Origin of the sequence: Actinomadura rugatobispora (genome assembly GCF_042656285.1) — a bacterium.
Taxonomy (GTDB): domain Bacteria; phylum Actinomycetota; class Actinomycetes; order Streptosporangiales; family Streptosporangiaceae; genus Spirillospora; species Spirillospora rugatobispora.
In genome coordinates, this window is record NZ_JBHSON010000038.1 from 1 (window position 1) to 55,136 (window position 55,136).

Below are 55,136 nucleotides of genomic sequence, written 5' to 3' on the forward strand. Positions count from 1 at the left end.
GAGATCCGGCCCGGTTGCTACGACGTGAACGAGCGCGTCAAGGACATGGACGCCGGGGGCATCCTGGCCTCGATGAACTTCCCCTCCTTCCCCGGCTTCGCCGCCCGCCTGTTCGCCACCGAGGACCACGACTTCTCCCTGTCCCTGGTCCGCGCCTACAACGACTGGCACATCGACGAATGGTGCGCCGCCCACCCGGGCCGCTTCATCCCGATGGCACTGCCGGTCATCTGGGACCCCCAGGCCTGCGCCGAGGAGATCCACCGCGTCGCGGCCAAGGGCTGCCACTCCCTCACCTTCAGCGAGAACCCCGCCGCGATGGGCTACCCCAGCTTCCACAGCGAGCACTGGGACCCGGTCTGGCGCGCACTCGTCGACACCGGAACCGTCCTCAACGTCCACATCGGCTCCTCGGGCCGACTGGCGGTGCCCGCCGTGGACTCCCCGCCCGACGTGTTGATCACGTTGCAGCCGATGAACATCGTGTCGGCGGCGGCGGATCTGCTGTGGTCGCGGGTGATCAAGGAGTTCCCGGGCATCCGCATCGCGCTGTCGGAGGGCGGCACCGGCTGGATCCCCTACTTCCTGGAGCGCGTCGACCGCACCTTCGAGATGCACGCCACCTGGACCCTGCAGGACTTCGGCGGCAAACTCCCCAGCGAGGTGTTCCGCGAGCACTTCCTCACCTGCTTCATCTCCGACCCCCTGGGCGTCCGCCTGCGCCACGACATCGGCATCGACAACATCTGCTGGGAAGCCGACTACCCCCACAGCGACTCCATGTGGCCCGGCGCCCCCGAAGAACTCCATCAGGTCCTGGCCGACTGCCAGGTCCCCGACACCGACATCGACAAGATGACCCACCAGAACGCCATGCGCTGGTACTCCTTCGACCCCTTCACCCACATCCCCCGCGACAAGGCCACCGTCGGCGCCCTGCGGCAGGCCGCCGAGGGACACGACGTGTCCGTCCAGTCCCGGGTGGCGGCCGGCCGATGAGCGACGTCGTTCTGACCGAGCGGGTCGGCAACGTGCTGGTGGCGACGATGAACCGGCCCGAGGCCCGCAACGCCCTCGATCCCGCGCTGATGGACGAGCTGAGCGAGGTGCTCCGGGGCGCCGACGCCGACCCGGAGGTCAGGGCGGTCGTCCTGACCGGGGCGGGCACCGTCTTCTGCGCCGGGCTCGACCTGAAGGCGTTCGCCCGCGGCGCCGACTTCAAGAAGCTGCTGTGGTTCTACCACCGGGGCATCGAGACCCCGGTGGTGGCCGCGCTCAACGGCTCCGCGCTCGCGGGCGGCTTCGAGCTGATGCTCGCCTGCGATCTGGTGGTCGCGGCCGAGGGCGCCAAGCTCGGGGTGACCGAGGTGAAGCGGGGGCTGTTCGCGGCCGGCGGCGGGACGCTGCTGTCCCAGCGGGTCCCCGCGGCCGTCGCGCTGGAGATGGGGCTGACCGGCGACCCCGTCACCGCCGCGCGCGCCTACGAGTTCGGCCTGGTCAACCGGGTCGTGCCGGCCGACCGGGTGGTGCCGGAGGCGCTGGCGCTGGCCGGGCGGATCGCCGAGAACGGCCCGCTGGGCGTCGCCATGACCAAGAAGCTGATGCGTGAGCGCCGCTGGTGCACTCCCGCCGAGGTCGAGTCGGTCTTCGGCAGCGCCGACGCGAAGGAGGGGGCGCGGGCGTTCGCCGAACGGCGGCCGCCGGCCTGGAAGGGCGAGTGACCGGACGGGAGCCCGCCCCGCCGGCCGTCGCCCGGCGGGGCGGGCTCCTCGGCTAATGTCTAGGTGCGGTGCGCGGATGACGTCCGCGCGCCGCCTGCGCGGGGAGCGGCTCCGGCGGACGGGTCGGAGGGTGAGCGATGGCGGAGCGGCCGAGCCCGCGCGAGCTGCGCCGCCGGCTGCGGATCGAGCTGAGCAGGGAGCAGCTGCTCGACACCGCCGAGGAGCTGTTCACCCGGCGCGGCTACCACGAGACCAGCCTCAAGGACGTGGCCGAGCGCAGCGAGTACTCGGTCGCCTCCATCTACTCCTTCTTCGAGAGCAAGGAGGACCTGTACCTCGCGGTCCTCATGCGGCGCGGCGCCGAGCAGCGGGCGGAGATGGGACGGCTCGCGGCGGAGGAGGCGGCCGCGGGCGACCGGCTGGTCGCGATGGTGCGGGCGCAGGTCGAGTGCCGCCGCCGGTACCCGGCGTGGGGCCGGCTGCACGCCCAGGCGACCAAGGCCGGCGGGGCGGGCGCGGGTGACGTCCCGCAGGCCTACCGCGACTACTACCAGGAGATCGTGGGGCTCCTGGCGGCGGTCGTCGCGGAGGGGCAGGACGAGGGCGCGATCCGCTCCGGCGACCCGCACGCGCTGTCGCGGCTGTGCTGCGCCCTCGTCGACGGCTTCACGCTCATGGACCCGATGGTCAGCGACGAGCCCGCGGGGCTCGACGCCGAGGAGTTCCTGAGGTTCGTCCGCGAGACGTTCACCACCGCCTGACCGTCCCGCCGGTCCGGGGAGGGGGTTCTGGCACACTGCTGCCCATGTCGTCCTCCGCCCGACCGCGAACGCGGCACGGCGCCACGCCCGCGCCCCGCCGCGGCGGCCGGCCCACGCTCGCGGAGGCGGCCGAGCTGGACCGTGCGGTGCGCGACGGCGCCCTGAGGCTGTTCCTGGAGCACGGGTACGAGGGCACGTCGATGGACGCCGTCGCCCGCGCCGCCGGCACCACCAAGGCCTCGCTCTACAAGCGCTTCGCGAGCAAGGAGGAGGTCTTCGCCTCCGTGATCAGGTGGGCCGTCATGCGGCCCGACTGGCCCGTGCCCGAGCCCGACCCGCCCGCCCTGGACGACCTGGAGGGGGCCCTCACCGCCATCGCGGACGCGGCCGTGCTCCGGGCCCTGCATCCCTCGATGGTCCAGTTGTGCCGGATCGCCGTCGCCGAGGCCGCGCGCTTTCCCGACCTGGCCGGCCGGACCTTCACCACCGGGTTCGTCCCGGGCCGCCCGCTGGTGGTCGAGCTGCTGAACCGGCACGCGGCCACGGGCGCGATCGTCGCCGACGACCCCGAGGTCCTCGCCGAGCACTTCCTCGGCATGGTCTCGGGCACTCCCGCGCGACTGGCCTGGTTCGGCATCGTGCGGGAGCCCGAGGTCCAGGAGCGCCACACGCGGGTCGCGGTGCGCCTGTTCCTGCGCGGCCTGCGCCCGGACTGACCGTTCGCCGGCCCGTGGCCGTCCTGTCAGCCTTCCTCGCCGTTGGCGGAGAAGCGCTCCAGCAGGGGCGCCGGGGCGTGGTTGCCCCATCCCGAGTCCGGCCAGTTGAACCAGCCCGACGACGCGAACGTGCCGCCGTCCGGGTGGATGGTGGTCCCGGTGACGTAGGAGGACAGGCCGGACGCCAGGAACACCACGCAGCCCGACACGTCGGTGACCACGCCGGCCCGTCCCATCGGGATGGCGATGCGGACCCCGGCCGGGGTCGACATCGCGTTGTCGCCGCCTCCGCCCGAGAGCCTCGCCATGTTGGGCGTGGGCGTGTAGTCGGGGGCGACGTTGTTGACCCGGATGCCGTCGGGGGCGAGTTCGACGGCGAGCGTCCGCGCGAAGTGCTCGACGGCGGCCTTGGCGGCGGCGTAGACGGCGAAGCCGGGCGCCGCCCGGTGGGCCTCGACGGTGGTGAGGTTGACGATGCTGCCGCCGCGCCCGCCCGCCCGCATCCGCGGCGCCGCGAGGGAGCAGGCGTGCAGGACGTGCAGCAGGTTCGTGCGCAGGAGCGTGTCCCAGCCCTTGGGGCGGGTGTCGAGGAAGGGCGCCCGGAAGGTGCCGCCGACCACGTTGACCAGGGTGTCGACGCGGCCCCAGCGCTCGTCGACGGCCTCGAACAGGGCCGCCAGCGCGTCGCCGTCGCGGGCGTCGCCGTGGTGGACGATCGCCTCGGCGCCCTGCCCGTCCAGCGAGCGGCGCAGCCCGTCGACCGCCTCGGCGTCGATGTCGATCACCGCGAGGCGGACGCCGTTCGCGGCGAGGTCGGACGCGACGGCCTCGCCGAGCCCGCCCGCGCCGCCGGTGATCACCGCGACGGTCCCGGCCAGGCCGGCGCGTTCCTCGAACCATCCCATGGGGGCCGCTCCTCCGGTCGTCACGAAAGGTAGGTCGAGCCGAAGGCGTCGATGAACTCCAGCGTGGCCGCGGGGTCCTGGGTGCGGCTCGACACCACGACCCAGGTGGCGCCGGCCTTCTCGATCTCGGCGAACGCCTCCCGGTGGCGGTCCGGCTCGGCGGCGGGCGTCTGGATGCCCTCGCCCTGGTAGGAGTGCAGCACGTCGATCCGGTCGGTGCGCCCGGCGGCGGCCGCGGCCTCCCGCAGCTCGGTGACGGCGACGGCCAGGTCGGCGACCGAGCCGAGCGCGGGCGTGCGCGCGGTCGTGCTGAGCTGCGCCCCGCCGGTCATCGGCATCCACCCCTGCGCCCGCTCGGCGACGCGGCGGCGGCTCAGCTTGGAGTTGCCGCCGATCCAGATCGGGATGGGGTCCTGGACGGGGCGCGGCAGGGAGATGACCTCGCGCGCGCTGAAGTGCCGGCCCTGGTAGCTGAACGGCTTGCCGCTCCAGTGCAGCGGGAGCACGTCGAGGGCCTCGTCGAACAGGGCGTTGCGCTCGTCCATGTCGACGCCCAGGGCGTAGAACTCGCTCTTCTGGTAGCCGGTGCCGAGGCCGAGGATGAAGCGCCCGCCCGAGAGCTTGTCCAGGGTCGAGGCCGCCTTGGCGAGGAGGAAGGGGTTCCGGTAGGGCGCGACCGCCAGGTAGGTGAGCAGCCGCAGCCGTTCGGTCGCGGCGGCCACGTAGCCGAGGGTGACGAAGGGGTCGAGCGTCTGGTGCCCGCCCGAGGCCATCCACCGGGCGCCGGGAACGGGGTGCTCGCTGAGCGAGAATCCGTCGAAGCCCGCCCGCTCCGCGGCGATCGCGACCTCGCGGATCGGTCCCGCGTCGAGCACGTCGCCGTCGGGCCCGCTCGTCTCCGGGTAATGGAAGATGAAGCGCATCGTCACCTCGTCATTCGTCCCTGGAAGCCGCTCAACGGGCAGCGACGGCCCGGAGAATGACCCTTGTCTGCATTGTACACAGGCTTATCAATAAATAAAGAGGATGGCTCTCCGATTTGGGAAACCATGCTCTAGTTCCGCCGGTGGGACGCCTGCCGGGGACGCATGGCCGCCGGAGCGGCGGGTAGCTTCTGGACCATGATGGCGCACCCGGTTCAGGAGGGTCCGTACCGGTACCGGATCGAGCCGACCGGCGCGATGCGGGTGCCCGGCGTGGTGTTCGCCTCCGCCGGGCTGCTGCGCGAGGCGGGCCGGGCCCTCGAACAGGTCGCCAACGTCGCCACGCTGCCGGGCGTGGTGGACGCGTCGTACGCCATGCCCGACGTGCACTGGGGATACGGCTTCGCCATCGGCGGCGTCGCGGCCACCGACCCCCGGGACGGGGGCGTGGTCTCACCCGGCGGCGTGGGCTTCGACATCTCGTGCGGGGTGCGGCTGCTGGCCGCCGACATCGACGCGCCGGGGCTGCGGCCCGTGCTGGAGCGGCTGATGGACGGCCTCGACCCCGCCGTCCCGCGCGGCATGGGGAAGGGCGCCGTCTGGCGGCAGCCGGGCCGCGCCGATCTGGCCGGCATCCTCACCGGCGGCTCGCGGTACGCGGTCGAGCACGGCCACGGCGAGGAGCGCGACCTGCTGCGCTGCGAGGACGGCGGCGCGGTCGCCGGCGCCGACCCCGGCCAGGTCAGCGGGCGGGCACTGGAACGGGGCGCCCGGCAGGTCGGCAGCCTGGGGTCGGGCAACCACTTCCTCGAGGTGCAGCGGGTGGCCGAGGTGTACGATCCGGCCGCCGCCGAGGCGTTCGGGCTGGCGCGGGACCAGGTCTGCGTCATGATCCACTGCGGCTCGCGCGGCCTGGGGCACCAGATCTGCGGCGACCACGTCCGGGCGATGGACCGGGGCATGGCCCGGTACGGCATCGAGGTGCCCGACCGGCAGCTGGCGTGCGCGCCCGTCGACTCCGCCGAGGGCCGCGCCTACCTGGGCGCCATGGCCGCCGCGGCCAACTACGGCCGCGCCAACCGGCAGCTGCTGGCCCAGGCGGCCCGCCGGGTCTTCCGGCGCGTGGCCGGCGCCCGGCTCGAGCTGGTGTACGACGTCTCGCACAACCTCGCCAAGCTGGAGGACCACCTGGTGGCGGGGGAGCGGCGGCGGCTGTGCGTCCACCGCAAGGGCGCCACCCTGGCCCTGCCGCCCGGCCACCCCGGCCTCCCGCCCGACCTTCGCGAGGCCGGTCAGCCGGTGCTGATCCCCGGGACGATGGGCACCGCGTCCTACGTCCTGGCGGGCGTCCCCGGCGGGCGGGCGTTCTTCTCCACCTGCCACGGCGCCGGCCGCGTGCAGAGCCGCCACCAGGCCGCGCGCGGGGTCGACGGCAGGCGGCTGCGCTCGTCGCTGGAGGCCGAGGGGATCGCGGTGCGCGCCTCGTCGTGGCGGGGCCTGGCCGAGGAGGCCCCGGCGGCCTACAAGGACGTCTCCGCGGTCGTCGAGGCGGGCGAGGGCGCGGGCCTGTGCCGCAAGGTGGCCCGCCTGGTGCCGCTCGGCGTCGTCAAGGGCTGAGCGCGTTGAAGCGGATCGTCGACGACCCGTCACACGTCGACCGTGACCGCGCAGGTCCGGCCGCCGGTCTTCCGGTCGCGGCCGAAGCGCAGGTCGTGCAGCGACACCGCCTTGGGCACCGCGCCGACCGCGGCCGCCCGCGCCGCGTCGCCGACCGTCAGCCGGGCAGCCAGCCCGCCGCCCGGCGCACCGGTGATCTCGGCGCCGAGCACCACCTCGCCGTGCACCTCCAGCCGGTAGATCACCTCGTCGAGCACGGTCACGAGCATGTCCGCGTCCGGCCCCGGCGCCACCTCCACCGGGACGGTGCGCAGCGGCTCGACGCCGGCGGTGTCGGCGAAGCACTCCACCAGCCCGGCCACCGCCTCGGCGACGCAGCGCTCGCGCGTCGGCCCCCACGCCTCGATCCGCAGGTCGGCGGTGTGCGGGACGCCGCGATGCCCGGCGCCCCCGCCCTGGGGGCCGGGCCCGCTACCACCGGTCGATGTGGACGACATCGTCGAAGGGGCGGCGGTCGGGCCGCTCGACGGGCCGCAGCGGCCGGCCGGCCGGAAGGCCGAAGGCGATCAGGAAGGCGCAGAACCGGTCGGCGGGGAACCCCAGCAGGTCGCGCGCCAGGTCCTGTTCGCTGACGGCGGCGTGGCCGCTGCCGATCCCGAGGTCGGCCGCGGCCAGCATCATCGCCATCGTGGCCTGGCCGAGATCGAACTGCAGCTGGTCGCGCCGGCGTCCCTCGGCGTCGGCCGGGGCGACGAGGGCGACGGTGGCCGCCGAGCGGGCGACATGGCCCGCGCCCTGCCAGACCTTGGCCAGCTCCTGGAGCCGCGGCCGCTCGGTGACCAGCACGAAGTCCCAGGGCTGCCAGTTCTGGGACGAGGGGCTCCGGCGGCCCGCCTCCAGGATCCGGTCGAGGTCCTCGCGCGGCAGTGCCTCGTCCTCGTAGGCCCGCACGTTACGGCGTGATCTGATCGCGTCCCATGTCTCCACGCGGCCCGTCTACCCGTGCCCGCTCCGGCGAAACGCGCCGCGGCGGGCCGGGCGATTCAGCGATCCCGTACCAGCTCGGGGGGCCAGACCACGCGGCGGCGGCCGCCCTGCCACCGCACGGTGAGCACCGGATGGCCCACCTGGGCGCCCGACCGGTCGAGCCGGAACGGGCCGAACATCGTCGTGCACGCCAGCGCGGCCGCGGCGGCGCGCAGGGCGCGATCGTCGAAGCCGCCGGCCTCCCGCGCGCAGCGGGCGGCGATGAGCCCGGCCGCGAACGCCTGCGCCGCCGGATAGGGCGGAACCGTTCCCGTCAGCTCGCCGTAGCGCCGCACGAACCAGTCCCCGTCGGGGCCCTCGTCGGGCTCCCAGGGACGGTCCGCCAGCCACTGCGCCGGACCCAGCCAGCCGTCCCGGGCCTCGCCCAGACCGGCGAGCACGTCCTCCTCGCCGGCGCCGACCAGGGCGCAGGCCCGCCACGGGCGCTCCGCCAGCACGCGTCCGGCCGCACGCTCGTCCTCGAACCCCGCGGCCACCATCATCACGTCCGCCGGAGGGGCCCGGCGCGCCGCCGCTGCCGCTGTGCCCGGCGCGAACCCGGTCCTCCGCACGGCCAGCCCGAGCGCCTCCGCCTTCCGTTGCGCGCCCACCGCGACCTCGCGTCCGAACACGGTCTCCGCGTGGAGGACGGTCACCGTCCGGACCTCGCCGCGCAGCATCTCCAGCGCCCCCTCGAAATAGGAGGAGGCGGGGGAGAGCACGCTGACGACATGGTCATGGCGGCTCAGCCGGCCAGAAGCCCCGCCGTGGTTCCAGACCAGCCGCCCGGTGCCCCGCGCCATCGCCAGCGCGTCCCGGGTCCCGTACGGGCCGAACAGCAGATCGGGCCCGCCGTCCAGGGCCGCCCGCAGCGCCGGTGCCACGCCCGGCCCCGAGTCGTGGACGCTCAACTCCACCCGGCCGCGCGCCCCGGGCAGGTCGGCGGCCGACCCGGCCCACAGGCGCAGGGCCTCCGCTCCGGCGCGCCCGAACCCTTCGAGCGGCCCCGACAACGGTGTCACCAGCGCGGCCCGCACAGCCCTGGACCTACCCGCTGAGCCGGATCAGCAGATCCTTGACCTCGGTGGCCTCGTAGCGGTCGCGCGCCGCCGAGGGGTCGGAGCAGAGCAGCACGGGGCCGTCCGCGGGGTCCGCGGGCAGGCGCCCGTGGCTGCCCCGCACCATGCGGCCGTTCAGCGGGACGACGTTCATCATGTAGCGCAGGCCGGTCTTCTTCCGGGCCAGGGCCAGGCCCGCCCGGAGCTTGACCAGCGGGTCGGCGGGGTCCATGAACAGCTCCGCCGGGTCGTACCCCGGCTTGCGGTGGATCTCGACGAGCCGCGCGAAGTCGGGCGCGCGCGCGTCGTCCAGCCAGTAGTAGTACGCGAACCAGGCGTCCGGCGCCGCGACCGCCACCAGCTCCCCGGACCGCTCGTGGTCGAGGCCCGCCTCCGCCTTGCCGGCGTCGTCGAGGACCCGGTCCACGCCGTCCAGCTCGGCGAGCAGCGACCGCACCCGTTCGAGGTCGCCGGGGTCGCGGACGTAGACGTGCGCGATCTGGTGGTCGGCCACGGCGAACGCGCGGGAGGTCCACGGATCGAGGTACTCCATCCCGTCCTGCGTGTGCACCTCCAGCAGCCCGGCGCGGCGCAGCGCGCGGTTGATCTCGACCGGGCGGGAGACGGGCGTGATGCCGTACTCCGACAGCGCCACCGTGGTCGCGCCGCGGTCGCGGGCCGCCGCCAGCAGCGGGCCGAGGAGGTCGTCCAGGGCCGCGGCGGCATGGCGGGCGCGGCGGTCGTCCGGTCCGTACCGCTGCAGGTCGTAGTCAAGGTGGGGGAGGTAGACCAGGGTCAGGTCCGGGCGCTCCTCGGCCAGCAGCAGCCGTGCCGCGTCGCAGATCCACCGGGAGGAGGGCAGCCCCGCGCGCGGACCCCAGTAGGTGAACAGCGGAAAGTCGCCGAGCCGCGAGGTGAGCCGGTCGTGCAGCGAGGGCGGCCAGGTGTAGCAGTCGGGCTCCTTGCGCCCGTCGGCGTAGTAGATGGGACGCGGCGTGATCGTCCAGTCGACGTCCGCTCCCATCGCGTACCACCAGCACACGTTGGCGACGGTGTACCCGGGACGGTCCCGCTTCAGCGCCTGCCACACCTTCTCGCCGCCCACCAGCGCGTTGTGCTGCCGCCACAGCAGCACCTCGCCGAGCTCGCGGAAGTACCACCCGTTGCCGACGACGCCGTGCCCGCTCGGCGGCTCACCGGTGAGGAACGTCGACTGCACCGAGCAGGTGACCGCGGGCAGGACGGTGCCCAGCTCGGCCTGGAACCCGTCGGCGGCGAGCTTGGACAGGTTGGGCATGGACGGCAGGAGCCGCGGGGTGAGCCCCACGACGTCGAGCACCACGAGCGGGGTCATGAACTCTCCTTCGTCACGCCGTCTCGTCGGTGAGGCCGAGCCGGAGCAGCTCGGCGCGGGTCCAGTCGAGCTCGGCGGCGATGCCCGCGACCAGCCGGTCGCCGGCGGTGCCGCCGCCGGGCAGCACCGTCCAGGTGTAGGTCTCGACCTCGATGTGATCGGTGCGGGCGGCGGGGCCGCCCACCAGCGCCCGCAGGGTGGCGGCGAGCTCGGCGCGGGTGCTGGTGAGCGGGGCGGGCGGGTCGGCGTGCAGCGGCATGTGGAAGTGCACCCGCCAGGGCGCGTCCACCGGCAGCCCGCCGCCGGACGCGCCCCCGAGGGCGTCCGGCAGGTCGTCGGCGCGGTGGACGCCGCGCGCCTCCAGCGCGCGGGTCTGGTGGAGGTAGCGCGGCTCGGCGAACGCCGCCAGCGCGGAACGCGCGGCGCGCGGGTCGGCGGCGTGCAGCGCGGCCGACGCCTGGGTCTTCACCACCGGGAGCCCGGCCGCGTCCAGCCGGGCCAGTGCCTCCTCCGGCTCCTCGAAGGCGACCGCCAGGTGGCAGGCGTCCAGGCACACGCCCAGCCGCCGGGGATCCAGGCCGGACAGGTGGCGGGCCGCGTCCGCGGTGGTCTCCACGACGCAGCCCGGTTCCGGCTCCAGCCCGACCCGCACCGCCCGGCCGGTGCGCTCCTCCAGGTCGTCCAGCTCGGCGGCGAGCGCGTCGAGGTGGCGGCGGGCCCTGTCGCGCCGCTCGCCGTCCCACCAGGGCGCCCAGCCCAGCGGCAGGGTGGAGACGCTGCCGCGGACGGCGTCGCCGGGCAGGAGCGCGGCCAGGATCCGCGCCAGGTCGACCGTGTAGGCGAGCCGTTCGGGGTCGCCCCAGTCGGGCAGGTAGACGTCGGTCTTCACCACCTCGCGGCCGAAGCCCGCGTACGGGAAGCCGTTGAGCGTCACCACCTCCAGGCCGCCGCCGTCCAGCGCGGCGCGCAGCTTCTCCAGCGCCGCGGGCTCGGCGGCCAGCAGGGCGGCGACGGGACGGGGCAGCCAGAGCCCGATCGACAACCGGGGGACGCCCAGGAGCCGCCGGACCGGCTCGGCGTACCGTCCCAGCCGGTCGAGGACTCCGGGCAGGTCGTCGGCCGGATGGACGTTGGCGCAGTAGGCCAGGTGCACGAGCGTGCCGTCGGCGTGGCGCAGCCGCATGCGTTCCTCCCGGGGTCAGGCGGTCGTGCGCGGCGTGCCGCGCAGCACCGAGTTGCCGGCGAACAGGGCGTCGCCGCCGACGGGGGCGTCCAGCACCAGCCGGCCGCTCTGGCCGTAGAACTCCACGGGGTTGCGCCAGAGCACGCGGTCCACGTCGTCCTCGGTGAACCCGGCGGCCAGCATCGCCTCCCCGGTCCGCGCGGTCGTGAGCGGGTCGCTGCGGCCCCAGTCGGCGGCCGAGTTGACCAGCATCCGCTCGGTGCCGTGCTCGCGCAGGACGGCGACCATCCGGTCCTCGTCCATCTTGGTGTCGGGGTAGATGGAGAACCCCATCCAGCAGCCCGTCCCGGCCACCAGGCCCACCGTGACCTCGTTGAGGTGGTCGATCACCACCCGTCCGGGCGGCAGTCCCGACTCGCGCACCACGTCGAGCGAGCGGCGGGTGCCGGCAGCCTTGTCCCGGTGCGGGGTGTGCACCAGCACCGGCAGGCCGTGCTCGGCGGCCAGGGCCAGCTGGCGGGCGAAGACCTCGTCCTCCTCGGGGGTCATCGAGTCGTAGCCGACCTCGCCGACCGCGACCACCCCGTCCTTCTCCAGGTAGCGGGGCAGCAGGTCCAGCACGGGCCGGCAGCGCGGGTCCCCGGCCTCCTTGGGGTTGAGCGCGATCGTGCAGTGGTGGCGGATCCCGAACTGGGCGGCCCGGAACGGCTCCCAGCCCACGAGCCCGTCGAAGTAGTCCGCGAAGGTGCCCACCGAGGTGCGGGGCTGGCCGAGCCAGAACGCGGGCTCCACCAGCGCCCGCACGCCCGCGGCGCGCATCCGCTCGTAGTCGTCGGTGGTACGCGAGGTCATGTGGATGTGCGGGTCGAAGATTCTCACCGGGCCTCCAGGAAACGGGCCACGTCGGGCGGTACGTCTCGTCCTGCGGCGGTGCGCTCGCGCGCGTAGTCGGACATCATCCGGGTCAGCTCGGCGTCGGCGCGCTCGCCCAGCCCGGCCACGACGGCCAGCGGCACGCCGGTGAACGCGCATTTCAGGACGGCCTGCCGCCAGGCCGGACCGGGCAGCCGGGCGGCGGCGTAGGGGCCGAGGGCGGCGGCCACCAGGCGGGAGTCGTTGCTGCGCAGCGCGTCGTGCAGCAGCGGCAGCGCGGCGTCGCCGGCCTCGGCGCCCAGCGCGTCCAGGGAGCGCAGCACCCCGCGCCGCTCCTGCGCGTCGCCGTGGCGGTAGAGGTCGGCGAGGCGTGCCGCGAGGACGTCACCGGTGCACGGCAGTTCGAGCAGCATCGCCACCCGGGCCGCGTCGTCCGCGGTCCAGCCGGGCGGGTCCGGCAGCGGTCCGCGTCCGCAGCGGCGGCCCGCCGCGGGCAGCAGCACGGCCGCCGCGCCCGGATCGCCCGCGATCTTCTCCCGGGCCCGGCCGAGCCACGCGGCCGCCTCGGGGCTCAGGGCAGGCCGCAGGGCACGCTCGAGCCTCGCGCGCAGCACCTCCCTCGTCATGTGACCTCCTCAAGCCCTCGGGACGGGACGCCGGCGGCGGCCCTGAGGAACTCCAGCGAGCGGCGCGCCGCACCGGGGGCGTCATGGCCGTGCCTGGGCAGCTCGACCGAGACCAGCCCGCGGTACCCGGTCTCCTCCAGCGCCCTCATGACCGGCGGGAAGTCGATCTCACCGGCGCCGAACTCCAGGTGCTCGTGCACGCCCCGCCGCATGTCCTCGATCTGCACGCCCGCCAGCCGGGGCCCGGCGCGGCGCACGCAGGCGGGCACCGGCTCCTCCTCCAGGCACCGGCAGTGGCCGATGTCCAGCATGATCCCGAAGCGTTCCGGGTCGCCCAGCCGGGCGGCCAGCCGCTCGTACCCGGCGATCGTGTCGACGAACATGCCGGGCTCCGGCTCGAACGCCAGCGTGACGCCGCGCTCGTCCGCGAGCCGCAGGACCTCGGCGCAGCCCCGCGCCAGCCGGTCCCACCGCACCTCCGGAGGCTCGGCTCCGATGGCGGTGCCGCTCCAGAACGACACCGCCTGCGCGCCGAGGTCTTCCGCGATCCGGACCGCCCGCAGCAGCAGGTCGACCCGGCGGCCGGCACCGTCCTCCGACAGCAGTGTCGGCTGGTGCTTGCGCCACGGGTCCAGCAGGTACCGGGCCCCGGTCTCGACCACCACCGACAGCCCCAGCTCCGCCAGCCGCGCCGCGACCCGGCCGACCGCGCGCGGCAGATCGGGCGCGAACGGGTCGAGGTGACGCACGTCCAGGGTCAGCGCGACGCCGTCGTACCCGAGGCCCGCCAGCACCGCCAGCGCGTCCTCCAGCCGGTGGTCGGCGAACCCGTTGGTCCCGTAACCGAGCCGCGGCCTCATGTCGGCGAGACCTTCCGCGCCAGCCGCCGCGCCAGCGGATGGGCCGGGACGAGCGCCAGCGCCGCCGCCGGATGCCCGCGCGCGGCCGTCAGCGCCGCCTGCAACGGGATCAGGCCGAGGATCCCCGCCCCGACCGCCCCGCGGATCCGCTCGGCGCTCGGGTCCCGTACCGCCGCCGCCTGCGGGGGCCCGACCGCGGCGGCGTACGCGCACAGCAGCCCGGCGGCGATCGCCCGGGACGGGCCCGGCGCGCCCGTCCGGGACGCGAGGATCTGCGCCGCCGCCGAGGGCAGCACGGGCGCGCCCGTCGCGGGCGGCCAGCCGGCCAGCCGCGCGGTGGCCCTGGCGACCTCGCCCCGGCTCAGCAGCGTGACCGCGAACGTGTGGGCGCCGACGGTGAACGCGGCGCGCAGCGCGTCCCGCCGCCGTCCCCCGGCAGGCGCCGCGCCGAGCATGACGTCCAGCCCGCGGCACAGCGCCATCCCGGCGGGGGCCGCGGGCGTTCCCTTCAACAGCAGGTCGTAGGCCCACACGGCCCCGGCGAGAGGGAGCGCCGCGCCCAGCGCCCGCCTGCCGCCCGCCGCGGCGGCCAGCGCCACCCCGGCGCCGGTCAGCCCGGCCGCCACCGCGAACGCCGTCCCCGGCCGGACCCGCCCGGAGGGGATCGGCCGCTCGGGACGCTCGACCGCGTCCAGCCGCCGGTCGGCGTAGTCGTTGAGGGCCATCCCGCCCCAGTACAGGCACACCGAGGAGGCGGCGAGCGCCGGGGTGCGCAGCCCGTGCAGGCCGCCGGCCGCGGCGGCCCCCGCCAGCACGTCGCCGGGCACCGACAGCGCGGCCGGCGCCCGGACGAGCTCGGCCAGGGCGCCCATCGGCGGCACCCGCCGGCTCACCGGCAGCCGCCGGCGGCGAAGGACCGGAGCCGCTCGTACTGGGCGGCGAGGTCGTGCGTGCCGGTGCCGATCGGGTCCTTGAAGAAGTAGGCCAGCTCGGGCAGCGGGCCCGCGCGGCCCGCCGCGTGCGCGGCGGCGACGAACCGGGCCAGGTCGAGCACCAGCGGCGCCGCCAGCGCCGAGTCGTACCCCTGCCAGGTGAACTGCAGGGACATCCGCGCCCCCAGGAAGCCCTGGAACGTCACGTGGTCCCAGGCGGTCTTCTGCTCGCCCAGGTCGGCCACATAGTCGATGTGCAGCGGCCCCTCGACCGGGTACCCGAGCGTCTCGCCCACCAGCCGGCCCTTCGCCTGCAGCTTGCTCTCCGCCGCCCGCGCGTCGGCGAGGTTGGCGCCGTCCCCGCCGCCCAGCAGGTTGGTGCCGGACCAGGAGTTCACCCGCAGGTTCCGCCCGGCGAACATCGGCGCCAGCACGGCCTTCAGCAGGGTCTCGCCCGTCTTGCCGTCGTTCCCGGCGTACGGCACGGCGCGCTCGCGGGCGAGCTCGTCCAGGGCGGGCAGCCGGGCGCCCACCGAGGGGGTGAAGTCGACGTGCCCGCAGCCCGCCTCGAACGCGGCGTACGCGTAGCAGGCGCTGGCGGGCAGCTCCGGCGCGCCGTCCGCGATCGCCCGGCGGAGCGCGGCGAGGGTGGCGTGCTCGGGACGGGGCGGCGTGGGCGGTTCGGTGGGCGTCACGTTCACCACGACGACGCGGTCGAGCGCGTGCCGGTCGCGGAAGCCCGCGATGTCGGCGGACAGCCGCGCCAGCGTCCCGGCCGGGTCCCGGGTGCGGTCGCCGGCGCCGCCGGTGACGATGTCGTTCTCCACCGCGGCCAGGTCGTCGTGCAGCCGGGCGGGCAGATCCGCGGGGAACAGCCCCGCGTGCGCGAGCTGCTCGGCGCGCTTGGCCAGCGGGACGTCGGCGGGATCGTGGCCGCCGAAGACCAGCCCGGTCAGCTCAGGCAGGCCGCCGCCGGGGAAGCCGGGCCGCTCGGAGACCAGCCCGGTGCTCTCGGCGAGGCCGGCGCGGACCGCCAGCGCGCCGATGATCGCCGTGGTGGCCACCGACCCGCGGACGCCCGCCAGCCATACGCCAGTACCGCTCATGTCTGGTCCTCGCAAGAAGTCTCGTTCCGGCCGGGGCCGCCTTCACCATCGGACACGAGACGGACTTTGTCCAGAGAGTGAGAGAAGTTCGGAGAGAGTTGACGAAAGCCCCCGCTCTCGCTGCAAAAGGCGCGGGCCTGCAGCGCGGAACGCGGGGGCTCTCACCGGCGGACACGGGTTTCAGGACTTCTGTCCGGACCTGGCCCGTGCGGTCTCGCGGCGGTTGGCCTTCTCGATCGCCTGCACGAGCTCGTCCTTGGACATGCCGGAACGGCCCGAGATGCCCAGCCGCTTGGCGACGTCGTACAGGTGCTGCTTGGAGGCGTGCGCGTCCACACCGCCGGCGGTGGCGCGCGAGGTGCCGCGGCCGCCCTCGGCCTGCTTGTCGGACGGTCCCTTGGCGCCCCCGGCCTTGGGCTCCCAGTGGTCGCCGACCTTCTCGTGGGTGTGCTTGAGGGCGGCGTAGGCCACGCGGTGGGCCCGCTGCCCCTCCCCGTACTCCTCCACGGCGGAGTCGTGCGCCTTGGCGAAGGTGCGCTGGGCCTTGGCGTCCGAGCGCTTGAGGGTGTCGGGGAGCTCGTCCTTATTCACCCGGCCCCGGCTGGTGGTCATCGGCATCTTCCCTGCTCCCTTCGGTGTGTCGGGTGCCTTCGCGGGTTGCGGTACCCCGGTTCGGCGGTCGCTCACCGGCTTTCGCGACGTCCGCAGGCTCAAGGAGCTGGGCCTGACCGAGAGCCTGCCGACCGGCTACCGGCTCTCCCCGCGGGGCCGGGCCGTGCTGGCCCACCTCGAAACCCCCGGACCGGACGAGGTCTGACCCGGTCCTTGGCGCGGGCACGGGTTTAGGCCTTCCGGCCAGAGGCAGGCAAGCAAGGGCTGCCACCCGTCCGCTGGAAGGAGACCGGCTCGTGCGCGCCGTCATCTACGATGCCTATGCCGCCGACAACTCGCGCCTGAAGCTCGGCGAGGTGCCCGATCCCAAGGTCGGGCCCGGCCAGGTGCTCGTCGAGGTGCGGGCGGCCGGGGTCAACCCGGTGGACTGGAAGCTCATGGCCGGTGGCCTGGACGCGATGATGGACGTGTGGTTCCCGGTCGTGCCGGGCTGGGACGTCGCCGGGGTGGTCCGGGCGGTCGGCCCCGACACTCCGGAGTTCTCTCCCGGGGACGAGGTCATGTCCTACGCCCGCAAGGACGTCGTCCGCGCCGGGACCTTCGCCCAGTACGTCGCGGTGCCGGCCAGTGCGGCCGCGCATAAGCCGCCCGCGCTCGACTGGCACCAGGCGGGCGGCCTGCCGCTCGCCGGGATGACGGCGCTGCGCAGCCTGGACCGGCTCGAGGTCGCCGCGGGCGACACCCTGCTGCTGCACGGGGCGTCCGGGGGCGTGGGGTCCGCCGCGCTGCAGATCGGACGCGACCGGGGAGCCCGCGTCATCGGCACCGCCTCGGAACCCAACCACGACTACCTGCGCGCACTGGGAGCCGAACCGGTCACCTACGGGGAGGGGCTCGTCGAACGTGTGCGCAAGCTGGTGCCCGAAGGGGTGACCGCGGTGGCCGATTTCGTCGGCGGCCAGGTCGAGACCACCCTGGCGGTGCTCGCCGAGGGCGGGCGCCACGTGTCCGTGGCCGACAACTCCGTGGAGCGGCGCGGCGGCCACTGGATCTGGGTGCGCCCCGACGGGGCCAAGCTCGCCGAGCTGGCCGGCCTCGCCGAACGGGGCGTGCTCACCGTGGAGGTCGCCGGCTCGTTCCCGCTGGAGGAGGTCGGCGCGGCCTTCGACCTGAGCCGCTCCGGCCACGCGCGCGGCAAGCTCGTGATCACCCCCTGAACGTCCACCGCGTGGCGCCGTGCGCCGGGTGGACGGGTTGCCCCGTGGGCGGATAGGGGGGCTGGCCCCACCCCCGTTGGGATGCACGCACCACTGATCTTCGCGGCCCGAAGGGGTTGGCTTGGGTTGGGCGGATGACCGTCGGCCAGGCGCAGCGGAGGAAACGATGAAGTTCTACGGCGACCACAGGATCCGGGCCCTCCTCTGGGTGGCGGCCGGGGCGGCGGTCGTGGTGGGCGTCGGCGTGATGCTGGCGGGCGGCGAGGCCGCGGCCACGGTCTCGGGCGCGGTCCGGGCCGCCTCCGGCGCGCACTGGGCCGTGGTGCCGGTGGTCGCGGCGCTGGTGGTGGTGCACTTCTGGTTCTCGGCGGTGGCGCTGCGCGGCGCGGCGGGCAGGACCATGCCGCTGCTGCACGCGACCTTGGCCCAGTTCACCGGCGCGACCGCGAACCGGATCACCGGCGGCGGGCTCGGCACGGTGGCGGTCAACGCCCGGTACCTGACCGGCCGGGGGATGCCGGCCGGGCGCTCGGTGGCCGTGGCGGGCGTCCTGCAGGTCGGCGGCGCGATCGCCGACCTGCTGCTGTTCGCCGTCGTGGTCGCGGTCGCCGTGGCCGCCGGCGACGGCGCCCTGCTGTCGCACGTGCACGTCGTCAGCCGCGAGGTGCTGGTCATCGGCGCGGTCGCGGTCGTGGCGGCGGGCGTGGCGGCGTGGCTGCTGCGCGCCCGGCTCCGCGGCCCGATCGAGGTGTGCGCGGAGATGGCGCGGCGCCCCCGCGACCTGCTGGTGATGATGGCCGCCTCCGCCGCGACGACCCTGGTCATGGGCGTGGCGTTCGCGGTGAGCATGCTGGCGGTCCCCGGTGCGGTGTCGCCGGGGCAGATCGGCACGCTGATCGTCGTCTACATGATCGGGGCGGCGGCGGGCGGGGTCGTCCCGGGCCCCGGCGGGCTCGGCTCCACCGAAGCCGCGCTGGTCGCGCTGCTGGCCGTCGCCGGCGTCGAGACCGCGGCGGCGCTGTCGGGCGTGCTGATCTTCCGGGCCATCACCCACTGGGCGCCCGTCCCCGTCGGCGTCCTGGCCGCAGGCACCGTCCGCGGGCGCAAGGCGGCCACGGTCGTCGCGCTCCCGGCCCGGGAGAAGCAGGACGCGCCCGTGATGGCACAGGCCGCCTGAGCCGGGAGCGCCCCGGTCCGGGGCCGCGGATCCGCCGGGACGCGCCGGGGCGCGAAACCCCTCGGAAGGCGTAACGTCGTACTAACTTGTGATCAGTACGGTCGCCGGTGAGGAGTGATGGTGGACGAGAGGTTGCTTCCGGGAGGGTTCGACCCGAACCTCTCCAACATCGCGCGGATGTACGACTACTACCTCGGTGGCAAGGACCACTACGAGGCCGATCGTGTCCGCGCCGAGGAGGCGATGGCCGCCGACCCCACGCTGCTGACCACCATCAGGGGGAACCGGGCCTTTCTCGGGCGCGCGGTGCGGTACCTGGCGGAGCGGGGCGTCGACCAGTTCCTCGACATCGGCACGGGCCTGCCCACCCAGCAGAACGTGCACCAGATCGCGCAGTCGGTGAACCCGCGCGCCCGGGTCGTCTACGTCGACTACGACAGGCAGGTGGTCGCGCACGGGCGGGCGCTGCTCGCCGGTTCGGACGTCACCCGGATGATCCAGGCCGATCTGCGCCGGCCGCGGGAGATCCTGGAGCACCCCGAGATCAAGCTGCTGGACTTCGACCGGCCGGTGGCGCTGCTGCTGGTGGCGACCCTGCACTTCATCCCCGACGAGAGCGATCCGGCCGGCATCATGGCCGAGCTGCGCGACGCGCTGGCCCCGGGCAGCCATCTGGCGCTCACGCACGCCTCGGCCGACGGCATCCCCGACGTGGTCGCCAGGGTCGTCGAGGTCTACAAGCGGACCTCCGCGCCGGGCACGCCCCGCACCCGCGACCAGGTGACCGGCCTGTTCGGCGACTTCGAGCTGCTCGACCCCGGGCTGGTGTGGGCGCCGCTGTGGCGTCCCGAGCGCCCGGTGGGCCTGGAGGAGGCCAAGCGGACGTGGTTCTACGCGGGCGTCGGCCGCAAGCTTTGACAAGCTTCGGCAACTCCGGACATTTCCCGATATTTAGCACCCGTACGCCCGATGATTGATCTTTGAAGGATCATCGGCCGAGGGAGGACGACATGCGGGCGCGGACGGTCGGGGCGGCGCTGGAGGACGCGGCGGCCCGTGGCGGGGCATTCCTGCACGACGGCGACGGCACCATCACCTACGCCGCCTTCGACGAGCTGACCGACCGCGTCGCCGCCGGGCTGCTGGCCCGCGGGATCCGGCGCGGCGACCGCGTCGGGCTGCTCGGCCTCAACACGCCGGGGTGGCTGGCCGCCTTCTTCGGGGCCGCGCGGATCGGCGCGGTCGTCGTCCCCCTCAACGTGCGCTACCGCGAGGAGGAGCTGTCGTACATGCTCGGCCAGAGCGGCGCCCGCGCGGTCATCAGCGCCGGCACCGCGGCCGGCTTCGACTTCGCCGCGTTCTTCGAGGAGTTCCGGCCGCGCCTCCCCGGCGTGGACGACTACGTGTTCTTCGGCGAGGGCTTCGCGGGCAGCGGCTCGTTCGACGAGCTGGCCGCGACGCCGCCCGCCCCGACCGCCCTGGCCGAGGCGCGCGCGGCGGTCGACCCCGACGACCCGCTGATGATCCTCTACACCTCCGGGACGACCGGGCGGCCCAAGGGCGCGGTCATCACGCACCGCGGGATCCTGGCCTCGGCGTCGGCGCAGGCCGCGCACTTCGGGACGGGCGAGGACGACGTCCTGCTCGGGCACCTGCCGCTCAACCACGTCGGCGGCATCACCTGCACCGTCATGGCCGCGCTGGTCGGCCGCTCCGCGGTGGCGCTGCTGCCCGCGTTCGGCCCGGAGGCGGCGCTGGACGCCGTCGAGCGGCACCGCGTCACCTTCCTGGGCGCGGTGCCGACGATGTTCGTGCTGATGCTCGGCCACGAGGGCTTCGCGCGCCGCGACCTGTCGTCGGTGCGGATCTGCACGGCGGGCGGCTCCAACGTCGAGCCGGCGCTGGGCGAGGCGATCCGGCGCGGCTTCCCGCAGGCGTCGCTGTACGGGCTGTACGGCCTGTCGGAGTCCTCGGGCGCGTGCGTGCTGTCGCGGACCGACGACCCGCCGGAGACGGTGGCCCGCACGCTGGGCGTGGTGATCGGCGACTTCGGGGCGCGGGTGACCGGGCCGGACGGGGCCGTCCTGCCGCCGGGCGAGACCGGCGAGCTGCAGATCCGCGGCGACTGCGTGGCCGTGGGCTACTGGGACATGCCGGAGGAGACCGCCGAGGTGTTCGCGCCCGACGGCTGGCTGGCCACCGGCGACATGGCCGAGATGGAGCCGGACGGCCATCTGGTCCTGCGCGGCCGCAAGAAGGAGATGTACATCCAGGGCGGCTTCAACGTCTACCCGGTGGAGATCGAGAACCTGCTGGCCGCCCATCCGAAGGTCGCGATGGCGGCGGGGATCGGGGTGCCGGACGAGGTGCTCGGCGAGGTCGGCCGGTTCTACGTGGTGCCGGACCGGGGGGCCGGGCCGCCCACGGCGGAGGAGCTCACCGACTACTGCCGGGAGCGGCTGGCCGACTACAAGGTGCCCCGCCAGTTCGTCATCACCGCCGAGGTGCCGCTGACCCCGGTCGGCAAGATCCACAAGGCGCTGCTGAAGGAGCGCCACCTGGCCGGACGCTAGCCGCGGCCCCGGCCGGCCGCCGTCGCCGGCCGGGGCCGCGCCCGTCAGTACTTGATCATTCCGCGGATGTTCTTGCCGTCGCGCATGTCCTGGTAGCCCTGGTTGACGTCGTCGAGCCCGTAGGTGGTGGTGACCAGCTCGTCGAGCTTGAGCCGGCCCTCCTCGTACAGGCGCAGCAGGCGCGGGATGTCGCGGCGCGGGTTGGCGTTGCCGAAGATGCAGCCGACCAGTTCCTTGCGCTGCATGGCCAGGTCGAACAGGTTGAGCTTCACGTCCTCCTGGGCGACCGGCGCGACCGCGACGACGACGCCGCGGCCGCCCTTGGCGACCAGCGCCATCATCGGGGCGACCAGGTCGCCGGTGGCCACGCCGGTGGTGAGGATCGCCTTGTCGGCGTTGGCGCCCCAGGTCAGCTCGCCGACCTTGGCGGCGGCCTCCTCGATCGACGCCGCGGTGTGGGTGGCGCCGAAGGTCGCGGCCTTCTCCCGCTTCCACTCCACCGGGTCGACGGCGACGACGTGGCGGGCGCCGGCCAGGGCCGCGCCCTGCACGGCGTTCATGCCGATGCCGCCCAGCCCGATCACCACGACGCTCTCGCCCGGCTGCACGCCGGCCGCGTTGACGGCCGCGCCCCAGCCGGTGGTGACGCCGCAGCCGACCAGCGCGGCCTTGTCGAGCGGGAGCCAGTCGTCGATCCTGACGCAGGAGGCCTCGTTGACCACGGTGTACGGCGCGAACGTGCCGGTGCAGCACATGATGCCGAGGTCCTTGCCGCCCTTGGAGTGGTGCCGCGCGGTCATGTCGCCGATCTGGCGGCCGGCCAGCAGGACGGCGCCCATGTCGCAGATGTGCTGGCGGCCCCGGGCGCACGAGGGGCAGCGGCCGCAGGCGGGCACGAACGACAGGACGACGTGGTCGCCCTCCTTGAGCGTGGTGACGCCGGGGCCGACCTCGACGACCTCGCCGGCGCCCTCGTGCCCGCCGACGACCGGGAACTGCTCCAGCGCCAGCAGCGCCGCGATCTCGGGTTCGAGGACCATGTCGCCGGTGAGGAGGTGCTCGTCGGAATGGCACAGGCCCGACGCCGCGAGCTTGACCTTGACCTCTCCCGCCTTGGGATCGTCGAGTTCGATGTCCTCGACGCTCCAGTCGGTACGGGGTTCCCACAGGATCGCCGCTCGGGTTCGCACTGGCGCCTCCTCGTTTCAGGTCCGGGAACGGACGGGACGGGCTCTTCGGGGGGTGGGGGCGGTGTCCGCGTCAGGCTGAGGCAACGATGCCATGCCGCGTACGATGTAAACAAGGTTTATGACGTACTCTCCGCCGGTCGCGGGGGGCGTGCGTACACTTGCGGGACGAGCGGGGCGCCGGTGCGGGGGAACCCCCGGCGGCGGGAGATCGGGGTCATGCCGAAGCACACGCCACAACCGGTCATGCGGATCGTCCTCAACCGCGAACTGATCGTGCACACGGCCGTCGGTCTCGTCGAGCGCCAGGGCCCCAAGGCGCTGTCGATGCGCGCGGTCGCGGGCGAGCTGGGCGTGACCGCGATGGCGATGTACAAGCACGTGCCCAACAGGGAGGCGCTCGTCCGGGGCATCGCCGAGTACGTGATGGCGACCCTCGACCTGCCCGCGGCGACGGCTCCGGGTGACTGGCGCGCCGGCGCGCGGGACCTCACCCTGGCCTTCCGCCGCACCGCCGCCGAGTACCCGCGCAGCCTGGCGCTGGTGCTGGCGAGCAAGGCCGAGATCCCGGTCGGGCTGCGGGCGGTCGAGCGGGCCCTCGCCCTGTGCGCCGACGCCGGCCTCGACGGCAGGACCGCGGTGCACGCCGTGCGCGTGCTGATGGCCTACACGCTCGGCACCCAGCTGCGGGAGGCCGGGATGAGCAGGCTCCTGGGGGAGCGGCCCGGCGCCCCGGACGCGGACCTGGACGCGGCTCCGGACGACCCGGAGACCGTGGCCTTCGCGCACATGGTCACCCTTCCGGCCGACCTGGCCGATCCCCGGTCGGACGCGGACTTCGAGTTCGGCCTGGAGTTGTTCCTGTCCGCGATCGAGGGCATGGGACGGCGCGCGCGCTGATCAGCCGTCCCCGCGGGGGAGCCGGTCGAGCGCGGCGAGCAGCATCTCGAGCCCGAGCTCGAACTCCGCCTCCGGGTCGGGCCGGGTCAGCTCCTCGAACAGGGCGGCGACGTGCGGGGTCTCCGCGGGGTCCAGGTCGACGCGGGGGTCCGCCGGGTCGCCGGGGAGGCCGTGCGACATCGTGACGGCGCCGTCCTGCAGTATCTGGGCGCCCATCATGTAGGCCATGAGCGCGCGCAGCGCGCGGACCGAGGTCTCGTCGTCGAAGCCCGCGGTCGCCAGCAGCGCGAGGATGCGCCGCGTCGCGCGCCGGGCGGACTTCGCGGAGACCCTGCTGGTCAGCACCAGGTACATGGTCCGCGGGTAGCGCCGCGCGGTGGCCCGGAAGGCCGCCACCAGGGTGCGGGCGTTGAGCTTCCAGTCCCGGTCGGGGCCGGTGGCGGACGCGGGCACGTCCAGATCGGCGAGGACCGTCTCGGCCACGGCCTCCAGCAGCGCGCCCTTGTTGGGGACGTGGTTGTAGAGCGTCATCACGCCCACGTCGAGCTCGGCGGCGATCTTCCGCATGGACAGCGCCCGGGAGCCGTCCCGCTCGATGATCGTGATGGCCGCGCCGACGATGAGGTCGCGCGTCAGAGGCCGCCGCGCGACCTGCTCAGCCGGGTTCTTCGCCATCACCGCAAGGTCTATCACGCCGCCCGCGCGGCGGGTCCCGCCGGGCCGGGCCCGCCCTTGACGTATCAAATGAACGTTCTTTTAATTACCCCATGGGGCGCATAGCGGGCGTAACGCCCGCGGAGACCCGGGCGTGAGCAACGGCGCCCTGTACGCCCATTTCGGCTCCAAGGCGGAGCTGCTGGTGGCGGCGCTGCGCGCGCACGGGCGGCGGCTGCTGGCCGACCTGCTCGCCGCCGACCCGGACCGCTCGATCGCCGAGACGCTGCTGGCCGCCGGCCGGTCGCTGCCCGGCCGCCGCGACGCGCGCGGCCGGCTGATCGTCGAGGCGCTGGTCGCGGCCCGCCGGGACGAGGACGTCGCGGGGCCGATGCGCGACTACCTGGGGGAGCGCTCGGACCTGCTCGCCGGGCTGGTGCGCCTCGCCCAGGACGGGGGCGAGCTCGACCCCGGCCTGTCGCCCGGCGCGCTCACCCACTTCTGCTTCCTGTCCTCGCTGGGCGGCGCGCTCGTCCCGCCCGGCCTGCACGTGGTCGACGGCGAGGAGCGGTCGGCACTGATCGTCCGGGTCGCGACGGTCCTCGCCCCGCCCTCCGGCACACGACAGACGGGAGAACTGCAGTGAAGGTGCGGATCGACTCCGAGCGCTGCCAGGGGCACGGCCGCTGTTACGACCTGGCCCCCGAGCTGTTCGGCGACGACAAGGAAGGCTACGGGACGGTCCTCGCCGACGGCGTGGTCCCGCCGGACGCGGCGCACGCGGCTGGCGGCGTCCAACTGCCCCGAACGCGCGATCGACCTCGTCGAGGAGGCGTGAGATGACCACCGGCGACGAGCGCTTCACCGAGGACTCCCGGGGGATGCGGGAGGACCGTCCCCTCGGCATCCGCAACGAGATCGTCACCGGCCCGGTCGGGGACTGGGCGGCCGACTTCTCCCACCTGGAGCCGGAGTGGGCCGCCGACCCCTACCCGATCCAGGACGACCTGCGGCGGCGCTGCCCGATCGCGCGCACCGAGCGGTTCGGCGGCGGGTGGCTGCCGACCCGGTACGAGGACGTCGCGGCGATCGCCCACGACACCGACCGCTTCTCGTCCCGGTCGATCGTCATGAGCAACTTCCGCCCGCCGCGGGAGACGGCACCGGTGGGCGGCGTCCCGCCGATCTCCTCCGACCCGCCGTTCCACCGCGACGCGCGCAGGCTGCTGCTCCCGGCGTTCACCAGGACCGCGATCGGGAGGCTGGAGCCCGCGACCAGGGCGTTCTGCCACGCGCTGATCGACGGCTTCGAGGGGCGGGACGTCGTCGACGCCGCGCACGAGTACGCGCAGCACATCCCGATGCGGGTCATCGCCGACATGCTCGGCTTCCCGCCGGAGGACGGGCCGCGCTTCCGCGAGTTCGTCGAGAACACGCTGGAGGGCGTCAACCTGCCGCCCGACGAGCGGCTCGCCCGCATGGACGCGCTGTTCGACTACCTCCTCGCGCAGATCCGCGACCATGTCGAGAACCCGCGCGAGGACCTCACCACCTACCTCATCGAGGCCGAGCTGTACGGCGGCAAGCTGGCCCCGTCCCATGTCGCCGGGACGATGGCGCTGCTGCTGATCGCCGGCGTCGACACGACGTGGAGCGCGATCGGCGCGTCGCTGTGGCACCTGGCGCGGACGCCCGCCGACCGCGAGCGGCTCGTCGCCGAGCCCGCGCTGCTGCCGACCGCGATGGAGGAGTTCCTGCGCGCCTTCGCGCCGGTCACGATGGCGCGGCTGGTGAAGGAGGACATGCGCTGGAACGGCGCCGACATGAAGGCCGACGACTGGATCCTGCTGTCGTTCCCGGCCGCCAACCGCGACCCGGCCCAGTTCGACCGGGCGGACGAGGTCGTCATCGACCGCGAGGTGAACCGGCACGCCGCCTTCGGCCTGGGCGTCCACCGGTGCGTGGGCTCGCACCTGGCGCGCATGGAGCTGCGGGTGGCGCTGGAGGTCTGGCTCGAACGCGTCCCGGCGTTCTCCCTGGAGGACCCGGCGGCGGTGACCTGGTCGGCGGGGCAGGTCCGCGGGCCGCGCCGGCTTCCCGTCCGCATCGGCTGACCCGGCCGGCCGCTCAGGGGCGCGCCGGGCGGTAGCGGCGTTCGGGACGGCCCGTGCCGCCGTAGCGCAGGTGGACCACGGCCGCGCCCGTCGCCGCGAACTGCTCCAGGTAGCGGCGGGCGCTGGGCCGGGACAGCCCGGTGACCCGGGCGCACTCGCTGGCCGACAGGCCCTCGGGATGCTCCCGCAGCGCCCGGCCGACCAGCTCGGCCGTCTGCTCGCTCAGCCCCTTGGGCAGCCCGCGCGCGATCCGGGGCCGGGAGGCGAACATGTCGTCGACCTCCCGCTGGAGGGCGGGGCCGCCGCGCGACAGCCGCCGCAGCCGCTCCCGCAGCGTCCCGACGTGCTCCAGCTGGGCGCGCAGCGCGGGGTAGGAGAACGGCTTGATCAGGTAGTGCAGGGCGCCGCCGCGCAGCGCGCCCCGGATGGTGTCGGCGTCGCGGGCGGCGGTGATGACCACGACGTCGGTGTCCGCGCCGGAGGGGTCGGCGCGCAGCTCCCGCAGCACGGTCAGCCCGTCGATGTCGGGCAGGTAGATGTCCAGCAGCACCAGGTCGGGGCGCCGGTCGCGGACGGCCCGCAGCGCCTGCGCCCCGGTGTGGGCCACCTCCACCACGGTGAACCCCTCGGTCCGCTCGACGTAGCCGCTGTGGACCTTGGCGACCATGAAGTCGTCGTCCACCACCAGGACGCGGATCACGGCGCGGCCCCCGCCCCGGCCGGCAGCCGCGCGGTGAACTCGGCGCCGCCCGCGTTGCGGACCTCCACCGAGCCGCCGCGGCGGGTGCAGGCCTGCCGGGTCAGCGCCAGCCCGAGGCCGCGCGGCCCGTACCCGGCGGCCTTGGTGGTGAAGCCGTGCGCGAACACCTCCGCCGCGATGTCGGGCGCGACCCCCGGCCCGGAGTCGCGCACCACGACCGCGACCGCGTCGCCGTCGTGCCGGATCGCCACCTCGATCCAGTCATCGCCGCCGCCGGCCGGGGAGGCCAGGGCGTCCAGCGCGTTCTCCACCAGGTTGCCGACCACCGTGACCAGATCGGCCGACAGCGGCTCGTCGACCGCCTCCAGCCGGCTGTCCTCGGCCAGCCGCAGGCCGATGCCGCGCTCGGCGGCCAGGCTCGCCTTGGCGATGAGCAGCGCCGCCACCGCCGGGTCCCCGATCCGGGCCGTGACCTGGTCCTGCCACCGGCGGCGGGTCCGGCTGACCAGGTCGACATAGTTGCGGACCTCGTCGTACTCGCCCAGCTCGATCAGCCCCGCGATGGTGTGCAGCCGGTTCGTGAACTCGTGCGCCTGGGCGCGCAGCGTGTCGGTGGCGCGGGCGGCCGTCTCCAACTCCTCACGGAGCGCCGCCAGTTCGGTACGATCACGCAGCGTGACCACCGCGCCGATCCGCTGCCCGCCGCGCGCGATCGGCATCCGGTTGAGCACCAGCACCCGGCCCGCGCGCAGCACGATCTGGTCGGCGCCGCGGGCCCGGCCGGTGAGCACGTCCCGGAGCCGGTCGTTGACCTCCAGGTCGTCGACGGCGGCGCCCAGGCAGCCGGGCGGCAGCGCCAGCAGCCCGCGGGCCTGGTCGTTGACCAGCGTGATCCGGTGCTGCTGGTCCATGGCCAGCACGCCCTCCTTGATGCCGTGCAGCAGCGCCTCCCGGTGCTCGACCAGCCCGGTGATCTCCCGCGGCTCCAGCCCGAGCGTCTGCCGCTTCACCCACCAGGTGACCAGCAGCGACCCGGCGACGCCGAGGAGGGTGGCGATGCCGAGCAGGGCGAGGGCGCCGGCGGGGGAGTCGGTGAGCCGCGCGAGGAGGCCCGGCATCGCCCTGTCGGCGGCGACGATGCCGATGATGTGCGGGCCCCGGCCGTCGCCGGGGGTGCCCATGACCGGTACGTGGGCGGTCAGCCGGCCGTCGAGGACGCCGACCCAGGCGCGGCCCCGCGCCACCGTGCTCTCGCCGAGGGGGAGCGGGGCGTGCAGCCGGTCCGGGTCGGGGCCGGCCAGGACGCGGCGGTCGACGCCGGTGATGATCACCGAGTCGGCGCCCGACAGGGTGCGGGCGCTCTCGGCGAAGGTCGCGAGGGGGTCCCGCCGCACCGGGTCGGCGAGGCTGCCGCGCACGCCGGGGGTGGCCGCGACGTTCTCGGCGACCGACAGCAGCTTGCCGCCCTCGGCGTCGACGAAGCCGCGGCCCGCCTGGACGGCGGAGAAGCCCGCGACGCAGCCGAGCACGGCGAGCACGATCACCATCTGCCAGGCGAGCAGCTGTCCGGCGAGGGATCTGGCGGGACTCACACGCGTGCCTCCTCTGTGTGACCTGACTCACTATGGCATGCCGTCCGGGGGACGCAGGACCGGGCGATGGGCGACCAGAAAGAGCAAAAGTACCGATACGCGCACAAGCGCGACCGTGCGGGCGGCCCCGGGCAGGATGGCGCCTTCCGGGGTCCGCGCCCCGGGGAGTCCGCACCGAGGAGGAGCGCCGTCCGGATGAAGAACGCGAGAGCCTGGCTCGCGGCCGCCGCCGCGGTGCTGCTGGCCCTGCTGGTCCCGCCCGTGCTGTCGGCGGGCGGAGAGGACACCGGCACCCGGATCCGCGGGCTGCGGATGCTGGTGCCCAACGCGCCCGGCGGCGGGTACGACATCACCGCCCGCACCGCGGCCAAGGCCATCGAGGACGCCGGCCTCAACGGCGACATCGAGGTGTTCAACCTGCCCGGCGCGGGCGGCACCGTCGGCCTCGGCCGCATCGTCGGCGAGCGCGGCAACGGCAGGCTGGTGATGTCGATGGGCCTGGGCGTGGTGGGCTCGGTCTACACCAACAAGACCCCCTCGACGCTGCGGGACACCACCCCGATCGCCCGGCTCACCGAGGAGTCCGACGTCATCGCGGTCGGGAAGAACTCGCCGTACCGCACCATCGGCCAGCTGATCGAGGCGTGGAAGGCCGACCCCGGGAAGGTGCCGGTCGGCGGCGGGTCCTCGCCCGGCGGGCCCGACCACCTCGCCCCGATGCTGATGGCCAGGGCGGCCGGCATCGCCCCGCGCCGCGTCAACTACGTCCCCTACGACGGGGGCGGCGAGCTCACCGCCGCCATGCTCGGCGGCAAGGTCGGGTTCGGGGTCTCCGGCGTCGGCGAGACCCGCGACCAGATCGCGGCGGGCGAGCTGCGGCCCCTCGCCGTCACCGGCGGCGAGCGGGCGCCCGGCATCGACGCCCCGACGCTGAAGGAGTCCGGGGTGGACGTCGACTTCACCAACTGGCGCGGCATCGTCGCCCCGCCGGGACTGACCGGGAACGGCGAGAAGAAGCTGATCGCGCTCTTCACGCGGCTCCAGCAGACCCCGCAGTGGCAGGAGGCCCTGCGCCGCAACGGGTGGACCCCGGCGTTCCAGCCGGGCCCGGAGTTCGCCGGGTTCCTGGAGTCGGAGAACGCCCGGGTCGCCTCCGTGCTGAAGGAGCTGGGACTGGCATGAGAACCGACATGAGAACCGGCACGAAGAACGGCGGGGACGTCCGGCGCTCCGAGTTCGGGGTCTGCGCCTTCCTGCTCGCCCTGGGGATCCTGGTCGTCACCGACGCGCTGCGCATCCCCACCGACTTCGCCCAGCGCGGCCCGGTCGGGCCCAAGGCCGTCCCGGTCGTGGTCGGCTCGCTGCTCGTGCTCGTCTCGGTGCTGCTCGCCGTCGACGTGCTGCGCGGCGGCCGCGGCCAGGCCGAGGCCGGGGAGGACATCGACCCCGGCAGCCCCGTCGACTGGCGGGCCGTGCTGCTGCTGTCGGGTGCGTTCCTGGCCAACGCGGCGCTGATCGACACGATCGGGTTCCCGCTCTCGTCGGCCGCCATGTTCTGGGGCGCCGCGTACGCGCTGGGCAGCCGCAACCTCGCGCGCGACCCGCTGATCGCCGTGGGCCTGTCGCTGACCACCTGGTTCGTCTTCAACGAGCTGCTCGGCGTGCCGCTGCCGGGCGGGCCGCTGATGGGAGTGCTCTGACCGTGGACCAGATCTCCGACCTCATCGGCGGCTTCGGCACCGCGCTGACCCCCGTCAACCTCTTCTTCGCCGCCCTCGGCGTCCTGCTGGGCACCGCGATCGGCGTCCTGCCGGGCATCGGCCCGGCGATGGCGGTCGCGCTGCTGCTGCCGGTCACCTACGGGCTCGACTCCACCGCCGCCTTCATCATGTTCGCCGGGGTCTACTACGGCGGGATGTTCGGCGGCTCCACCACCTCGATCCTGCTGAACACGCCCGGGGAGAGCGCCGCGGTCGTGACGGCGATCGAGGGGCATCCGATGGCGCGGGCGGGCAGGGGCCCGCAGGCCCTGGCCGCCGCGGCCGCCGGCCACTTCGTCGGCGGGATGATCGGCACCACCCTGCTGGTGCTGCTGGCCCCCACCGTCGCCTCGCTCGCCGTGGACATCGGCGCGGCCGACTACTTCGCGATCATGGTGCTGGCGTTCGCCGCCGTGACGTCGGTGCTCGGCTCGTCCCGGATCCGCGGCTTGGCCGCCCTGCTGATCGGCCTGACCATCGGCCTGGTCGGCATGGACGAGATGACCGGCCAGTCCAGGCTGACCTTCGGCTCCCTGCACCTGGCCGACGGCATCGACGTCGTCGTGGTGGCGGTGGGCCTGTTCGCCCTCGGCGAGTCGCTCTGGGTGGCCGCGCACCTGCGGCGCACGCCCGCCGAGCCGATCCCCGTCGGCCGTCCCTGGCTGTCCCGGGCGGACCTGCGGCGCACCTGGCGCCCCTGGCTGCGCGGCCCGCTCATCGGCTTCCCGTTCGGCGCGATCCCGGCCGGGGGCGCGGAGATCCCGACGTTCCTGTCGTACGTGACCGAGAAGCGGCTCTCCAAGCGGCCCGGGGAGTTCGGCACCGGCGCCATCGAAGGGGTGGCCGGGCCGGAGTCGACCGCCAGCGCCTCGGCCGCGGGCACGCTGGTGACGATGCTGACGCTGGGACTGCCCACGACGGCCGTCGCCTCGGTGATGCTGGCGGCGTTCCAGCAGTACGGCATCCAGCCCGGCCCGCTGCTGTTCGAGCGCGAGCCCGCGCTGGTCTGGGGCCTGATCGCCAGCCTGTTCATCGGCACCGTGCTGCTGCTGGTCATCAACCTGCCGATGGCGCCGGTCTGGGCGAAGCTGCTGCGCATCCCGCGCCCCTACCTGTACGCCGGGATCCTGTTCTTTGCGGCCGTCGGGGCCTACGCGGTCGGGGGAGAGGTGCTCGACCTGCTGCTGCTCCTGATCATCGGCCTGGTCGGCTTCGGCATGCGCCGCTACGGCCTGCCGGTCCTCCCCGCCATCATCGGCGCCATCCTCGGCCCGGCCGCCGAGCAGCAGATGCGCCGGGCGCTGCAGATCAGCGACGGGGACCTGACCGGCCTGGTGAACACCCCGATGTCGGTGGCCGTCTACACCGTCATCGCGCTGCTGCTGGCCTGGCCGCTGCTGCGGCGCCTTGTTAGTAAGTGGTAACTAAACTATTCTCGGCCCATGGGAGGCAGACGTTCCAGCGCGGCGGAGCGGCGCGCGCAGGCGACGGCGGCCGGCATGCGGATGTTCGCCGACCACGGGCTGACGATGACGGCGATCCAGCGGGTCGCGGACGAGATCGGGGTGTCGCAGCCCTACGTGTTCCGGCTGTTCGGCAGCAAGCAGGCGTTCTTCCTGGCCTGCCTGGACGAGCTGGAGGACCGGGTGCGCGAGGTCTTCCGCCGGGCCGCGGCGACGTCCCCGGACGCCCCGCTCAAGGCGATGGGCGCCGGATTCCGGGAGCTGGTCGCCGACGGGGTCGTCACCGGCCTGTGGCTGCAGGCGTCCGCCGCCGCGCGCGCCGACGAGGAGGTCGCGGCGCGCTGCCGCGCCCTCATCTCCGGCGTGCTGCGGGAGGCCGGAGCACTGACCGGGGCGGCGCCCGACGACATGGCGCGGTTCGTGGCCAACGGCGCCCTCGTGGTGATGCTGCAGGCGCTGGGCGTGGACGTGACCGGGGGGAGCCGCGCGGCCGTCGACGCGCTGCGCGCCGAGGAGGCGAGATCGTGAACGCGCTGCTGATGCCCGTCGTCGCCGTTCAGGGCCTGTGGGTGCGGTCCAGGACCGAGCGCCTCCCCGAGGCGTCCGGCCCGGCCGGAGGCGCGGCGGGGGAGGGGGCCGGCCCGCCCGTGCGGCTGGCGGTCCTGGGGGAGTCGACCGCCGCCGGGTGCGGGGTGGGCACCCACGACGAGGGCTTCCCGGGGTGCCTGGCCCGCGAGCTCGCCGCCCGCGACCGCCGTCCCGTCACCTGGGAGGTGGTCGGGCAGAACACCGCCACCGCCCACCGCATCCGCCACCGGCTCCTGCCGCGGCTCGGCGGCGGCCTGGACGTCGCCGTGCTGCTCGCGGGCGTCAACGACGTGCTCACCCGGCGCGACCCGCGCCAGTGGGGCGAGGATCTCGCCGCCATCGTCGACGGCCTCGGGGAGCGCGCCGCGCACGTCGCGGTCACCGGGATCCCGCCGTTCGAGGCGTTCCCGTCGCTCCCGGGCGCGCTGGGCCGCTACCTCGCCCGGCGCGCGGACGCCCTCGACGAGGTGTCCCGGCGGGTGTGCGAGCGGGCGGGCGCGACGTGGGTCGGCTCGGGCGGCATCGTGCCCGAGCCCGTGGACCCGGACTTCTTCGCCCGCGACCGCTTCCATCCCTCCGCCTCCGGCTACCGCCGCTGGGCCGGAGCGGTCGCCGGCCACCTCGCCTTCTGACGGAACCGCCGAGAGGGAGCTCGTCCATGCCGTCCGCGCATCCCGGCCGCGCCCGCCTGCTGGCGTTCGGCGCGAGCGCAGCGCTCTCGCTCCTGCTCTCGCCCATCACCGCGATCTTCGCCGTCCTGATCGGCGCCGCGGGCCTGTGCGCGGCGGCACCGGCCCGCCGCGCACAGACCATGCCCGTCGCGGTCTTCGCCGGCGTCACCGCCGGCGCCCTGCCCTACCTCGTCGCGGGCCTGCTCATCCGGTAGTGCGGGGCGGCGGGGTATTTCCTATCTATCCTGTCGGTATAGTTGACTTGCTTGACGGCGGCGTGATTCGCTACGGCCAGCCTTCGAGAGCCCGGAAAGAGGTATGCGAGTGTCCGAGTTCGATGTCCGCAAGGTCGGCGGCCGTATCGGGGCCGAGGTCGTCGGCGTCGACGTGCGCGAGCCGTCCGACCGGGTGTTCGCCGAGATCCGCGCCGCGCTGCTCGAGCACAAGGTGCTGGGCTTCCGCGGCCAGGAGCTGACCGACGCGGACCAGCTCGCGTTCGCGTCCCGGTTCGGGCCCCTCACCGGCGCGCACCCCACCGTGCCGTCGGTGGACGGGGCGCCGCAGGTCCTCCCGGTCGACAGCGCGTCGGGACGGTCCAACCACTGGCACACCGACGTCACCTTCGTGCAGTCGCCGCCCAAGGTCAGCACGCTGCGCAGCGTGGTCGTCCCGCCCTACGGGGGCAACACGCTGATCGCCAACACGGCCGCCGCGTACCAGGACCTCCCGGACGTCCTGCGCGACTTCGCCGACCGGCTGTGGGCCGTGCACACCAACGACTACGACTACATCCGGCCGGGCAGCGAGGGAAGCGACCCCGAGAAGGCGGCCGCGCACCGGAAGGCGTTCGTCTCGCGCGTCTGGAAGACCGCCCACCCCGTGGTGCGGGTGCACCCCGAGTCGGGAGAGCGCAACCTGTTCATCGGCGGCTTCGCGCAGAAGATCGTCGGCCTGTCCGATCGGGAGGGCCGCGCGATCCTCGACATCCTCGAGTCGTACGTGACCCGCCCGGAGAACATCTTCCGCTGGGCCTGGGCGCCGGGCGACCTGGTGCTGTTCGACAACCGGATCACCCAGCACTACGCGCCCGACGACTACGGCGACCTGCCCCGGCGCCTGCACCGGGTCACCGTCGCCGGCGACGTGCCCGTCGGCGTGGAAGGGCGGCGCAGCTACCGGGTCGAGGGCGACGACGCCTCCCACTACACCCCGGTCGCGACGGCGGCCTGATCCCGCACGCGGCGCCGGTCAGGGGACGAGGACCGCCCGGCCGCGGATCCGGCCCGCCGCCAGGTCGTCGACGGCCGACCGGAAGTCGTCGAGCGCGTACTTCGCGGTGTGCAGGGTGACCGCCCCGCGCGCGGCCAGCGCCATCAGGTCGCACAGATCGTTGTAGGACCCGACGAGGTCGCCGATGAAGCCGATCTCGCTGGAGATGACGTCGATCGTGGGCACCACGAGGTCCTCGCCGTACCCGACCACGTGGTAGTCGCCCGCGCGGCGCAGCATCCGCACGCCCTCGGCGGTCGAGCCGCCCTCGCCGACGAAGTCGATCACCACCTCGGCGCCGTGCCCGCCGGTGAGGTCCAGCACCGCCTCGACCTGCCCGCCGTCGGCGACCACGCCGTGGTCGGCGCCGAGCGACCGGGCCAGCTCGACGGCGTCCGGATTCCGGTCGACCACGATCAGCTCGGCGGGGGCGATCGCCCTGAGCACCTGGACGCCGATGTGGCCGAGGCCCCCGGCGCCGATGACCACGCACCGGTCGCGCGGGGTCAGCCGGCGCGGCACAGCCCGCAGGTGACCAGCGGGTGCACGATCACCTTGTCGCCCTCGGCCACGCCGGTGACCGCCGGGCCGACGGCGTGCACCCACCCGGCGTTCTCGTGCCCGATCGTGTACGGCAGCGCCACCCCGCTCTTCTCCGCCCACTGGCCCTCCAGGATGTGCAGGTCGGTCCGGCACACCCCCGCGCCGCCGATCTTCACGACGACGTCGAACGGTTCCGCGGGCTCGGGGACGGGCACCTCGGCCATCCGCAGGTCCCGGTGGTAGCCCACGACCTGGACGGCTCGCATCGTGCTCATGGACGTGCTCCTCCCCTCGGCGGGCCGGATGTAACGTGCGGCACATCCACCGGCCCCGCGCCGATCCCGGGCGACGCCGTCTCAGGCCCGGCAGACGCGTTCCACGAGGAACTGCCAGCTGCCGGCGAGCCGCTCGATGTCGCGTGCGGCCTCGGCCTGCTCCGGCAGCGACAGGTACAGCAGGACGGGGCCCTCCAGGGCGCCGGTGAGCTGGAGCGCCAGGCCGTCGACGTCGTCCAGGCCGAGATCGGCCTGCCGCAGCAGGACGCGGATGTGGAGCTGGGACAGCGTGGCCGCCCCGGCGGGGACGGGCTGGGCGCGGTCGAGGGCGGCGCGGGCGAGCGCGTGGCGCTCCAGCAGCCATTCGATCCTGCTCCGGCCGTAGGCGACCAGCCGTTCGACCGGGCCGGCTCCGGGCCCGAGCGGCGGCGGGCCGGAGAGCACGCGCTCCTGGAAGAGGCGCTCGTCCTCGTCCAGGAGGGCGTGGAAGATCCCCGCGCGGGTGCCGAACCGGCGGAAGACGGTGCCCTTGCCCAGGCCCGCCCGCTCGGCCAGGCCGTCCATGGTGACCTTCTCCGCGCCGACCTCGGCGAGCATCTCGCGGGCCGCGTCCAGCAGGAGCAGGCGGTTGCGCGCGGCGTCGGCGCGCTCGCCGCGGGGTCGTCCCAGGGGGACGTCGAGTCGCTCCACGGGACCCGATCCTATGCCCGGAATAATAAGCGGGGTAAAGTCCGCTTATCGTTGTGACCGTGCCGCGCACCGCGGCCCGCCTATCTCCAGGAGAGACCGACCATGAGCCTGTTCCGGCTGGACGCCAGCATCCTTCCCGGCGCATCCGCCAGCGCCGAGATCGCCGACACCGTGGAGGCGGAGTGGGCCTCGGCCCGTCCCGGGGCGCCGGTGGTGCGCCGCCACCTGGGCACCGACCCGCTGCCCGCCGACGCCTGGACGCTGGCCACGACGGGCGGCTTCACGCCCGAGCCCGACCGCGACCCCGGCCAGCGCGAGGCCCTGGCCCTCGCGTCGGCGCTGGCCTCGGAACTGGAGGGCGCCGACGCGGTGATCCTGGCCGTGCCGCTCTACAACTACGGCGTCTCCCAGCACTTCAAGGCGTGGGCCGACCTGGTGATCACGGGAGCGGGCGCCACCACGCCGGTGCTGAAGGGCAAGCCCACCGTGCTGGTCACCGTGCGCGGCGGCGGCTACGGCCCCGGGACCCCGCGCGAGGGATGGGACCACTCCACCCCGTACCTCAGGCGGGTCCTGGCCGACATCTGGGAGGCGGACCTGACGGTCATCGAGCGCGAGCTCACTCTGGCCGCCACCACGCCCGGCATGGAAGGGCTCAAGGACCTGGCGGCCCGGCTGCACAACGACGCCCTGACCGCGGCCCGCGACGCCGGCCGGGCGCTGGCCGCCTGACGGCCCTGCCCGCCCCGCCGGTGCGCACCGGCGGGGCGGATCGGCGGGGGCACTGCCCGTTCCGGCAGGGAGCCCAGGCCGGAAGCGGACAGGGGCGACGGTATCGGGCGGCGCTCGCCGGGCGGAAAGAGCGAGATCATCTTCTCTGACGGAAACGCGGGACGCCCGCGCCGAAGGGGAAGGGATGCCGATGCGGCCGCTGACGACCGACGATCCCGTGCGGATGGGGTCGTACCGGTTGCTGGCCCGGCTCGGATCCGGCGGGATGGGACGCGTCTATCTGGCGCGCTCGCCCGGCGGCCGCTGGGCGGCGGTGAAGGTCGTCCGGCCCGAGTTCGCCGGCGACGCGCGCTTCCGCGCCCGGTTCCGCCGCGAGGTCGCGGCCGCGCGGAGGGTGGACGGCGCCTTCACCGCCCCCGTGCTGGACGCCGACGCCGACGGGGAGGAGCCCTGGCTGGCCACGGCCTACGTCGCCGGGCCCTCCCTGCAGGAGGCGGTCGGCGGACACGGGCCGCTGGACGAGGCCGGTACCCGGTCGCTGGGCGCCGGCCTGGCCGAGGCCCTGCTCGCCGTGCACCGCGCGGGGCTGGTCCACCGGGACCTGAAACCCTCCAACGTGCTGCTCACCGCCGACGGCCCGCGCGTCATCGACTTCGGCATCAGCCGCGTCCCGGACGCGACGGCGATGACCGCCGCCGGCTCGCTCGTCGGCACCCCGTCCTTCATGTCCCCCGAGCAGGCCGAGGGGAACGGCGAGATCACCGCGGCGAGCGACGTGTTCTCGCTCGGCGGGGTCCTGGTCTTCGCGGCGACCGGGACGGGGCCGTTCGGGTCGGGCCCGGCCGACGCGGTGCTCTACCGGGTCGCCCGGCAAGAGCCCCTCCTCGACGCGGTGCCCGGCCCGCTGCGCCCGGTCCTGGCCGCGTGCCTGTCCAAGGCGCCGGCCGACCGGCCGAGCCCCGAGGACCTGCTCGACCTGCTCACCGGAGGCGCCGCGCCCGACCCGGCCGCGTGGCTGTCCCCGGCGATCCGCGCCGACCTGGCGGACCGGGAGGGCCGCCTGGCGGAGTTCGCGACCCTGCCGCCGGAACCGGCCGGCGCGCCGGTCCGGGCCGGTGTGCGCCGGCGCCGCGTCATCGCCGTCGCCGCCGGAGTCGCCGGGACCGCCCTGGCGGGCGGCGCGGCGGCCGCCTGGAGGATCGGCGCGTCCGGCGGAACCGGCCGCGGCCCGGGGCGCCCCGCCGGGGCCGAGGACGGCACGGGTTCGCTGGTGGGGGCCAGGACGGGCCCCCGGCCCCTGTGGACCTTCGCCCCCGCCCAGCCGTCGGACTTGGCCGGGCTGACCACGACCGGCGGGCTCGTCCACCTGGCGGGCCACCGGCTCGACGCGATCGACGCGTCGAGCGGCCGCCGCAGGTGGTCGTACGACACCGGCGGCCTGCGCGCCGACGTGGCCGGATCGGAGTTCCACGTCCGCGGCACGGGCGGCGCCGTGCATGTCCTCGACGCGGCCACCGGCCGCCGGCGGCGTACCGTCGAGGACGACGCCCTCCTCCCCGCGTTCCAGATCATCGGCTGGACCGGCGACCTGCTCTGCTTCCTGGCGAGCGGCGACGGCCCTGGCGACCCGTACACCGCGAACCTCTTCGACACCCGGCGGCGCCGTGCCCTCTGGAGGAAGGGCCTGGCCGGAGACGTCCACGCCCTGATCCTCGGCCCGGACGCCTGCTACGTCCGCGACGAGGCCGCCCTGTACGCGCTCGCCCTGGACGACGGCCGCGAGCGGTGGCGGGCGCCGTACCCTGCGAACCGCAGACCCCGGGTGATCCGGTCCGGCGGCTTGCTGTTCACCGCCACGCCCGAGGGCGTGGCGGCCCACGAGGTCACCGGACGACGGCGATGGACCGCCCGGATCACGGGCGGTCCGACCGGTGCCGTCGCGCTCGCGGGCGGCGTGCTGTGCTGCGCCATGGCCGACGGCGTCGTCGCGCTCGACCCGGCCACCGGCGCCCGGCGCTGGCACACGCCGGGGCCCGCGGCGCTCGCCACCGACTCCGGCCACGCCCCGGCCCTGTCGGCGGCGCTGGTGGCCGTGAACTTCGACCGGTACCGCACGTCCGCCGGCTTCGCCGTCCTGGACGCCGAGGACGGCGCGGTCCGGTGGACCCTCCAGACGTCCGGCGACCGCGGCACGAACTGGAGACTCGCCGCCACGACCACGACCGTCTTCGCCTACGACGGCGTCCGCCTGCACGCCTTCCGCGGCTGAAGGCCCGCCCCGACCAGCCCGCCCCGACCAGGAGTGCCGACGTTGCAGCCCCTCGAACCGGCCGACCCCCGGGAGATCGGCCCGTACCGCCCGCTCGCCCGGCTGGGCGCGGGCGGCATGGGCATCGTGTACCTCGCCCGATCCCGCGGAGGCCGGGCGGTCGCGGTGAAGGTGATCCGCCCCGCGCTGGCCGACGATCCCGGCTTCCGCGCCCGCTTCGCGCGGGAGGTCGCCGCGGCGCGCAGGGTCGGCGGCGCCTTCACCTGCCCGGTGCTGGACGCCGGCACCGCCGCGGACCCGCCGTGGCTGGCGACCGCGTACGTCGCCGGGCCGTCGCTGCAGGAGGCCGTGGACGTCCACGGCCCGCTGCCGTCCGGGACGCTGCGCGGCCTGGCGGCGGGGCTGGCCGAGGCGCTGGCGTCCGTCCACGCCGCCGGGCTGGTGCACCGCGACCTCAAGCCCTCCAACGTCCTGCTCGCCGGCGACGGCCCCAGGATCATCGACTTCGGCATCGCCCGCGCCGCGGACGCCACGACGCTGACGGCCACCGGGGTCCTCGTCGGCTCGGCCGGATACATGTCCCCCGAGCAGGCGACCGGCGGCGAGACCGGACCGCCCGGCGACGTCTTCGCCCTCGGCGCCGTGCTGGTCTTCGCCGCGACCGGCCGGGGGCCGTTCGGGACGGGGCCGGCGCCGGCGCTGCTGCACCGGGTCGTGCACCGGTCCCCGGACCTCGCCGGCGTGCCCGGCGAGCTGCGGGAGGTCATCGCGGCCTGCCTCGACAAGGATCCGCGCCGCCGCCCCCTCCCGGCGGAGCTGATCGACGCCCCCGTCCCCGCGGCGGCGTGGACCGGCCCCGGCCCGCTGAACGGCGAGATCGAGGCCCGCGAGACGCAGCTGGTGACGCTGCTCGACCGCGGACGGACCCGCGTTGCCGGTCGCCCGGGCCGCCCCGGCCGGCGGGCGTTCGTCGCCGCCGCTCTGGCGGGCGCGGGCGTGGCGGCGGCCGGCGGCGGGGCGGCACTGTGGGCGGCCCGGGGCCGGCGCGGCGACCGGGTGCGGCAACGGTGGAGCCTGCGCTCGGCGGACGCCTTCACCCGGGCGGGGACCGCGGTGGGCGGCCGGTTCCTCTACCGGGACGGAGAGGCCCTGCACGCCGTCGACGCCGGGACCGGCAGGCGCCTCTGGAGTTTCGCCGCCGGAGGCGACCAGGAGACGCCCATCGTGGCGAGACCCTCGTCCGTGCTGGTGATGGTCTCGGGGGCCGTCCTGGCGGTCGATCCCGCGCGAGGAGCCGCGCGCCGCCTGTACGAGGCCCCGGAGGGCAGGGTCCTGCACGGTCTCCTCGGGGCGGGGGACGGCTCCTTCCTCATGACGCTGGGGCCGACGTTCGAGGCGGACCCGTCCTCCGACATCAGGGACCAGTTCCTCGTCGCCGCCAACCTCGCCGACGGCACCGTACGGCGCACCATTCCCGTCAGGGGCGTCCACAACGCCGTCCAGGCCGGGAACGTGCTGTTCCTGCACGACAGGCGCGGCCGGCTGGTGGCCCTCGACCTGACCGCCGGCACCGTCAGGTGGGAGTACCAGGCCACCGACGCAGCGGGACCCCCGGTCGCGGCCGGGAACGCCGTCTACCTCACCGACGCGCGGGGCGTGCACGCGCTCGATGCCGCGACCGGCCGCGAACGCTGGACCTACAGCACCGCGAAGCGGGCCTATGAGATCGCCGTGTCCGGAGGAGCGCTCTACGGCTTCGCCGGGGGCACGCCGTTCTCCCTCGACGCGGCGACCGGCCGGTCACGCTGGATGAGCCCCGCCGATGCCGCCGGGGTGGTGAGCAAGCCGGTGATCGCCTCTGGCCTGGTGTTCGCGGGGGTGACGCGGAGCCGTTCGCCGCGGCCGGACGGGGTGCACGGCGGCGTCTTCGCATGGGACGCCGCCACCGGAGAGCCGGCCTGGCGCCACCCGCACACCGTCGGCGCCACCCCGGAGACGGACGGCGGGCGCGCCTGGATCCTCACCGCCGCGCCCGGCATGGTCTTCGCGGCGCACCACACCGACCTGCTCGCCTTCACGATCACCTGAGGAACGAGGCGGGCGCGCGCACCGGGCGCGGCCTGCGGGTGACCACGCGGTGTATCTGACACCATCCGGTGTGTGACCGAGAGATCCGTTGCCGCGCGAGGGCTGCCGGAAGGACTGCGCTCGTTCCTCAGGACCGAGACCGGCAGCACCAGTGTGCTGCTGGCGGCCACGGTGACCGGGCTGGTGTGGGCGAACCTGCCGTTCGGGAACTCCTACGAGACCTTCTGGCACACCCAGCTGGCGGTGTGGCTCGGCGACCACGGCTTCTCGCTGGACCTGCGGGAGTGGGTCAACGACGGGCTGATGGCGCTGTTCTTCTTCGTCATCGGCCTGGAGATCAGCCGGGAGCTGAAGGTCGGCCGGCTGCGCGACCGGCGGCTGGTCGCGGTGCCGATCGTGGCGGCGCTCGGCGGCATGCTCGTGCCCGCGCTGGTCTACACGGCGGTGAACGCGGGCGGCCCCGGCGCGGGCGGCTGGGGCATCCCGATGGCCAGCGACACCGCGTTCGTGCTGGGGCTGCTGGCGGTGCTCGGCACCCGCTGCCCCGAACAGCTCCGGGTGTTCCTGCTGACGCTCTCGGTCGTCGACGACGTCGTCGCGATCCTGGTGGTCGCGGTCTTCTACACCGCCGGCCTGTCGGTGCCCGCGCTGCTGGCCGCCCTGGCGCTGATCGCGCTGATCATGCTGCTGCGGCGGCTGCGGATCTGGCGCGCGTCCGTGTACGCGGTGCTCGGCGCCGGGGTCTGGGCGGCGATGCTGGAGAGCGGCGTGCACCCGACGCTGGCCGGGGTGCTGCTGGGCATCCTGGTGGCGGTGTACGGGCCGAGCGAGACCAGGCTGCTGGAGGCTGGGGAGATCGTTCAGGCGCTGTCGCGCGCGCCCAGCGCCGAGCTGGAGCGCCAGGCCACCCGCACGGTCCAGCGGACGGTGTCGATCAACGAGCGGCTCCAGCTGCGGCTGCACCCCTGGACCAGCCACGTGATCGTCCCGATCTTCGCGCTGGCCAACGCCGGGGTGGTGCTGAACGCCGAGAACCTGCGGGCCGCGGCCGGCTCACCGGTGACCCACGGCATCATCGCCGGCCTGGTGCTGGGCAAGTTCGCCGGGATCGCGCTGGGCACCTGGATCCCGCTGCGGCTGAACCTGGGGGACCTGCCCGGCGGCCTGGTGTGGGGGCAGGTGCTCGGCGGCGCCGCGGTGTCGGGCATCGGCTTCACCGTCTCGCTGTTCATCACCGACCTGGCGTTCTCCGGCGACGCCGCGCTGCAGACCCAGGCCAAGATCGGCATTATCGCGGGGTCGCTGCTGGCCGCGGTGTGCGGCTGGGCGATCTTCCGGGCGGCCTGGGACCGCGGCGCCGTCTGCGCCCCGCCGGGCGCGGTCGCGGTCCCCGAGGCCGAGCTCGTCCCGCCGCCGCCGGTCACCGCGCGCGACCACGTGCTGGGGCCCGCCGACGCCCCGGTCACGCTGATCGAGTACGGCGACTTCGAGTGCCCGTACTGCGGGCGCGCCGAGGAGGCGATCAGGCGGGTCCGGGAGCGGTACGGCGACGGCCTGCGGTTCGTGTTCCGCCACTTCCCGCTGCGCGAGGTCCACCCGCACGCGGTCTCGGCGGCGATCGTCGCGGAGGCCGCCGCCGACCAGGGGCTCTTCTGGGAGATGCACGACGTGCTCTTCGCCAACCAGCTGGCCCTCACCGACGTGGACCTGACGGCCTACGCCGAGCGCCTCGGCGTGAACGCCTGGGCCGACCTCGACCGCCACCGCGCCCGCGTCAACGCCGACCGGGACGGGGGCGAACGCGGCGGGGTCGGCGGCACCCCCACGTTCTTCGTCAACGGGAAGCGCCACGAGGGCCCCCACGACGTCGCCGGCCTGAGCGCCGCGATCGACGCCGCCCTGTAGGCGGCGCCGGCCGGGCCGTCAGTCGGTGCCGGACTCGATCGCCGCGTGGTCGAGCAGCTCGTCGTCGCCCCCGGGGGCCTCCCCGCGGGACGCGATCGCCTCGGCGCCGCCCTTCGGCATCGCGCCGATCAGCCCGGTCGAGGCCGCCTGCGCGGCACCGACCAGAGGCGGCTGCGCGCTGCCGACCAGGCCGAGCCCGGCGTACTGCTCCAGCTTGGCGCGCGAGTCGGCGATGTCGAGGTTGCGCATGGTCAGCTGGCCGATGCGGTCGACCGGCCCGAACGCCGAGTCCTCGGTCCGCTCCATGGACAGCTTGTCCGGGTGGTAGCTGAACGCGGGCCCGGTCGTGTCCAGGACGGAGTAGTCCTCGCCGCGCCGCAGCCGCAGGGTGACCTCGCCGGTGACGGCCGCGGCGACCCAGCGCTGGAGCGACTCGCGCAGCATCAGGGCCTGCGGGTCCAGCCAGCGGCCCTCGTAGAGCAGCCTGCCCAGCCGCCGCCCCTCGTTGTGGTACGCCGCGAGGGTGTCCTCGTTGTGGATCGCGTTGACCAGCCGCTCGTAGGCCGCGTGCAGCAGCGCCATGCCCGGCGCCTCGTAGATGCCCCGGCTCTTGGCCTCGATGATGCGGTTCTCGATCTGGTCGGACATGCCCAGGCCGTGCCGCCCGCCGACGGCGTTGGCCTCCAGGACCAGGTCGACGGCGGAGGCGAACTCCTTGCCGTTGATCGTCACCGGCCGGCCCTGCTCGAAGCCGATCGTCACGTCCTCGGCGTGGATCTCGACGGCGGGGTCCCAGAACCGGGCGCCCATGATCGGGTCGACGATCTCGATGCCCGCGTCGAGGTGCTCCAGCGCCTTGGCCTCGTGGGTGGCGCCCCAGATGTTCGCGTCGGTGGAGTAGGCCTTCTCGGTGCTGTCCCGGTAGGGCAGATCGCGGGCGAGCAGCCACTCGGACATCTCGGTGCGGCCGCCGAGCTCGCTGACGAAGTCGGCGTCCAGCCACGGCTTGTAGATCCGCAGGGACGGGTTGGCGAGCAGGCCGTACCGGTAGAACCGCTCGATGTCGTTGCCCTTGAAGGTGGAGCCGTCGCCCCAGATCTGCACGTCGTCCTCGAGCATCGCGCGGACCAGCAGGGTGCCGGTGACCGCGCGCCCGAGCGGCGTGGTGTTGAAGTAGGCGCGGCCGCCCGACCGGATGTGGAACGCTCCGCAGGCCAGGGCCGCGAGCCCCTCCTCCACGAGGGCGGCCCGGCAGTCGACCAGCCGGGCGATCTCCGCGCCGTACGCCGTGGCGCGGCCGGGCACGGAGGCGATGTCGGGCTCGTCGTACTGGCCGATGTCGGCGGTATAGGTGCACGGCACGGCACCCTTCTCGCGCATCCACGCGACCGCGACCGAGGTGTCGAGACCACCGGAGAAGGCGATCCCGACACGTTCACCGACAGGCAGGGAGGTGAGCACCTTGGACATGAGTAGAAGTATATGCACACCTATGCATGATCATGCAAAACGACGGTCGGGGTGTGGCTCCCGCCACACCTCGCCAGGGGGCGGGAACCCCCGTGGCCAGACGGCTGCCCCCCTTGTTTGAAGGGGGTTGGCCCGATGGCCCCGGATCCTGCGCGTTCCTAGATTGAGGGCCCCGGCGAACGGACGTGGGCCGGGCTGGAGAGGACGGCCTCCGGCCCGACCATGCCAGGCCGCCCCCACCCGACTATCCGTGGAGACCGTCGTGGTCGAACGCTCCCGTAGAACTGTCCTGCGCGGCGGTGCCGTGGCCGCCGTGACCGTACCCGTGGCGGGCGCGGCGGCGTCCTGGCCCACACCGTCCCAGGCGGCGGAAGCGGTGCGGGGCGCCGGCTTCGGCAGCGTCACCGTCGGCCCCGATGATCCCCGCTACCGGTCGCTGGTGCTGCGGGGCTACAACAAGCGGTTCGCCTCCAAGCCCGAGCAGATCCGGGTGGTCGCCTCCACCGAGGCCGTGGTGCGCGCGGTCCAGGACGCGGTCCGGGACGGGCGGCGCGTCACCGTCCGCAGCGGCGGCCACTGCTTCGAGGGCTTCGTGGACCACCCCTCGGCACGCATGATCGTCGACATGTCCGCGATGGCGGCGGTCGGCTACGACCGCCACCGCAGGGCGTTCATGGTCGAGGCGGGCGCCACCCTCGGCGAGGTGTACCGGCGGCTGTACCTGGGATGGGGCGTGACCGTGCCGGGCGGCACCTGCCCCTCCGTGGGGGCGGGCGGCCACGTCTGCGGTGGCGGCTACGGCGCGCTGTGCCGCCTGCACGGCCTCACCGTCGACCACCTGTACGCGGTCGAGGTCGTCGTGGTCGGACGGTCGGGCAAGGTCGCGAGCGTGGTCGCCACGCGTGAGCCCGCCGACCCGAACCGGGACCTGTGGTGGGCGCACACCGGGGGCGGAGGCGGCACCTTCGGCATCGTCACCCGGTACTGGTTCCGGTCCCCGGACGCGCGCGGCTCCGACCCCGCCCGGCTGCTGCCCCGCCCGCCCTCGACCGTGCTGAAGTACTCCGTGGACTGGCCGTGGGAGCAGCTCGACCGGGACACCTTCGTCCGGCTGATGCGCAACTGGGGGGAATGGGGCGAGCGCAACTCGGCGCCCGGCACCGCCGCGGCCCCGCTCTACGGGGAGTTCGCGCTGCAGACCAAGCCCGCCGGGAGCATCGGCCTCGCAGGCCAGGTGGCCGCCGGCGGCGGAGCCGAACGCCTGCTGGACGGCCTCGTGGACGCGCTCTCCCGAGGGCACGGCGCACGGCCCGAGCGCCGGTCGTCCACCCTGCCGTGGCTGGCGGCCGCCACGCAGGAGGCCGCCGGGAACCAGGGCCCGTTCGAGCGCCGCCTCAAGATGAAGTCGGCCTTCAGGCGCCGCCGGTTCACCGACGCGCAGATGGCGATCGTCCACCGCCACCTGTCCGCCGAGGGCGCTCCCGCCTTCGCGCACATGTTCCTCAACACCTACGGCGGGCGCGTCAACGCGGTCGCCCAGGACGCGACCGCCATGGCGCACCGGGACTCGATCTTCCTCGTCGGCTTCCTCGTCGGCTGGGTCGACCCGGCCGAGGACGCGCGCAGCCTGGCCTGGATGCGCGGGTTCTACGGCGAGCTCTACTCCGCCGCCGGCGGCGTACCGGCGGGCGAGGCCGACGACGGCGCGTTCATCAACTATCCCGACGCCGACCTGGCCGACCCGCGCCTGAACACCTCGGGCACGCCCTGGCACGCGCTGTACCACAAGACCGGATACGCCCGCCTCCAGCAGGCCAAGCGCCGATGGGACCCGCTCGACGTCTTCCATCACGCCCTGTCGGTCCGGCCCGGCTGACCCGCGGCGCCGGAAGCCGGACCGGCCTTCGGCGGCGATCGACAGGTTCGCGCGCCCGTGCGAGGCTCTCTTGGGCGCGGGATGCGGACGCCGGCCGAGCGGTGATCCTCCGGACGCCCGGCCTTTACCGACGCATATGTCGGTTAGGGTGACCCGACGGAGGAGGGAGACGGGACGGTGGCGGAAACCGCGCCGAAGCCGAGGATGCGCGGGCCGGCCCGCAGGGCGCTCATCACCGCGGCCGCGCTCGAGATCTTCGCGAGCAAGGGCTACCACGCGACCTCGCTGGGCGAGATCGCCGCGGAGGCCGGCGTGGCGCGGACGGTGCTGTACGACCACTTCCCGTCCAAGCGCGTCCTGCTGCTGGCGGTCATGCAGGAGCAGAACGCCGCGCTGGTGGAGTACATCGGGGCCCGCATCACCGGCTCCGGGGCCGCCCGGGAGCGGATGCGGTCCACGATCGACGCCTATTTCAGCTTCGCGCGCAGCCGGCCCTCCGCGCGCAGGCTGCTGTTCGACCGGACCGACGAGGACGATCCCGAGATCCGCACCGTCCGGCAGGGCATCCGCGAGTCGCGCACCCGGGCGGTGGTGGCGCTGCTGGCCGGCGACATCCGCACGGTCGGCGTCGAGGCGCGGGAGCCGATCGCCGAGGCGATGGTGGAACTCATCATCACCGGTCTGGACGGGGTGGCGCAGTGGTGGGAGCGTCATCCCGAGATGCCCCAGGAGATGCTGGTCGAGGGTGCGATGCGGCTGCTGTGGACGGGGCTGGGCGCTGCGGAGGGCGACGCCGCAGACGCCCCAGACGCCGAGTAGGAGCGCGCCGCGCGGCCGCCGCGCCGCTGCCACCGGTGGCGGCCCTTCGTCTTCGATCAACCGACGTGTGTGTCGGTGGCGTGCCCGCTGATCGTGCGCCGCGGGCGGCGGGTCCTCCCGGTGCGGGGGCCCGCCCCGCCTTCCTGATCTGCGCCCGGCGGAGTCCGGCACCGACTGCCAGTGATCGCCGGCGATTTTTGTCGAGGACTTCCCGTGACCGGCGCGGATTCTCGGCGGCGGGGACGCGCTCCCGGGCCTGGGTCGTCGAAAGGCCGATGATTTGCTGTCCCGAACAACGGGCGAAGGCCTCGTGAATGGGGTTCCGGGATGCGAAGGCGTCGCGCCTTAACTTTTGACGGTCTCAGCCGCGACGGTGGATGTCAAGAGGCCGGAGGTGGCCGGTCATGGGTGGCCGCCGATGTTCTTGCGTTGTTCCGGAGTGATCAATTGGAACGGTCCCGATGTGATCTGCAACAACAGTGGACAGGGCCCGGATGGGCGTGAGAATTTGCAGGTCAGAGAGCTGTGTTGAAGGCCCGTGGCGGGCTGTCGAATGGGCTGGACCGGGGCGCGAAAATGCCTGTTTGGGGTGGCGGGGCGCGTGGTACCTTGAGTTCGTTCAATCAAGTTGCGTGGGGGGCTCGGATGGTGATTCTCGGGTCACGGTACGTGATCAGGAACGCCCATTGTTCCGAACGCGATATTGAGCGGCGGCGACCGATGACGCTCGCGCCGTCCTTTGGTGGGCGCCCTTCCGCATGGCATGGACGTGATCTGTTTCCATGCTGTTTCAACGGTGTTGCGCCTGTTTACGGTGGTCCCCCGTAGGCCGATTCGGCCTTTTCTCGGTTCGACCGGTGTGATCTGCGCACAAGCCGATTTCCCGCGAATTCGGCAGTGTGAATTCAGGCCTTGGAACGCTCTCCGAATGAGAGGAAGGCGATGACCGACCGTGCACGCCCTGGGCCGCCGGCCGATCGAGGCGCATCCGATCCGGGCGATCCGGAGATCCGTCGATTCCTGTACCGATGTCAGCGCGCGATGCGGCGCCACGTGCCGGATCTGGCCGAGCAGGTCCTGGTGTCGCTGCGCAGGAGCGAGAACGCCTACCGCAGCGGCGCGATACCGCCCCAGGAGCCGCCGCAGTGGATCGCGCAGTCGATCCACCGGGCCCTGGACGCCCTGCCGATGCCTCCCGCCGAGATCTCCGAGACCTTCGACATGCCCCGGCGGACCGGGTCGAGGAGGGCCCGCCAGGGGGTGCCGCAGCGCGCCCTGCTCCGGGCCTACCACGACGGCGGGAGGGTGCTGTCGACCGCCTGCATGCAGTGGGCGTTCGAGGAGGGGCTGCATCCCCAGAAGTCGGTCTCTCTGGTCGAGAGCGTGTGGCGGATCGCCGACGAGCACTCGGTCATCGCGGTCGACGCGCTGCGCAGCGCGCAGCAGGACGTCACCGACCGGCGCTGGGCGGGCTTCCTGCTGGACACGCTGCTGAACGGCGATGTCGACGAGTCCAGCGCGGCCACGGTCGCCCGCGCGTTCGCCCTCCCGGAGCGGGGGCGCTACGCGGTGATCGTCCGGCAGCCCGCGCCGGGCGGCCCGCCGGCGCGGATGGAGGACCTGGTCCCCTTCGCCGACGGGATGAGGGTGATCTGGCGGATGCACGGGGAGCGGGCGGTCGGCGTGGCGGTGCTGGGCGAGGGGGAACCCACCGGCCTGGGCGGCGCGCTGTCCGGCGGGGACTTCCGCACCGGGATCAGCGCGGCGGCGACCGGGCTGGCCTCGCTGGGACGCGCCCGCACGCAGGCGGAGGTGGCGGCGCGCACCCTCCACGGCGCGGGGCTGGCGTTCCTGGAGGAGCGGCTGCCGGTGGCGATGCTGAGCGCCGATCCCGCCCTCGCCCGCGAGTTGCAGGTCCAGGTGCTCGCCCCGGTGCTCGCCCTGGAGGCGGGCCGCCGGGACCTGCTGCTGGAGACCCTGGAGGCGTGGCTGGTCGCCGACGGGCTGGTGGCCAAGGTCGCCGCCGATCTCCACTGCCACCGCAACACCGTCCTGAACCGGCTCCGCCGGATCGAGGAGCTCACCGGGCGGTCGCTGTCCTCGCCCCGGGCCGTGATCGACCTCGGCCTGGCGCTGGAGGCGTTCCGGCATTTCGGGGGCCCGGACGACCTGGGCCGCGTCGTGCGCCGCGTCGGGTAGCCGGGGCCGCCTCTGGAACGCGGGCGCGCCTGCCCGTACAGTGAGTTGGATGATCCAACCTACTCTGCGGGCGGTGCGTCCATGACGACCGCCGCGCCCATGCCGCCCGGAGTGCTGCTCCGGGCACCGGACGACGGTCCGATCGTCCCCGACGAGACGCTGCGCGGCTTCGGCGGCCTGCACGGCGGCCTGGCCCTGGCGCTGCTGACCTCGGCGATGCAGCGGCACGCCCCCGGGCTCGTGCTGCGCAGCGCCTCCGCGCGGCTGCACCGCGCGCTCACCGGCGAGTTCTCGATCGTCACCCGGGTGCTGCGCCCGGGGCGCGTCACGACGCTCGCGGCCGAGGCGATCGCCGGCGACCGCGGCGCGGGCGGTGCGGCCGCGGGGGAGGGGCCGCAGGTCGACGCGTCGGCGATCTTCGCCGAGCCCCGTCCGGTGGACGGTCCGGTCCTGGCCCCGCCGCCGCCCGCCGCGCCGCCCCCGCCGGAGTGCGAGATCTTCCAGATCCCGCCGGAGTTCGTGCCCATCTCGCAGTTCTGGCAGATCCGCCCGGTCGGGCCGAACCGCCCCTACGCGGGCGGCGCCGAGCCCGAGCTGACCGCCTGGGTCCGGCTCCTGGAGGACGACGACCCGCCGGACGTCCACCGCCTCATCCTTCTCATGGACGCCCTCGCCCCCGCCTACGCCGCTATGCTGACCGGCCTGCGCCTCATCCCGACCGTCGAGCTGACCGTGCGTCCCGGCGACGGCCTGGCGGCGGCGAGCTCGCCCTGGGTGCTGCTGCGCGCCCGTACGCGCAGCGCCGGCGCGAGCGGCTGGAACGAGGAGACCGTCGACGCCTGGGACCCCTCGGGCGCCCATCTGGGCTCCGCGCACCAGCTCCGGCTCCTGCGCGGCACCTGACACCGGCTCCCGGCAACGCGGCGGCACGCCCCTCCGGGCCCGGCCCGGGGGTGTGCCGCCGCACAATCGGCGGGCCCCATCTGTTCACGCGCACATGATTCGCCCGGGGCGCACCGCTTTTCATTGACCGTGCCCGATACCCGTGGAATTGTCCGGAGCTGTTGACGGCGGCTGAACTGCTCGCAGGGACGGCTGATGGACTATTCCGAGATTCCGTTGCCCGACGTTCTCCGGATCAGGTCACAGGAACAGGGCGATGCGCTCGCGTTCCGTTTCCTGGCCGACGGAACACGTGACCAGAGCATTGACTGGACCTACCACGACCTGGCCGCGCACGCCGGGATCGTGGCCGCCGGGCTGGAGGGGACCGGCGGGCGGCGGGTGGTGCTGGCGGTGGACCCCGGACTGCACTACGTGGCCGCGCTGTTCGGCATCCTGGGGGCCGGCGCCACCGCGGTGCCGTCGTTCCCGCCGGTCGGGAAGCGTGCGACCGAACGGTTCCTCTCGATCATCGCGGACTGCTCGCCCGACGTCGTGATCGTCTCCGGATGGCTGGAGACGGAGGCGGACGAGCTCGTGCGGCGGCTGCCCCCCGCGGCCCGCGCCGTGCGGTGGCTGTTCGTCGACGACGGCTTCTTCCGCGGGAAGAGCGGGCCCGGCGCATTTCCGGTGCGCCATTCCGAGCCCGCGCTGCTGCAGTACACCTCGGGTTCCACGGGGGATCCGAAAGGGATCGTGCTGACCCACGACAATCTGGTCAGCAACTGCGAGGCGCTGCATCACAGCATGGGCGCCGATTCCGCCCGGACGGGCCTTTCCTGGCTCCCGCCCTACCACGACATGGGCCTGATGGGCACGATCATGCTGGCCCTGCACGGGGGCTGGCCGCTGGTGATGATGTCGCCGGTGCATTTCGTGCAGCAGCCGGTGCGCTGGCTGCGGGCGGTGACCGAGCACGAGGTCACCATCTCGGTGGCCCCGAACTTCGCGTTCGACATGTGCGTCGACTCCATCGCCGACGACGAGCTCGCGGACCTGGACCTGAGCACCCTGCGGCAGCTCTACTGCGGCGCCGAGCCGGTGCTCAGGAGCACGCTGGACCGGTTCCGGGAGCGGTTCGCCGCCTTCGGCTACCGGGAGTCGGCGCTCATCCCCTGCTACGGGATGGCCGAGGCGACCCTCTTCGTGTCCGGGAAGCCCGACGGGACGACGGTGCGGACCGCCTGGGTCGGCAAGCCGGCCCTGGAGCGGGGGACCGTGGAGGTCACCGCGCCGGGCGCCGGCGGGGCGACCGAGGTCGTGAGCTGCGGCGCCGTCGCCCACGGCCACGAGGTCCTCGTCACCGACCCCGAGACCATGAGCCCCCTCCCGGAGGGCAGGGTCGGGGAGATCTGGGTCCGCGGGCCCAACGTCGCGGAGGGCTACTTCGGCAAGCCCGAGGCGACCGCCGCGACCTTCGGGGCGCGCCCCTCCGGCGACGACGGCGAGACGGACGAAGACGCGGACGGCGGAGCCTACCTGCGCACCGGCGACGCCGGCTTCCTGCTCGACGGGGAGTTGTACGTCACCGGCCGCCTCAAGGACGTCGTCATCATCGCCGGACGCAACCTCTACCCCCAGGACATCGAGGTCTCCGCGCTCGCCGCGCACGACGGGCTGCGCAAGGCGGCCGCGTTCTCCGTCCGGCCCGAGGGCCGCGGGGAGGAGTTGGTGGTCGTCGGCGAGTTCCGCCGCGCGGGCCGGCGCAGCGCCGAGGACCTGGCCGCGGTGCGCGAGGCGGTCGTCGCCGCGGTGACGGCCGACCACGCCGTGCGCCCGGCCCGCGTCCACCTCGGACCGCCCGGGACGGTGCCCACCACCACCAGCGGGAAGGTGCGCCGCAACGCGACCCGGGAGGCGTACGAGCGGGGCTCGCTGAAGGAACTGGCCCCGGTCCGGGACGGCTCGCGGACCGGCACGACCGGTGCGGCCGGCGCGCTGGCCGCGGCGGGGGAGGCGAAGGGATGACCGTCGAACTGACCGGCTCGCCCGCGGCGCCGGCCGCCGACGGCGACGCCTCGGCCCGCCGCCTGGCCTACGTCACCGTCTGCGTCCCCGCGGCGGGGTTCGCCGCCGCGCTGCTGTACTCCTTCGTGTACGGCTTCACGCTGGTCGACGGCGTCCTGCTCGGCGGCATGTACCTGCTGACCGCGATCGGCGTCGAGGGCGGCCTGCACCGCTTCTTCTCCCACCGCGCGTTCGCGGCGCGGCCCGTCGTCACCGCCCTGTGGGGGGTGGCGGGGAGCATGGCCGCCCAGGGGCCGATCGTGTTCTGGGTCGCCACGCACCGCATCCACCACGCGTTCACCGACACCGACCGCGACCCGCACTCGCCGCGGCCGATCGGGACCGGCCGGCTGGCCAGGGTCCGCGGCCTCTGGCACGGGCACGTCGGATGGCTGTTCACGGTGCGGCGCGCGAACTGGAGCCGGCACGTCCCCGACCTGCTGGCCGACCGCACCGTCATGAAGATCAACGAGCTGTACTTCGTGTGGGTGCTGCTCGGGCTCGCCGTGCCCGCGGCGCTCGGCGGCCTGCTCACCTGGAGCCTCGGCGGGGCCGTCGGCGGGCTGCTGTGGGGCGGACTGGCCCGGATCTTCCTGCTCGACCAGGTCACCTGGGGGGTCAACTCGATCGGCCACACCCTGGGGAACCGTCCCTACCGGACGCGGGACAACAGCCGCAACGTCGCGCCCATGGCACCGCTCTCGGTCGGCGGGGCCTGGCACAACAACCACCACGCCAGGCCGTCGCTCGCCCACAACCGCCACACGTTCTGGCAGCTCGACATCACCGGGACGTTCATCGGCCTGCTCGACCGGGCGGGCCTGGTGTCCGACGTTCGCTACCCCAAGCACGCCGGCCGACGCGGCCGGGGGAGGTAATTCCATGTCCACGGCAGCGACCGCGCCCCCCGCGGCGGCGATCGTCAAGCTCGACCCGGCCAGCGCCCGGACCAAATGGATCACGGCGTTCGCGATGATGACCCTGCCCGGCCTGGGCACGGCCGCGGCCGCCTGGTTCCTCTGGCAGGGCCTCTACACCACCACCGACCTGGTGCTGTTCGCGGTGATGTACTTCGTCCACATGGCCGGCATCACCGTCGGCTTCCACCGCTACCTGGCGCACAAGGCGTTCAAGACCTCCCGGTTCTTCGAGGGCGCCCTCATGATCGCCGGGTCGATGGGCGGCCAGGGGCCGATCATGTACTGGGTCACCACGCACCGCCGGCACCACCGGTTCAGCGACCGGGAGGGCGACCCGCACTCGCCCAACCTGGCCGGGGACGGGCCGGTCGCCAGGCTGCGCGGCCTCTGGTACGCGCACATGCCGTGGATGCTCAGCGACGAGAGCTCGAGCTGGAGCTTCTGGGCGCCGGACGTGCTGCGCGACCGTCGGCTGTTCTTCTACCACCGGACCTACCAGCTCTGGATGGCCGCCGGGCTGGTCCTGCCCGCGCTGATCGCCTTCGCGGTGGAGCGGACCCCGATGGCCCTGCTCACCGGCTTCGTGTTCGGCGGCCTGGCCCGGATGTTCCTGGCCAACCAGGCGGCCTGGTGCGTCGGATCGCTCAGCCACATGATCGGCGGCCGGCCGTTCGACAACGGCGACCGCAGCGCCAACAACTGGCCGGTGGCCGTCTTCACCTTCGGCGAGGGCCTGCAGAACAACCACCACGCGTTCCCCGGCTCGTACCGGCACGCCGTGCGCCGGTGGGAGCCGGACCTGAGCGGCTGGCTGCTGACCGCCCTCGGCCGGACCCGCGTGGTCTGGGACCTGCGGCAGCCCGACGCGAAGACGATCGCCGAGCGCCGGACGAGGGGGCCGCGCGCCGCGGCGGCGCAACCGGACCGCGGCGCCGCGGCCGGGTCCGAGGGGTCGCGCACGGCCGCGTGACCGGCCGCGTGACCGGCACCGTTCGACCGCCCGCCCCAGACCACCAGGCCCAACGACGGGAGTGACCCCATGTTCAAGCGCAAGAAGAACGTCCAGGAACTCGACGGCCCGCTGAGCGCCGACACCCTCCGCCGGTGGCTGATCGAGCACCTGGCCGCCAGGATCGGCGCGTCGCCCGCCGACATCGACACCGGGAAGAGGTTCGAGGCGTACGGGCTGGACTCGCGGGTCGCGGTCCAGGTCTCCGGCGCGCTGGAGAAGATCGTCGAGCGTCGGCTGTCGCCCGGGCTGCTGTACGAGCACCAGAGCATCGACGCGCTGAGCGACCACCTGGTCAAGGAACTGCACCTCGCCGAGCGAGCCTGAACGCGGAAGGACCCAGGCGATCATGTCTGCCTACAGTTTTCCGTCGTCCCCCGGCAAGCGGTTCGACGACTTCCTGCGCAAGTCCGAGCAGATCAAGGACGAGCGGCTGGCCGCGGCCATCCCCCGGGAGTTCTTCGTCCCCCGCGTCGCCCGCGGGCTGCTGGGCTTCGCCGTGAGCTGGGCGCTGTACATCGGCGCGATCGTCGCGATGGCGTTCGCCCCGCACTGGCTGCTCTACAGCCCGCTGCTGGTGGTGGCGGGCCTGGGCGGCTGGGGGCTGCACTGCATCGCGCACGACTGCGGGCACGGGTCGTTCTCCCGGTCCCGGAGGTTCAACTTCGCCGTCGGCCACGTGTCGCTGCTGCCGCTCATCTATCCGTTCCACGCCTGGCGGCACGTGCACAACCTGCACCACCAGCACACCAACAACCTGGAACTGGACACCGACTGGAAGCCGATGCCGGCGGCCATGTACCGGCGGATGCCGTTCCGGGAGAAGGTGATCTACCAGGGGACCCGCACCTGGGCGTTCTGGGGCGGGACGATCAACTACTGGCGGGTGTCGGGGTTCCGGCCGTCCTTCTTCCCGAGGAAGGAGATGCGCCGCGACGTGCGGCGCTCGATCTGGTTCGTGCTCGCGGCCGGCGCCGTCTACTTCCCGCCGCTGGTCTACTTCACCGGGGTCCGCGGGCTGCTGCTGTACTTCGTGGCGCCGTGGGTGGCCACGCACGCCTGGTTCAGCGCGACCACGCTGATGCACCACAGCTCCAGCGACGTGCCGTACCTGACCTCGGACCACTGGACCAAGAACGCCGGCCGGCTGCTGCTGACCACCGACTACATGTACCCGCGGTGGCTGCTGTTCCTGACGCACAACATCTCGGTGCACACCGCCCACCACGTGGCCCCGCCGGTCCCGTTCTACAA

Annotated in this window: 55 protein-coding genes (1 of these 55 running past the window's edge); 34 read left to right on the forward strand and 21 right to left on the reverse strand. The window is 74.2% G+C overall.

Features of this window, described 5'->3' with window-relative positions; all coding sequences use genetic code 11:
• From ACFPZN_RS25495 to ACFPZN_RS25510, 4 genes are all read left to right on the forward strand, one after another.
• Positions 1 to 999, forward strand: a 999-nt coding sequence (locus tag ACFPZN_RS25495) for an amidohydrolase family protein (protein ID WP_378284687.1), incomplete at its 5' end; no start/stop codon positions are given.
• Positions 996 to 1,721, forward strand: coding sequence for an enoyl-CoA hydratase-related protein (locus tag ACFPZN_RS25500; RefSeq protein ID WP_378284689.1), 726 nt, complete (start codon positions 996 to 998; stop codon positions 1,719 to 1,721). The genes ACFPZN_RS25495 and ACFPZN_RS25500, both read left to right, overlap by 4 nt.
• Positions 1,722 to 1,858: 137 nt before the next feature.
• A complete protein-coding gene (locus ACFPZN_RS25505; RefSeq protein WP_378284690.1) occupies positions 1,859 to 2,482 on the forward strand; it encodes a TetR/AcrR family transcriptional regulator in 624 nt (207 codons plus the stop codon).
• 44 nt (positions 2,483 to 2,526) lie between these two features.
• Positions 2,527 to 3,198 (forward strand): TetR/AcrR family transcriptional regulator, encoded by a 672-nt coding sequence (locus ACFPZN_RS25510; RefSeq protein ID WP_378284692.1) that lies wholly within the window; start codon positions 2,527 to 2,529, stop codon positions 3,196 to 3,198.
• Between the two features lie 26 nt (positions 3,199 to 3,224).
• Here ACFPZN_RS25510 and ACFPZN_RS25515 read toward each other — a convergent pair whose 3' ends face one another.
• Both ACFPZN_RS25515 and ACFPZN_RS25520 read right to left on the reverse strand, forming a co-directional pair.
• Entirely contained in the window at positions 3,225 to 4,103 is an 879-nt protein-coding gene (locus tag ACFPZN_RS25515; RefSeq protein WP_378284693.1) for an SDR family NAD(P)-dependent oxidoreductase, read from the reverse strand.
• Positions 4,104 to 4,123: 20 nt separating this feature from the next.
• Positions 4,124 to 5,026 carry an LLM class F420-dependent oxidoreductase gene (locus tag ACFPZN_RS25520; protein ID WP_378284694.1) on the reverse strand — a complete coding sequence of 301 codons (903 nt, stop codon included), beginning with the start codon at positions 5,024 to 5,026 and terminating at the stop codon, positions 4,124 to 4,126.
• 198 nt (positions 5,027 to 5,224) lie between these two features.
• Between ACFPZN_RS25520 and ACFPZN_RS25525 the strand changes: the two genes are divergently transcribed.
• Positions 5,225 to 6,643, forward strand: a complete 1,419-nt coding sequence (locus tag ACFPZN_RS25525; RefSeq protein ID WP_378284695.1) for an RtcB family protein — start codon at positions 5,225 to 5,227, stop codon at positions 6,641 to 6,643.
• Between the two features lie 29 nt (positions 6,644 to 6,672).
• On the opposite strand, the gene ACFPZN_RS25530 is transcribed toward ACFPZN_RS25525, so the two are convergent.
• From ACFPZN_RS25530 to ACFPZN_RS25580, 11 genes are all read right to left on the reverse strand, one after another.
• Positions 6,673 to 7,140 (reverse strand): archease, encoded by a 468-nt coding sequence (locus tag ACFPZN_RS25530; protein WP_378284696.1) that lies wholly within the window; start codon positions 7,138 to 7,140, stop codon positions 6,673 to 6,675.
• Positions 7,115 to 7,630: a nitroreductase family protein gene (locus ACFPZN_RS25535; protein ID WP_378284697.1), complete on the reverse strand. Its 516-nt coding sequence runs from the start codon at positions 7,628 to 7,630 to the stop codon at positions 7,115 to 7,117. The genes ACFPZN_RS25530 and ACFPZN_RS25535 overlap by 26 nt, the downstream gene beginning before the upstream one ends.
• 56 nt (positions 7,631 to 7,686) lie before the next feature.
• On the reverse strand, positions 7,687 to 8,706 hold the full coding sequence (locus tag ACFPZN_RS25540) for an ABC transporter substrate-binding protein (protein ID WP_378284698.1): 1,020 nt from the start codon (positions 8,704 to 8,706) through the stop codon (positions 7,687 to 7,689).
• A gap of 10 nt (positions 8,707 to 8,716) precedes the next feature.
• Positions 8,717 to 10,081, reverse strand: a complete 1,365-nt coding sequence (locus tag ACFPZN_RS25545; protein WP_378284699.1) for a nucleotide pyrophosphatase/phosphodiesterase family protein — start codon at positions 10,079 to 10,081, stop codon at positions 8,717 to 8,719.
• A 13-nt stretch (positions 10,082 to 10,094) separates the two neighbouring features.
• The gene (gene eboE / locus ACFPZN_RS25550) at positions 10,095 to 11,264 is read right to left on the reverse strand and encodes a metabolite traffic protein EboE (protein ID WP_378284700.1); all 1,170 of its coding nucleotides are present in this window, start codon (positions 11,262 to 11,264) and stop codon (positions 10,095 to 10,097) included.
• A gap of 15 nt (positions 11,265 to 11,279) precedes the next feature.
• Positions 11,280 to 12,143, reverse strand: a complete 864-nt coding sequence (locus ACFPZN_RS25555) for a TatD family hydrolase (RefSeq protein WP_378284701.1) — start codon at positions 12,141 to 12,143, stop codon at positions 11,280 to 11,282.
• Complete coding sequence (locus tag ACFPZN_RS25560; protein WP_378284702.1) at positions 12,140 to 12,763, reverse strand: EboA domain-containing protein; 624 nt, start codon at positions 12,761 to 12,763, stop codon at positions 12,140 to 12,142. Before ACFPZN_RS25560 ends, ACFPZN_RS25555 begins: the two co-directional genes overlap by 4 nt.
• Positions 12,760 to 13,623, reverse strand: coding sequence for a sugar phosphate isomerase/epimerase family protein (locus ACFPZN_RS25565; RefSeq protein ID WP_378284703.1), 864 nt, complete (start codon positions 13,621 to 13,623; stop codon positions 12,760 to 12,762). Before ACFPZN_RS25565 ends, ACFPZN_RS25560 begins: the two co-directional genes overlap by 4 nt.
• The gene (locus ACFPZN_RS25570; RefSeq protein ID WP_378284704.1) at positions 13,620 to 14,495 is read right to left on the reverse strand and encodes an SCO3242 family prenyltransferase; all 876 of its coding nucleotides are present in this window, start codon (positions 14,493 to 14,495) and stop codon (positions 13,620 to 13,622) included. The genes ACFPZN_RS25565 and ACFPZN_RS25570 overlap by 4 nt, the downstream gene beginning before the upstream one ends.
• A 17-nt stretch (positions 14,496 to 14,512) precedes the next feature.
• Complete coding sequence (locus ACFPZN_RS25575) at positions 14,513 to 15,661, reverse strand: inositol-3-phosphate synthase (protein ID WP_378284705.1); 1,149 nt, start codon at positions 15,659 to 15,661, stop codon at positions 14,513 to 14,515.
• A 180-nt stretch (positions 15,662 to 15,841) separates the two neighbouring features.
• Positions 15,842 to 16,279, reverse strand: a complete 438-nt coding sequence (locus ACFPZN_RS25580) for a ChaB family protein (RefSeq protein WP_378284706.1) — start codon at positions 16,277 to 16,279, stop codon at positions 15,842 to 15,844.
• 19 nt (positions 16,280 to 16,298) lie between these two features.
• Between ACFPZN_RS25580 and ACFPZN_RS25585 the strand changes: the two genes are divergently transcribed.
• From ACFPZN_RS25585 to ACFPZN_RS25605, 5 genes are all read left to right on the forward strand, one after another.
• Positions 16,299 to 16,478, forward strand: a complete 180-nt coding sequence (locus tag ACFPZN_RS25585) for a hypothetical protein (protein WP_378284707.1) — start codon at positions 16,299 to 16,301, stop codon at positions 16,476 to 16,478.
• Between the two features lie 91 nt (positions 16,479 to 16,569).
• Positions 16,570 to 17,490, forward strand: coding sequence for an NADP-dependent oxidoreductase (locus tag ACFPZN_RS25590; RefSeq protein ID WP_378284708.1), 921 nt, complete (start codon positions 16,570 to 16,572; stop codon positions 17,488 to 17,490).
• Positions 17,491 to 17,656: 166 nt separating this feature from the next.
• Positions 17,657 to 18,667 (forward strand): lysylphosphatidylglycerol synthase domain-containing protein, encoded by a 1,011-nt coding sequence (locus ACFPZN_RS25595; RefSeq protein ID WP_378284709.1) that lies wholly within the window; start codon positions 17,657 to 17,659, stop codon positions 18,665 to 18,667.
• Between the two features lie 117 nt (positions 18,668 to 18,784).
• Positions 18,785 to 19,585, forward strand: coding sequence for an SAM-dependent methyltransferase (locus ACFPZN_RS25600; protein ID WP_378284710.1), 801 nt, complete (start codon positions 18,785 to 18,787; stop codon positions 19,583 to 19,585).
• Between the two features lie 92 nt (positions 19,586 to 19,677).
• A complete protein-coding gene (locus ACFPZN_RS25605) occupies positions 19,678 to 21,240 on the forward strand; it encodes a class I adenylate-forming enzyme family protein (protein WP_378284711.1) in 1,563 nt (520 codons plus the stop codon).
• Positions 21,241 to 21,284: 44 nt separating this feature from the next.
• Here ACFPZN_RS25605 and ACFPZN_RS25610 read toward each other — a convergent pair whose 3' ends face one another.
• Positions 21,285 to 22,430 (reverse strand): NDMA-dependent alcohol dehydrogenase, encoded by a 1,146-nt coding sequence (locus ACFPZN_RS25610; protein WP_378284712.1) that lies wholly within the window; start codon positions 22,428 to 22,430, stop codon positions 21,285 to 21,287.
• Between the two features lie 216 nt (positions 22,431 to 22,646).
• Here ACFPZN_RS25610 and ACFPZN_RS25615 point away from each other — a divergent pair, with 216 nt between their 5' ends.
• Positions 22,647 to 23,327: a TetR/AcrR family transcriptional regulator C-terminal domain-containing protein gene (locus ACFPZN_RS25615; RefSeq protein WP_378284713.1), complete on the forward strand. Its 681-nt coding sequence runs from the start codon at positions 22,647 to 22,649 to the stop codon at positions 23,325 to 23,327.
• Here the strand turns inward: ACFPZN_RS25615 and ACFPZN_RS25620 are convergent, their stop codons facing one another.
• Entirely contained in the window at positions 23,328 to 24,002 is a 675-nt protein-coding gene (locus ACFPZN_RS25620) for a TetR/AcrR family transcriptional regulator (RefSeq protein WP_378284714.1), read from the reverse strand.
• Between the two features lie 133 nt (positions 24,003 to 24,135).
• Between ACFPZN_RS25620 and ACFPZN_RS25625 the strand changes: the two genes are divergently transcribed.
• Genes ACFPZN_RS25625 through ACFPZN_RS25635 form a run of 3 tightly spaced genes read left to right on the forward strand, consistent with a single transcriptional unit; the run spans position 24,136 to position 26,095 of the window.
• Positions 24,136 to 24,627: a TetR/AcrR family transcriptional regulator gene (locus tag ACFPZN_RS25625; RefSeq protein WP_378284715.1), complete on the forward strand. Its 492-nt coding sequence runs from the start codon at positions 24,136 to 24,138 to the stop codon at positions 24,625 to 24,627.
• Positions 24,624 to 24,824 (forward strand): ferredoxin, encoded by a 201-nt coding sequence (locus tag ACFPZN_RS25630; RefSeq protein ID WP_378284716.1) that lies wholly within the window; start codon positions 24,624 to 24,626, stop codon positions 24,822 to 24,824. Before ACFPZN_RS25625 ends, ACFPZN_RS25630 begins: the two co-directional genes overlap by 4 nt.
• Positions 24,821 to 26,095, forward strand: coding sequence for a cytochrome P450 (locus ACFPZN_RS25635; protein WP_378284717.1), 1,275 nt, complete (start codon positions 24,821 to 24,823; stop codon positions 26,093 to 26,095). The genes ACFPZN_RS25630 and ACFPZN_RS25635 overlap by 4 nt, the downstream gene beginning before the upstream one ends.
• A gap of 13 nt (positions 26,096 to 26,108) precedes the next feature.
• Here the strand turns inward: ACFPZN_RS25635 and ACFPZN_RS25640 are convergent, their stop codons facing one another.
• Positions 26,109 to 26,795 carry a response regulator transcription factor gene (locus ACFPZN_RS25640; RefSeq protein ID WP_378284718.1) on the reverse strand — a complete coding sequence of 229 codons (687 nt, stop codon included), beginning with the start codon at positions 26,793 to 26,795 and terminating at the stop codon, positions 26,109 to 26,111.
• Complete coding sequence (locus ACFPZN_RS25645; RefSeq protein ID WP_378284719.1) at positions 26,792 to 28,387, reverse strand: sensor histidine kinase; 1,596 nt, start codon at positions 28,385 to 28,387, stop codon at positions 26,792 to 26,794. Before ACFPZN_RS25645 ends, ACFPZN_RS25640 begins: the two co-directional genes overlap by 4 nt.
• 195 nt (positions 28,388 to 28,582) lie before the next feature.
• Between ACFPZN_RS25645 and ACFPZN_RS25650 the strand changes: the two genes are divergently transcribed.
• The 7 genes from ACFPZN_RS25650 (at position 28,583) to ACFPZN_RS25680 (ending at position 34,099) form a co-directional block, all read left to right on the forward strand.
• Positions 28,583 to 29,569, forward strand: coding sequence for a Bug family tripartite tricarboxylate transporter substrate binding protein (locus ACFPZN_RS25650; RefSeq protein ID WP_378284720.1), 987 nt, complete (start codon positions 28,583 to 28,585; stop codon positions 29,567 to 29,569).
• A complete protein-coding gene (locus ACFPZN_RS25655) occupies positions 29,566 to 30,087 on the forward strand; it encodes a tripartite tricarboxylate transporter TctB family protein (RefSeq protein WP_378284721.1) in 522 nt (173 codons plus the stop codon). The genes ACFPZN_RS25650 and ACFPZN_RS25655 overlap by 4 nt, the downstream gene beginning before the upstream one ends.
• Before the next feature lie 2 nt (positions 30,088 to 30,089).
• Positions 30,090 to 31,571 (forward strand): tripartite tricarboxylate transporter permease, encoded by a 1,482-nt coding sequence (locus ACFPZN_RS25660; protein ID WP_378284722.1) that lies wholly within the window; start codon positions 30,090 to 30,092, stop codon positions 31,569 to 31,571.
• 18 nt (positions 31,572 to 31,589) lie between these two features.
• The gene (locus ACFPZN_RS25665; RefSeq protein WP_378284723.1) at positions 31,590 to 32,138 is read left to right on the forward strand and encodes a TetR/AcrR family transcriptional regulator; all 549 of its coding nucleotides are present in this window, start codon (positions 31,590 to 31,592) and stop codon (positions 32,136 to 32,138) included.
• Positions 32,135 to 32,830: an SGNH/GDSL hydrolase family protein gene (locus ACFPZN_RS25670; RefSeq protein WP_378284724.1), complete on the forward strand. Its 696-nt coding sequence runs from the start codon at positions 32,135 to 32,137 to the stop codon at positions 32,828 to 32,830. The genes ACFPZN_RS25665 and ACFPZN_RS25670 overlap by 4 nt, the downstream gene beginning before the upstream one ends.
• Positions 32,831 to 32,856: 26 nt before the next feature.
• On the forward strand, positions 32,857 to 33,084 hold the full coding sequence (locus ACFPZN_RS25675) for a hypothetical protein (protein ID WP_378284725.1): 228 nt from the start codon (positions 32,857 to 32,859) through the stop codon (positions 33,082 to 33,084).
• Between the two features lie 103 nt (positions 33,085 to 33,187).
• On the forward strand, positions 33,188 to 34,099 hold the full coding sequence (locus ACFPZN_RS25680; protein WP_378284726.1) for a TauD/TfdA dioxygenase family protein: 912 nt from the start codon (positions 33,188 to 33,190) through the stop codon (positions 34,097 to 34,099).
• Positions 34,100 to 34,117: 18 nt separating this feature from the next.
• Here ACFPZN_RS25680 and ACFPZN_RS25685 read toward each other — a convergent pair whose 3' ends face one another.
• The 3 genes from ACFPZN_RS25685 to ACFPZN_RS25695 all read right to left on the reverse strand — a co-directional run bounded on the left by ACFPZN_RS25685 (position 34,118) and on the right by ACFPZN_RS25695 (position 35,646).
• Positions 34,118 to 34,660: a zinc-binding dehydrogenase gene (locus ACFPZN_RS25685; RefSeq protein ID WP_378284727.1), complete on the reverse strand. Its 543-nt coding sequence runs from the start codon at positions 34,658 to 34,660 to the stop codon at positions 34,118 to 34,120.
• Positions 34,645 to 34,956 (reverse strand): alcohol dehydrogenase catalytic domain-containing protein, encoded by a 312-nt coding sequence (locus ACFPZN_RS25690; protein WP_378284728.1) that lies wholly within the window; start codon positions 34,954 to 34,956, stop codon positions 34,645 to 34,647. The genes ACFPZN_RS25685 and ACFPZN_RS25690 overlap by 16 nt, the downstream gene beginning before the upstream one ends.
• Positions 34,957 to 35,037: 81 nt before the next feature.
• A complete protein-coding gene (locus ACFPZN_RS25695; protein WP_378284729.1) occupies positions 35,038 to 35,646 on the reverse strand; it encodes a TetR/AcrR family transcriptional regulator in 609 nt (202 codons plus the stop codon).
• 102 nt (positions 35,647 to 35,748) lie between these two features.
• Between ACFPZN_RS25695 and ACFPZN_RS25700 the strand changes: the two genes are divergently transcribed.
• The 4 genes from ACFPZN_RS25700 (at position 35,749) to nhaA (ending at position 42,640) form a co-directional block, all read left to right on the forward strand.
• A complete protein-coding gene (locus ACFPZN_RS25700) occupies positions 35,749 to 36,378 on the forward strand; it encodes an FMN-dependent NADH-azoreductase (protein ID WP_378284730.1) in 630 nt (209 codons plus the stop codon).
• 184 nt (positions 36,379 to 36,562) lie between these two features.
• Positions 36,563 to 38,647 carry a protein kinase domain-containing protein gene (locus ACFPZN_RS25705; protein WP_378284731.1) on the forward strand — a complete coding sequence of 695 codons (2,085 nt, stop codon included), beginning with the start codon at positions 36,563 to 36,565 and terminating at the stop codon, positions 38,645 to 38,647.
• Between the two features lie 42 nt (positions 38,648 to 38,689).
• On the forward strand, positions 38,690 to 40,735 hold the full coding sequence (locus tag ACFPZN_RS25710) for a protein kinase domain-containing protein (protein WP_378284732.1): 2,046 nt from the start codon (positions 38,690 to 38,692) through the stop codon (positions 40,733 to 40,735).
• 72 nt (positions 40,736 to 40,807) lie between these two features.
• Complete coding sequence (gene nhaA, locus ACFPZN_RS25715) at positions 40,808 to 42,640, forward strand: Na+/H+ antiporter NhaA (RefSeq protein ID WP_378284733.1); 1,833 nt, start codon at positions 40,808 to 40,810, stop codon at positions 42,638 to 42,640.
• A gap of 18 nt (positions 42,641 to 42,658) precedes the next feature.
• On the opposite strand, the gene argG is transcribed toward nhaA, so the two are convergent.
• A complete protein-coding gene (gene argG / locus ACFPZN_RS25720) occupies positions 42,659 to 44,110 on the reverse strand; it encodes an argininosuccinate synthase (RefSeq protein WP_378284734.1) in 1,452 nt (483 codons plus the stop codon).
• A gap of 313 nt (positions 44,111 to 44,423) precedes the next feature.
• Between argG and ACFPZN_RS25725 the strand changes: the two genes are divergently transcribed.
• The 9 genes from ACFPZN_RS25725 to ACFPZN_RS25765 form a co-directional block, all read left to right on the forward strand.
• Positions 44,424 to 45,986 (forward strand): FAD-binding oxidoreductase, encoded by a 1,563-nt coding sequence (locus ACFPZN_RS25725; protein WP_378284736.1) that lies wholly within the window; start codon positions 44,424 to 44,426, stop codon positions 45,984 to 45,986.
• 177 nt (positions 45,987 to 46,163) lie between these two features.
• Positions 46,164 to 46,805: a TetR/AcrR family transcriptional regulator gene (locus ACFPZN_RS25730; RefSeq protein WP_378284737.1), complete on the forward strand. Its 642-nt coding sequence runs from the start codon at positions 46,164 to 46,166 to the stop codon at positions 46,803 to 46,805.
• Between the two features lie 1,041 nt (positions 46,806 to 47,846).
• A complete protein-coding gene (locus ACFPZN_RS25735; protein ID WP_378284738.1) occupies positions 47,847 to 49,004 on the forward strand; it encodes a PucR family transcriptional regulator in 1,158 nt (385 codons plus the stop codon).
• Positions 49,005 to 49,085: 81 nt separating this feature from the next.
• Complete coding sequence (locus tag ACFPZN_RS25740; protein WP_378284739.1) at positions 49,086 to 49,907, forward strand: acyl-CoA thioesterase domain-containing protein; 822 nt, start codon at positions 49,086 to 49,088, stop codon at positions 49,905 to 49,907.
• A 195-nt stretch (positions 49,908 to 50,102) separates the two neighbouring features.
• Entirely contained in the window at positions 50,103 to 51,914 is a 1,812-nt protein-coding gene (locus ACFPZN_RS25745; RefSeq protein ID WP_378284741.1) for a fatty acyl-AMP ligase, read from the forward strand.
• Positions 51,911 to 52,831 carry an acyl-CoA desaturase gene (locus ACFPZN_RS25750; protein ID WP_378284743.1) on the forward strand — a complete coding sequence of 307 codons (921 nt, stop codon included), beginning with the start codon at positions 51,911 to 51,913 and terminating at the stop codon, positions 52,829 to 52,831. Before ACFPZN_RS25745 ends, ACFPZN_RS25750 begins: the two co-directional genes overlap by 4 nt.
• A gap of 4 nt (positions 52,832 to 52,835) precedes the next feature.
• Positions 52,836 to 53,843 carry an acyl-CoA desaturase gene (locus ACFPZN_RS25755; RefSeq protein WP_378284744.1) on the forward strand — a complete coding sequence of 336 codons (1,008 nt, stop codon included), beginning with the start codon at positions 52,836 to 52,838 and terminating at the stop codon, positions 53,841 to 53,843.
• A gap of 69 nt (positions 53,844 to 53,912) precedes the next feature.
• Positions 53,913 to 54,209, forward strand: a complete 297-nt coding sequence (locus ACFPZN_RS25760; RefSeq protein ID WP_378284745.1) for an acyl carrier protein — start codon at positions 53,913 to 53,915, stop codon at positions 54,207 to 54,209.
• A 22-nt stretch (positions 54,210 to 54,231) separates the two neighbouring features.
• On the forward strand, positions 54,232 to 55,136 hold the 5' portion of the coding sequence (locus ACFPZN_RS25765; RefSeq protein WP_378284746.1) for a fatty acid desaturase. The gene runs 211 nt beyond the window's last position; 905 of the gene's 1,116 nt are visible here — the first part of the coding sequence; its start codon is at positions 54,232 to 54,234; the stop codon falls past the right edge of the window.

Excerpts from the sequence above, each read along its gene's own strand:
- ACFPZN_RS25680 (WP_378284726.1), top strand. The coding sequence starts at position 33,188 with ATGCGAGTGTCCGAGTTCGATGTCCGCAAGGTCGGCGGCCGTATCGGG.
- ACFPZN_RS25665 (WP_378284723.1), top strand. The coding sequence starts at position 31,590 with ATGGGAGGCAGACGTTCCAGCGCGGCGGAGCGGCGCGCGCAGGCGACG.
- ACFPZN_RS25560 (WP_378284702.1), bottom strand. The coding sequence starts at position 12,763 with ATGACGAGGGAGGTGCTGCGCGCGAGGCTCGAGCGTGCCCTGCGGCCT.
- ACFPZN_RS25580 (WP_378284706.1), bottom strand. The coding sequence starts at position 16,279 with ATGCCGATGACCACCAGCCGGGGCCGGGTGAATAAGGACGAGCTCCCC.
- ACFPZN_RS25570 (WP_378284704.1), bottom strand. The coding sequence starts at position 14,495 with ATGGGCGCCCTGGCCGAGCTCGTCCGGGCGCCGGCCGCGCTGTCGGTG.
- ACFPZN_RS25760 (WP_378284745.1), top strand. The coding sequence starts at position 53,913 with ATGTTCAAGCGCAAGAAGAACGTCCAGGAACTCGACGGCCCGCTGAGC.
- ACFPZN_RS25565 (WP_378284703.1), bottom strand. The coding sequence starts at position 13,623 with ATGAGGCCGCGGCTCGGTTACGGGACCAACGGGTTCGCCGACCACCGG.
- ACFPZN_RS25515 (WP_378284693.1), bottom strand. The coding sequence starts at position 4,103 with ATGGGATGGTTCGAGGAACGCGCCGGCCTGGCCGGGACCGTCGCGGTG.
- ACFPZN_RS25635 (WP_378284717.1), top strand. The coding sequence starts at position 24,821 with ATGACCACCGGCGACGAGCGCTTCACCGAGGACTCCCGGGGGATGCGG.
- ACFPZN_RS25755 (WP_378284744.1), top strand. The coding sequence starts at position 52,836 with ATGTCCACGGCAGCGACCGCGCCCCCCGCGGCGGCGATCGTCAAGCTC.
- ACFPZN_RS25600 (WP_378284710.1), top strand. The coding sequence starts at position 18,785 with ATGGTGGACGAGAGGTTGCTTCCGGGAGGGTTCGACCCGAACCTCTCC.
- ACFPZN_RS25740 (WP_378284739.1), top strand. The coding sequence starts at position 49,086 with ATGACGACCGCCGCGCCCATGCCGCCCGGAGTGCTGCTCCGGGCACCG.
- argG (WP_378284734.1), bottom strand. The coding sequence starts at position 44,110 with ATGTCCAAGGTGCTCACCTCCCTGCCTGTCGGTGAACGTGTCGGGATC.
- ACFPZN_RS25655 (WP_378284721.1), top strand. The coding sequence starts at position 29,566 with ATGAGAACCGACATGAGAACCGGCACGAAGAACGGCGGGGACGTCCGG.
- ACFPZN_RS25620 (WP_378284714.1), bottom strand. The coding sequence starts at position 24,002 with ATGGCGAAGAACCCGGCTGAGCAGGTCGCGCGGCGGCCTCTGACGCGC.
- ACFPZN_RS25705 (WP_378284731.1), top strand. The coding sequence starts at position 36,563 with ATGCCGATGCGGCCGCTGACGACCGACGATCCCGTGCGGATGGGGTCG.
- ACFPZN_RS25650 (WP_378284720.1), top strand. The coding sequence starts at position 28,583 with ATGAAGAACGCGAGAGCCTGGCTCGCGGCCGCCGCCGCGGTGCTGCTG.
- ACFPZN_RS25675 (WP_378284725.1), top strand. The coding sequence starts at position 32,857 with ATGCCGTCCGCGCATCCCGGCCGCGCCCGCCTGCTGGCGTTCGGCGCG.
- ACFPZN_RS25575 (WP_378284705.1), bottom strand. The coding sequence starts at position 15,661 with ATGAGCGGTACTGGCGTATGGCTGGCGGGCGTCCGCGGGTCGGTGGCC.
- ACFPZN_RS25525 (WP_378284695.1), top strand. The coding sequence starts at position 5,225 with ATGATGGCGCACCCGGTTCAGGAGGGTCCGTACCGGTACCGGATCGAG.
- ACFPZN_RS25500 (WP_378284689.1), top strand. The coding sequence starts at position 996 with ATGAGCGACGTCGTTCTGACCGAGCGGGTCGGCAACGTGCTGGTGGCG.
- ACFPZN_RS25505 (WP_378284690.1), top strand. The coding sequence starts at position 1,859 with ATGGCGGAGCGGCCGAGCCCGCGCGAGCTGCGCCGCCGGCTGCGGATC.
- ACFPZN_RS25750 (WP_378284743.1), top strand. The coding sequence starts at position 51,911 with ATGACCGTCGAACTGACCGGCTCGCCCGCGGCGCCGGCCGCCGACGGC.
- ACFPZN_RS25615 (WP_378284713.1), top strand. The coding sequence starts at position 22,647 with ATGCCGAAGCACACGCCACAACCGGTCATGCGGATCGTCCTCAACCGC.
- ACFPZN_RS25545 (WP_378284699.1), bottom strand. The coding sequence starts at position 10,081 with ATGACCCCGCTCGTGGTGCTCGACGTCGTGGGGCTCACCCCGCGGCTC.
- ACFPZN_RS25605 (WP_378284711.1), top strand. The coding sequence starts at position 19,678 with ATGCGGGCGCGGACGGTCGGGGCGGCGCTGGAGGACGCGGCGGCCCGT.
- ACFPZN_RS25700 (WP_378284730.1), top strand. The coding sequence starts at position 35,749 with ATGAGCCTGTTCCGGCTGGACGCCAGCATCCTTCCCGGCGCATCCGCC.
- ACFPZN_RS25745 (WP_378284741.1), top strand. The coding sequence starts at position 50,103 with ATGGACTATTCCGAGATTCCGTTGCCCGACGTTCTCCGGATCAGGTCA.
- ACFPZN_RS25530 (WP_378284696.1), bottom strand. The coding sequence starts at position 7,140 with ATGTCGTCCACATCGACCGGTGGTAGCGGGCCCGGCCCCCAGGGCGGG.
- ACFPZN_RS25520 (WP_378284694.1), bottom strand. The coding sequence starts at position 5,026 with ATGCGCTTCATCTTCCATTACCCGGAGACGAGCGGGCCCGACGGCGAC.
- ACFPZN_RS25690 (WP_378284728.1), bottom strand. The coding sequence starts at position 34,956 with ATGAGCACGATGCGAGCCGTCCAGGTCGTGGGCTACCACCGGGACCTG.
- ACFPZN_RS25510 (WP_378284692.1), top strand. The coding sequence starts at position 2,527 with ATGTCGTCCTCCGCCCGACCGCGAACGCGGCACGGCGCCACGCCCGCG.
- ACFPZN_RS25735 (WP_378284738.1), top strand. The coding sequence starts at position 47,847 with ATGCGGCGCCACGTGCCGGATCTGGCCGAGCAGGTCCTGGTGTCGCTG.
- ACFPZN_RS25595 (WP_378284709.1), top strand. The coding sequence starts at position 17,657 with ATGAAGTTCTACGGCGACCACAGGATCCGGGCCCTCCTCTGGGTGGCG.
- eboE (WP_378284700.1), bottom strand. The coding sequence starts at position 11,264 with ATGCGGCTGCGCCACGCCGACGGCACGCTCGTGCACCTGGCCTACTGC.